The sequence below is a fragment of the Rhodoplanes sp. genome (genome assembly GCF_013377085.1).
Lineage (GTDB): Bacteria > Pseudomonadota > Alphaproteobacteria > Rhizobiales > Xanthobacteraceae > Rhodoplanes.
The window spans coordinates 1-45233 of record NZ_JACAAX010000055.1; the positions used below are offsets into that span (position 1 = coordinate 1).

At 68.8% G+C, this 45233-nt stretch carries 31 protein-coding genes and 1 pseudogene; 16 read left to right on the top strand and 16 right to left on the bottom strand.

What is annotated here, in order from left to right:
- Positions 1–947 precede the first annotated feature (947 nt).
- The 3 genes from HXX10_RS26385 to lpxD all read left to right on the top strand — a co-directional run bounded on the left by HXX10_RS26385 (position 948) and on the right by lpxD (position 5817).
- Entirely contained in the window at positions 948–2858 is a 1911-nt protein-coding gene (locus HXX10_RS26385; protein ID WP_296526304.1) for a peptidoglycan DD-metalloendopeptidase family protein, read from the top strand.
- 213 nt (positions 2859–3071) lie between these two features.
- Positions 3072–4439 (top strand): nucleobase:cation symporter-2 family protein, encoded by a 1368-nt coding sequence (locus HXX10_RS26390; protein WP_296526305.1) that lies wholly within the window; start codon positions 3072–3074, stop codon positions 4437–4439.
- A gap of 361 nt (positions 4440–4800) precedes the next feature.
- Complete coding sequence (gene lpxD, locus HXX10_RS26395; RefSeq protein WP_296526306.1) at positions 4801–5817, top strand: UDP-3-O-(3-hydroxymyristoyl)glucosamine N-acyltransferase; 1017 nt, start codon at positions 4801–4803, stop codon at positions 5815–5817.
- A gap of 480 nt (positions 5818–6297) precedes the next feature.
- Here lpxD and clpB read toward each other — a convergent pair whose 3' ends face one another.
- Positions 6298–8895, bottom strand: a complete 2598-nt coding sequence (clpB, locus tag HXX10_RS26400; protein ID WP_296526307.1) for an ATP-dependent chaperone ClpB — start codon at positions 8893–8895, stop codon at positions 6298–6300.
- Positions 8896–9182: 287 nt separating this feature from the next.
- Here clpB and HXX10_RS26405 point away from each other — a divergent pair, with 287 nt between their 5' ends.
- Positions 9183–10283 (top strand): NAD(P)/FAD-dependent oxidoreductase, encoded by a 1101-nt coding sequence (locus HXX10_RS26405; RefSeq protein ID WP_296526308.1) that lies wholly within the window; start codon positions 9183–9185, stop codon positions 10281–10283.
- 9 nt (positions 10284–10292) lie between these two features.
- On the opposite strand, the gene HXX10_RS26410 is transcribed toward HXX10_RS26405, so the two are convergent.
- The 4 genes from HXX10_RS26410 to HXX10_RS26425 form a co-directional block, all read right to left on the bottom strand.
- Complete coding sequence (locus HXX10_RS26410) at positions 10293–11051, bottom strand: SDR family NAD(P)-dependent oxidoreductase (RefSeq protein WP_296526309.1); 759 nt, start codon at positions 11049–11051, stop codon at positions 10293–10295.
- A 31-nt stretch (positions 11052–11082) separates the two neighbouring features.
- Entirely contained in the window at positions 11083–12000 is a 918-nt protein-coding gene (locus HXX10_RS26415) for a dihydrodipicolinate synthase family protein (RefSeq protein ID WP_296526310.1), read from the bottom strand.
- 13 nt (positions 12001–12013) lie between these two features.
- The gene (locus HXX10_RS26420) at positions 12014–12928 is read right to left on the bottom strand and encodes a dihydrodipicolinate synthase family protein (RefSeq protein WP_296526311.1); all 915 of its coding nucleotides are present in this window, start codon (positions 12926–12928) and stop codon (positions 12014–12016) included.
- Between the two features lie 74 nt (positions 12929–13002).
- A complete protein-coding gene (locus HXX10_RS26425; RefSeq protein WP_296526312.1) occupies positions 13003–14007 on the bottom strand; it encodes a tripartite tricarboxylate transporter substrate binding protein in 1005 nt (334 codons plus the stop codon).
- Positions 14008–14188: 181 nt separating this feature from the next.
- On the opposite strand from HXX10_RS26425, the gene HXX10_RS26430 reads away from it, so the two are divergent.
- Entirely contained in the window at positions 14189–15070 is an 882-nt protein-coding gene (locus HXX10_RS26430; protein ID WP_296526313.1) for a LysR family transcriptional regulator, read from the top strand.
- Positions 15071–15110: 40 nt separating this feature from the next.
- Here HXX10_RS26430 and HXX10_RS26435 read toward each other — a convergent pair whose 3' ends face one another.
- A complete protein-coding gene (locus HXX10_RS26435; RefSeq protein ID WP_296526314.1) occupies positions 15111–16448 on the bottom strand; it encodes an ArsB/NhaD family transporter in 1338 nt (445 codons plus the stop codon).
- Positions 16449–16809: 361 nt separating this feature from the next.
- On the opposite strand from HXX10_RS26435, the gene HXX10_RS26440 reads away from it, so the two are divergent.
- Positions 16810–18273, top strand: coding sequence for a patatin-like phospholipase family protein (locus HXX10_RS26440; protein ID WP_296526315.1), 1464 nt, complete (start codon positions 16810–16812; stop codon positions 18271–18273).
- A 23-nt stretch (positions 18274–18296) separates the two neighbouring features.
- On the opposite strand, the gene HXX10_RS26445 is transcribed toward HXX10_RS26440, so the two are convergent.
- Together HXX10_RS26445 and HXX10_RS26450 are read right to left on the bottom strand one after the other, a co-directional pair.
- Positions 18297–19877 (bottom strand): amidohydrolase, encoded by a 1581-nt coding sequence (locus HXX10_RS26445; RefSeq protein ID WP_296526316.1) that lies wholly within the window; start codon positions 19875–19877, stop codon positions 18297–18299.
- A 164-nt stretch (positions 19878–20041) separates the two neighbouring features.
- On the bottom strand, positions 20042–20863 hold the full coding sequence (locus tag HXX10_RS26450) for an HTH domain-containing protein (RefSeq protein WP_296526317.1): 822 nt from the start codon (positions 20861–20863) through the stop codon (positions 20042–20044).
- 646 nt (positions 20864–21509) lie between these two features.
- On the opposite strand from HXX10_RS26450, the gene HXX10_RS26455 reads away from it, so the two are divergent.
- The 3 genes from HXX10_RS26455 to HXX10_RS26465 all read left to right on the top strand — a co-directional run bounded on the left by HXX10_RS26455 (position 21510) and on the right by HXX10_RS26465 (position 25175).
- Positions 21510–22931, top strand: coding sequence for an MmgE/PrpD family protein (locus tag HXX10_RS26455; protein WP_296526318.1), 1422 nt, complete (start codon positions 21510–21512; stop codon positions 22929–22931).
- Positions 22928–24058, top strand: a complete 1131-nt coding sequence (locus tag HXX10_RS26460; protein WP_296526319.1) for an NAD/NADP-dependent octopine/nopaline dehydrogenase family protein — start codon at positions 22928–22930, stop codon at positions 24056–24058. Before HXX10_RS26455 ends, HXX10_RS26460 begins: the two co-directional genes overlap by 4 nt.
- Positions 24059–24194: 136 nt before the next feature.
- Positions 24195–25175 (top strand): tripartite tricarboxylate transporter substrate binding protein, encoded by a 981-nt coding sequence (locus HXX10_RS26465; RefSeq protein WP_296526320.1) that lies wholly within the window; start codon positions 24195–24197, stop codon positions 25173–25175.
- Between the two features lie 387 nt (positions 25176–25562).
- Here HXX10_RS26465 and polA read toward each other — a convergent pair whose 3' ends face one another.
- Complete coding sequence (gene polA / locus HXX10_RS26470; protein WP_296526321.1) at positions 25563–28607, bottom strand: DNA polymerase I; 3045 nt, start codon at positions 28605–28607, stop codon at positions 25563–25565.
- A gap of 187 nt (positions 28608–28794) precedes the next feature.
- On the bottom strand, positions 28795–29124 hold the full coding sequence (locus HXX10_RS26475; protein WP_296526322.1) for a GlsB/YeaQ/YmgE family stress response membrane protein: 330 nt from the start codon (positions 29122–29124) through the stop codon (positions 28795–28797).
- A 68-nt stretch (positions 29125–29192) separates the two neighbouring features.
- On the opposite strand from HXX10_RS26475, the gene HXX10_RS26480 reads away from it, so the two are divergent.
- Positions 29193–29372 carry a hypothetical protein gene (locus tag HXX10_RS26480; protein ID WP_296526323.1) on the top strand — a complete coding sequence of 60 codons (180 nt, stop codon included), beginning with the start codon at positions 29193–29195 and terminating at the stop codon, positions 29370–29372.
- 18 nt (positions 29373–29390) lie between these two features.
- Here the strand turns inward: HXX10_RS26480 and pufA are convergent, their stop codons facing one another.
- The 4 genes and pseudogenes from pufA to HXX10_RS26500 all read right to left on the bottom strand — a co-directional run bounded on the left by pufA (position 29391) and on the right by HXX10_RS26500 (position 31575).
- Positions 29391–29570 (bottom strand): light-harvesting antenna LH1, alpha subunit, encoded by a 180-nt coding sequence (gene pufA / locus HXX10_RS26485; RefSeq protein ID WP_296526324.1) that lies wholly within the window; start codon positions 29568–29570, stop codon positions 29391–29393.
- 23 nt (positions 29571–29593) lie between these two features.
- A pseudogene (pufB, locus tag HXX10_RS26490) lies at positions 29594–29728 on the bottom strand (light-harvesting antenna LH1, beta subunit); the annotation flags it as partial.
- 371 nt (positions 29729–30099) lie between these two features.
- The gene (locus HXX10_RS26495; protein WP_296526325.1) at positions 30100–30486 is read right to left on the bottom strand and encodes a DUF488 domain-containing protein; all 387 of its coding nucleotides are present in this window, start codon (positions 30484–30486) and stop codon (positions 30100–30102) included.
- A gap of 36 nt (positions 30487–30522) precedes the next feature.
- Positions 30523–31575 (bottom strand): acyltransferase family protein, encoded by a 1053-nt coding sequence (locus tag HXX10_RS26500; protein ID WP_296526326.1) that lies wholly within the window; start codon positions 31573–31575, stop codon positions 30523–30525.
- 299 nt (positions 31576–31874) lie between these two features.
- Between HXX10_RS26500 and hrpB the strand changes: the two genes are divergently transcribed.
- The 5 genes from hrpB to HXX10_RS26525 all read left to right on the top strand — a co-directional run bounded on the left by hrpB (position 31875) and on the right by HXX10_RS26525 (position 40317).
- Positions 31875–34412 (top strand): ATP-dependent helicase HrpB, encoded by a 2538-nt coding sequence (gene hrpB / locus HXX10_RS26505; protein ID WP_296526327.1) that lies wholly within the window; start codon positions 31875–31877, stop codon positions 34410–34412.
- Between the two features lie 378 nt (positions 34413–34790).
- A complete protein-coding gene (locus HXX10_RS26510) occupies positions 34791–35285 on the top strand; it encodes a TIGR02281 family clan AA aspartic protease (protein ID WP_296526328.1) in 495 nt (164 codons plus the stop codon).
- 267 nt (positions 35286–35552) lie between these two features.
- A complete protein-coding gene (pgm, locus tag HXX10_RS26515; RefSeq protein ID WP_296526329.1) occupies positions 35553–37214 on the top strand; it encodes a phosphoglucomutase (alpha-D-glucose-1,6-bisphosphate-dependent) in 1662 nt (553 codons plus the stop codon).
- 255 nt (positions 37215–37469) lie between these two features.
- The gene (locus HXX10_RS26520; RefSeq protein WP_296526330.1) at positions 37470–38969 is read left to right on the top strand and encodes a phosphomannomutase/phosphoglucomutase; all 1500 of its coding nucleotides are present in this window, start codon (positions 37470–37472) and stop codon (positions 38967–38969) included.
- Positions 38970–39441: 472 nt separating this feature from the next.
- Entirely contained in the window at positions 39442–40317 is an 876-nt protein-coding gene (locus tag HXX10_RS26525) for a CoA ester lyase (RefSeq protein WP_296526331.1), read from the top strand.
- 190 nt (positions 40318–40507) lie between these two features.
- Here HXX10_RS26525 and HXX10_RS26530 read toward each other — a convergent pair whose 3' ends face one another.
- Positions 40508–42271, bottom strand: coding sequence for an ATP-binding protein (locus HXX10_RS26530; RefSeq protein ID WP_296526332.1), 1764 nt, complete (start codon positions 42269–42271; stop codon positions 40508–40510).
- A 4-nt stretch (positions 42272–42275) separates the two neighbouring features.
- On the bottom strand, positions 42276–43106 hold the full coding sequence (locus tag HXX10_RS26535; RefSeq protein WP_296526334.1) for a substrate-binding domain-containing protein: 831 nt from the start codon (positions 43104–43106) through the stop codon (positions 42276–42278).
- Positions 43107–43528: 422 nt separating this feature from the next.
- Between HXX10_RS26535 and HXX10_RS26540 the strand changes: the two genes are divergently transcribed.
- Positions 43529–45181 (top strand): MFS transporter, encoded by a 1653-nt coding sequence (locus tag HXX10_RS26540; RefSeq protein ID WP_296526335.1) that lies wholly within the window; start codon positions 43529–43531, stop codon positions 45179–45181.
- Positions 45182–45233 lie beyond the last annotated feature (52 nt).

A 45233-nucleotide genomic window follows, 5' to 3' on the forward strand; every position in this document is an offset into this window, starting at 1 on the left:
GGCGGCGGCCCGTGATGACGCTTATATGCCCCCCGCAAACTCCGATGTCAACTGCGATTTCACGGAATTTTCGTCATCCGATTTTCCGCTGTGCTAACAATCTGTTGGGAGTCGGACAGCAAGGCTGACCGATAGCGGGGCCGCAACCCTTTGGGACGACCTAAATGGACTGGCGGCGCCCTCTGAGGAGGCCCCTGAACGGGCCGGACGATTTGGCGCCGCCACCGCGCCGGGCGCCGGCTGTGCCGGACGGCGGGCCCCGGCCGCGCGCCGGGGCCCGCCCTTCGCAGTTGCGAAGTTCGTCGAGCGGGTGCGGCCACCCCCGACGATGGCGCCGTATTGCTCCCGGCCGTCGTTTCGGCCCGGAACGCCGCGTCCCGCCGCGATCCGTTCGACGCCCTGCCGGCACGAGTCCGGCCGCCGGGCCTAGCCGGATGATCTCGTCGGCTTGGCGCCCCGACAGGTGTCCAGACAAGTCCGGCCTGCGGGACCGCCGATGCCCCTCCGATGCCGATTGCGACATCGCCGGCGGCCCGGGGGGCCATGTCGCCTGACGCGACCTCGCGGGGAGAGCACCGCTCCGGCACCGTCAGTCCGGCGATCGGACCGTCCGAAGCGAGGCGGCAGCCCAAAACTGTGTCGCCGGCGCACCACCGGCGCGGGTCTTTACCGAGGGCACGGGCGAAGCCCCAATGCGGCCACAAACGTCTGGCGATTGTGGCGGTTACGGGTAAAGGGTTCCATTCCGGGATCCGACGGCGTGAGACGACGCGCCGCCAGACGTCCGGGTCCGGGCCGCACGAGGCGGCGACGGCCGGGCGCGCACCGCCGGGGGGCGGTGCCGGATCGGGGATGGAGGACGGCTCGCCAGGGCCGTTCGACGAGGGGGAACCGGGGCAGTGGATCAAGGCAGGCCGCGCGGATCGTATCGGCCGGGACCGGGTTCCGTGGCCATCGATCTCGGCAACGAGCCGCCGCTGTCGGTCGACGGCGAGGTCGGCGAGCTCGACCGCCGCCGCATCTCGGTCCAGTGGTTCAGCGCCACCATTTTGACGGGTCTTTGCGGGGCTGCCCTGATGGGTGGCGCCGTGTTCGCGGCGCTCGACGGCGAGGCCAACTTCGCGGCCAGCCCGGAGCGCTTCGAGGCGGGCCTGCGCGGCACCCTCGGCAGCCAGGGCGAACGCACCGGCATGCGCAAGGGCGACCGTCTGCCGGCCGTCACCGAGTCGGTCGCGGCCCGCCAGGTCATCCGGGTCTCCACCACGGCCCGCATCGGTGACCGCGAGATGGTGCGAGTCCGGCCTTATGTGCGGGTCGGCGCCAACCTGTCGCTGTCGCTGAGCGAAGCCTCCGCCAGCATCCCGCCCTTCAACCCGCAGAAGCTGATCGCCGAGCCCGGCGCCAACGCATCGGCCAGCGAAGACTTGGCGAGCGCCGCCCCCGACGCCGAGGTCACCTATGTGACCCGCGACCTCGGCAGCGTCCTGCCGCGCGCCAAGATCGCCGTCTCGGTGCCGCTCGAGGACATTCTCGGCCGCGTGCGCGAGGCCGCCAACTGGACCGGCGCCGGCCAGACCCGCTACGCCTCGGCCGATCTCACCGGCGCCACCCGGCTCGCCTATGCGGTCGAAGGCGATATCGATCCCTATGCGGGCTTCGAGGCCCGCATCGTTCCCGAGAACATCACGCTGCTGCCGAAGACGGCCGCCCAGGCGACCGGCGGCGCGGCGGCGAACGAGCGCGTGCTGCCCGTCAAGAAGGGTGACACGGTCGGCTCGATCCTGCGCGAGCTCGGCGCCACGCCCGAAGAGATCAAGGCGATCGCCGCCCTGCTCGGGCCGCGCGGCCGCGACAGCGCCCTCAAGGAAGGCCAGAAGCTGCGGGTGCTGCTGTCGCCCGGAGCAGGCGGCCGTGCTCAACCGGCGCGAGTCGTTCTGATCGGCGAAACGGCCACCGAGGCCGTCGTCGCTCTTTCGGACCTTGGAAAATACGTATCCGTCGACGTCCAGAGCGCGATGACCCAGCAGGTCACCGAGGTCGAGGAGGACGACGACGGCACCGGCGTGCGCCTCTATCAGAGCCTCTACGAGACCTCGCTGCGCAACAACATCCCGCGCCCGGTCATCGAGGACCTGGTCCGCATCTACTCCTATGACGTCGATTTCCAGCGCAAGGCGCAGGCCGGCGACTCGTTCGAGGTGGTCTATGCCGGCGAGGACGATCCCGGCGGCAAGACCGAGGTTCTCTATGCCGGCCTGGTGGTCGGCGGCGAGGCGAAGAAGTTCTACCGCTACCAGGCCCCCGACGACGGCGTCGTCGACTATTACGACGAGACCGGCAAGAGCGCGAAGAAGTTCCTGGTTCGCAAGCCGGTCCCCAACGGCATCATGCGCTCGGGCTTCGGCTCGCGGCACCATCCGATCCTCGGCTACACCAAGATGCACACCGGCGTGGACTGGGCGGCCCCGATGGGCACGCCGATCTTCGCCTCCGGCAACGGCACGCTCGAGAAGGTCGGCTGGGAGTCGGGCTACGGCAAGTACATCCGCATCCGCCACGCCAACGGCTACGAGACCGCCTACGGACACATGACCGCCTATGCGCGCGGCATGGACATCGGCACCAAGGTCCGCCAGGGTCAGGTGATCGGCTTCGTCGGCTCGACCGGCCTGTCGACCGGTGCGCATCTCCACTACGAGATCCTGGTCAATGGCCGCCTGGTCGACCCGATGCGGGTGCGGCTGCCGCGCGGCCGCGTGCTCGACGGCCCGGCGCTGGCGAGCTTCGAGCGCGAGCGCGACCGGATCAACGGCATGATGGGCCAGAGCCCCGCCCGCGTCGCGCAGAGCAGCCGGTAAGGCCCTCTCCGTAAATTCTCGGACGCATCTGCTCCCAAAACATGATCATGCTCGCCCGCTCTGCCGCATCCTGCGGCGGACTGCTTAGCGCATGCGAACAGCGGCGCAGATTCTGCGCGACCGCGATCTGGCACATGCCGTGCCTGTCGCTTCGTCCGATGCCTTCAACGTGAGGGGGAGACCTTGCAGCGCGCCATCGATCCCGTCGAAGAAATGTTGCCCATTCCGCGGCTGCTCACGCTCGGGCTGCAGCACGTCCTGGTGATGTATGCGGGCGCCGTGGCGGTGCCGCTGATCATCGGCCGCGCCCTGAAGCTGCCCCCCGAGGATGTCGCGTTCCTGATCAGCGCCGACCTGTTCGCATGCGGCCTCGCCACGCTGGTGCAGTGCGTCGGCTTCCCCGGCGTCGGCATCCGACTGCCCGTCATGATGGGCGTCACCTTCGCCTCGGTCGGCCCCATGCTGGCGATGGCGGCCTCGCCCGACATCGGGCTCTTGGGCATCTACGGCTCGGTGATCGCGGCCGGCCTGTTCGGCATCCTGGTGGCGCCGTTCATCAGCCGGCTGCTGCCGCTGTTCCCGCCGGTCGTCACCGGCACCATCATCATGGTGATCGGCATTTCGCTGATGCGGGTCGGCATCAACTGGGCGGGCGGCGGCCTGCCCACCCTCACCCGCGTGGTCGACGGCGTGCCGGGCGCGTTCCCCAATCCAGGATACGGCCAGCTTCCGGGGCTCGGCATCGCGCTGTTCGTCATGCTGGTGATCCTGGCCCTGATCAAATGGGGCAAGGGCTTCCTGGCCAACATCGCCGTGCTGCTCGGCATCATCGCGGGGGCGGTCCTGGCGACCGCGCTCGGCGTGATGCATTTCGAGAAGGTGGTCTCGGCCGCCTGGGTGGACGTGGTGGTGCCGTTCCGATACGGCATGCCGCAGTTCCACCTCGTCCCCATCGTCACGATGTGCATCGTGATGATCGTCGTGATGATCGAGTCGCTCGGCATGTTCCTGGCGCTCGGCGAGATGACGGGCCGCACGATCGACCAGAAGGCGCTCTCCCGCGGCCTGCGCGCCGACGGCGTCGGCACGCTCCTGGGCGGCATCTTCAACACGTTCCCCTACACCTCGTTCTCGCAGAATGTCGGCCTGGTCGGGGTCACCGGCATTCGGTCGCGCTGGGTGACGGCGGCGGGCGGCGTCATCATGCTGCTGCTCGGCTTGCTGCCCAAGATGTCGGCGCTGGTCGAGGCGGTGCCGCAGGTCGTGCTCGGCGGCGCCGGCCTCGTCATGTTCGGCATGGTGGCGGCGACCGGCGCCCGCATCCTCACCGCGGTCGACTTCAAGGGCAACCGCTTCAACCTGTTCGTCGTCGCCTTGTCGGTCGGCTTCGGCATGATCCCGCTGGTGTCGCCGAACTTCTTCAAAGCGCTGCCGCACAGCCTGCACCCGCTGCTCGAGTCCGGCATCCTGCTCGCCGCCATCGTCTCGGTAGCGCTCAACGCCTTCTTCAACGGGATGGGCACCGCCGAGAAAGCCAAGACCGAGGCCGCCGGCGTGGCGGGAGCGGCCGAGCACGTGTGAAGGCACCGTCGAGGTTCGTCGACATCCACGGCGCCCCGCTTCGGCGGGGCGCCTTTTTTATTCACGCCTGCCGCATCGCGCGCACTTCGTCCAACGCTCCGAAGCTCTCGACGCCGTGGTCGTCGAGGGACCTGAACTGCGGAAACACGCGGCAAAGAACCCATCACGTCTCCGCCACGAAGGCCTGCCATACGAGCGTATCGGCGCCGAAGCGAGCCGATCCCTTCGATCCACATGCGAGTCCTGCGGACCGATACCGTGGCGCACGGCCCCGGTCGAACCGGCCGCGGCGCGAGGCTCGATCTCGCGCTTCCTCGGCTCGTTCGACTGCACCAGCAACATCTCGCGAAAGTGCGACAGCATGATCGATTCCGTCACCGGCGATCCCCGGTTCTTCGCAAGTAACGGACCGCATTCGCTGGCCGAGGTGGTGAAGGCAGCCGGCGGTGTCGCGCCGGAGCGCGACCTCCTGCTCGACGGGGTCGCACCCCTGCAGACGGCAGGTCCGACCGATGTGAGCTTTCTCACCAGCCGCCGCTATTTGTCCGAGCTCGAACTGACCAGTGCCGGCGCCGTGATCGTGCACTCCGACATGCACGAGCTCGTCCCGCGGTCTGCGGTTCCGATCCGGAGCGCCGATCCCTACGCGAGCTGGGCACGGGTCGCGGCCCTCTTCCATCCGTCGTCCCCGGTGTCTCCCGGCATCCATCCGAGCTCTGTCGTCGCCGAGAGCGCTGTCGTCGATCCGTCCGCCGAGATCGGGCCGCTCTGTGTCATCGAGAGCGGAGCGATCATCGGACCTTGCTGTCGGATCGGCCCATGCACGGTCATCGGCAGCGGCGTGGTCGTCGGCCGGGACAGCCGCATCGGGGCCAATGCCACGGTGAGCCACGCGCTGCTGGGCGAGCGCGTGTACGTCTATCCGGGAGCCAGGATCGGGCAGGAAGGCTTTGGATTTGCCATGGCGAAAGACGGCTTCCTGACCGTTCCCCAGCTCGGACGTGTCGTCATTCAGGACGACGTCGAGATCGGCGCCAACACGACGATCGACCGGGGATCCGCGCGAGACACCGTGATCGGAGCGGGATCGCGCCTCGATAACCTCGTGCAGATCGGCCACAACGTCACCCTCGGTCGATGTTGCGTGATCGTCGCTCAGGTGGGCATCTCGGGCTCGACGACCCTGGAGGATTTCGTGCAGGTCGGTGGCCAGGCGGCGTTCGCAGGGCACCTGCATGTCGGAACGAGCGCGCGAATCGGGGCCCAGGCCGGCGTCATCTCGAACGTTCCCGCGAATGCGAGCCTGCTGGGGAGCCCCGCCCAGCCGAAATGGGACTTCTTCCGCCAGATCGCCAACCTGAGGCGGACGACACGCTGACCACGTCGATCGTGAACAGGACCGCCGGACGGCACCGGATCGAGTCGGCGATAACAGATCGTAGATGGTCGCGCATGTCGGAGCATGGTCCTGCAACGCTCGCACCGCCGCGCGCCTCCACGACCTCCGCTCCGGTCGAGGCGTCGGCCCAGGACGCTGACGTGATCGTGCATAGTCGATCCACCCGGCCATGGCCGCGAAGCACAGCCGCGGCGTCCTGCCGATGGCATATTTCTGTCGGAGCTCGGCCTCCGATCTCGGCACGCTGAGCGAGGCGGATCACCGCAACGCGGCCGCGAAGGATGACTTCGAGCGAGCCGCCCGGATCGCCAGCGACCTTGCGGTTTTTCGCCTGCCCGTGAAGTCGCTGTCAGAACGACGGCGGCGTGAATGTCCCCCGACGAGTGCCCTGCCGCGCAATAAAAAGCGGCCGGGACACCGGGGCCCGACCGCTCTCCCATCGCAACAACTGCGACGACGTTACGCCGCCCGGGCCACCGTCTCGCCGTTGAAGGCTAGGCCGTTCTTGCCGGCCGTCACCTTCACGGCCTCCTCGTCCTTGATCTTGCCGGACAGGATCAGCTCGGCGAGCGGGTCCTGCAGGGCCTTCTGGATCGCCCGCTTGAGCGGCCGCGCCCCGTAGGCCGGGTCGTAGCCCTTGTCGGCGAGCCATTCCTTGGCGCGGGCGTCGAGCGTCAGCTTGATCTTGCGGTCGTCCAAAAGCTTCTGCAGCCGAACGAGCTGGATCTCGACGATCCGCCCCATCTGCTCGCGCTTGAGCCGGTGGAACAGGATGATCTCGTCGACGCGGTTGAGGAACTCGGGGCGGAACGACATCCGCACCACCGCCATCACCTGATCCTTGACGGCGTCCGAGTCCTCGCCCTCGGCCTGGTCGACCAGGAACTGCGAGCCGAGATTGGACGTCATGATGATCAGCGTGTTGCGAAAGTCGACGGTGCGGCCCTGCCCGTCGGTCAGGCGGCCGTCGTCCAAAACCTGCAGCAGCACGTTGAAGACGTCCGGATGCGCCTTCTCGATCTCGTCGAACAGGATCACCTGATAGGGCCGCCGCCGCACCGCTTCGGTCAGCGCCCCGCCCTCCTCGTAGCCGACATAGCCGGGCGGCGCGCCGATCAGCCGGGCGACCGAGTGCTTCTCCATGTATTCCGACATGTCGAGGCGCACCATCGCCTGCTCGTCGTCGAACAGGAACTCGGCCAAGGCCTTGGTCAGCTCGGTCTTGCCGACGCCGGTCGGACCCAGGAACATGAACGAGCCGATCGGCCGGTTCGGATCCTGCAGGCCGGCGCGGGCCCGGCGCACCGCGGTCGCCACCGCATGCACCGCCTCGGTCTGGCCGACGACGCGGCGGGCGAGGCTGTCCTCCATCTTGAGGAGCTTCGCCTTTTCGCCCTCCAGCATGCGGTCGACCGGCACGCCGGTCCAGCGCGACACCACCTGGGCGATATGGTCCGCCGTCACGGCCTCCTCGACCATGGCGCCGTTGGCTTCGGCCGCCTCGCTGGCGGCGAGCTTCCGCTCGATCTCCGGGATGCGGCCATAGGCGAGCTCGCCGGCGCGCTGGAACTCGCCGCGCCGTTGGGCGTTGGCCAGCTCGACGCGAAGCTGGTCGAGCTCGGTCTTCAGCTTCTGGGCGTCGGAGAGCTTTTCCTTCTCGGCCTTCCAGCGGCTGGTGAGATCGGCCGACTGCTTCTCCAGTGCGGCGAGCTCGGTCTCCAGCGCACCGAGCCGCGCACGAGATCCGGGATCGTGCTCCTTCTTGAGCGCCTCCTGCTCGATCTTCAGCCGGATGATCTCGCGGTCGATCGTGTCGAGCTCCTCGGGCTTGGAGTCGACTTGCATCTTCAGCCGCGCCGCCGCCTCGTCGACCAGGTCGATCGCCTTGTCGGGCAGGAAGCGGTCGGTGATGTAGCGGTTCGACAGGGTCGAGGCCGCGACGATCGCCGCATCGGTGATGCGCACGCCGTGATGGGCCTCGTACTTCTCCTTGAGCCCGCGAAGAATCGAGATGGTGTCCTCGACGGTCGGCTCGGCGACGAAGACGGGCTGGAACCGGCGGGCCAGCGCGGCGTCCTTCTCGACGTGCTTCTTGAACTCGTCGAGCGTGGTGGCGCCGATGCAGTGCAGCTCGCCGCGGGCGAGCGCGGGCTTCAAGAGGTTGGAGGCGTCCATCGCCCCCTCGGCCTTGCCGGCGCCGACCAGCGTGTGCATCTCGTCGATGAACAGGATGATGCCGCCGTCCGAGGAGGTGACCTCCTGCAGCACGGCCTTCAGGCGCTCCTCGAACTCGCCGCGATATTTTGCGCCCGCGATGAGCGCGCCCATGTCGAGGGCCAGGAGCTTCTTGTCGTGGAGGCTTTCGGGGACGTCGCCGTTGACGATGCGCTGCGCCAAGCCCTCGACGATCGCCGTCTTGCCGACGCCGGGCTCGCCGATCAGCACGGGGTTGTTCTTGGTCCGCCGCGACAGAACTTGAATCGTCCGGCGGATCTCCTCGTCGCGGCCGATGACCGGATCGATCTTGCCGTCGCGGGCCGCCTGGGTGAGGTCGCGCGCGTATTTCTTCAGCGCGTCATAGGCGTTCTCGGCCGAGCTCGAATCGGCGGTGCGGCCCTTGCGCAGCGCCTCGATGGCGGCGTTGAGGTTTTGCGGCGTCACGCCCGCCGCGGCGAGCGCCCGGCCCGCCTCGGTGTCCTTCTCGATCGCCAGAGCGAGCAGCAGCCGCTCGACCGTGACGAACGAGTCCTTGGCCTTCTCGGCCGCCTTCTCGGCGGTGTCGAACACCCGCGCCAGCGCCGGGTCGATATAGAGCTGGCCGGCGCCGCTGCCGGCGACCTTGGGCCGCTTCTTCAGCGCCCCTTCGACAGCCATGAGGACGTCGCGCGAGCGACCGCCGGCGCGGTCGATCAGCCCAGAGGCAAGGCCCTCCGGGTCGTCGAGCAGAACCTTGAGCATGTGCTCGGGGGCGAACTGCTGGTGCCCCTCGCGAAGAGCAAGCGATTGGGCCGATTGAACGAATCCGCGGGCCCGGTCGGTGTATTTGTCGAAATTCATGAACTTCTCCCTCGGCCTGGCCCGCCCGCCCCGAAGGCGCGAGGGGACCATCGTCACAGGGCGCGCAAGCGCGCCAATGTACCAAACGGCACGGCCCCGGAAGGCGCCGCACCTCTCGCAAGGAATGTGGGAACGGTCGGCCGGCGACGGTAGGGGGCTGCGAACAATCTCGCCGGCTCCCGCCGGCCCGAGACGCGTGGACGCCGGCGACGATTGCGGCCGCCCGGCCGGGATGTTAGCGGACGGGCCGGCCGCCACCCGCCGAAGGGTGCGGCGGGGAGGACCGCATGCAGGTTCTGGTGGTCGGCGCCGGGGTGATCGGGCTCGCGGTGGCGCGGGCGGCGGCGCTCGCCGGGCACGATGTGGTCGTCGCGGAAGCGGCCGGAGCCATCGGCACCGGCACGTCGTCGCGCAACAGCGAGGTGATCCACGCCGGCATCTACTACCCGCCCGGCTCGGTGCGGGCGTTCCACTGCGTGCGCGGCCGGCGGCTGCTCTACGCCTATGCGGACGCCCACGGCATCCCCCACCGCAAGTGCGGCAAGCTCCTGGTCGCCACCCGCGAGGCGGAGCTCGGGAAAATCGACATGCTGTGCGCCCAGGCCGCCAAGAACGGCGTCGAGGGTATGACCCTGCTGACCGCTGCCGAGGCCAAGCGGCTGGAGCCGGCGCTCGCCTGCGTCGCCGCCGCGCTGTCGCCGGAAACCGGCATCGTCGACAGCCACCGGCTCATGCTGGCGTTCCAGGGCGACCTCGAGGACGCCGGCGGCGCGGTCGCGTTCCGCACGCCGGTCGAGCGCATGTCGCACGGCGCGGCGGGGTGGGAGGTACGCTTCGGCGGTGCCGAGCCCGGCACCCTGACGGTCGACGCGGTCGTCAACGCCGCCGGCCTCGGCGCCCAGCGGCTGGCGCTGGCGACCGAGGGCTATCCGACCGAGCGCCTACCGCGGCTGGTGCTCTCCAAGGGAAACTACTTCCAATACACGGGCCGACCGGTGTTCTCCCGACTGATCTATCCGACCCCGGTCGAGGGCGGGCTCGGCACCCATGTCACGCTCGACCTCGCCGGCCGCATGCGGTTCGGGCCCGACGTCGAATGGATCGAGACCGAGAGCTACGACGTCGACCCGCGCCGGGCCGACGCTTTCTACGCCAGCATCCGCACCTATTTCCCGGCCCTGCCCGACGGCACGCTCACGCCCGACTATTGCGGCATCCGTCCCAAGCTGACCGGTCCGGGCGAGCCCGCCGCCGACTTCCTGATCGAGGGCCCGGCCGAGCACGGCCTGCCCGGCCTGGTCAACCTGTTCGGGATCGAGTCGCCCGGCCTCACCAGCGCGCTGTCGCTCGCCGACGACGTGGTGGGGCGGCTGGCGGACGCCCGCTGAACCGCGGCCTCAGACGACCGTCAGGCCGCCATCGATCACCAGGGTCTGGCCCGTGATCGACGCGGCGGCCGCACCCGCCAGGAAAACGACCGCGGCGGCGACCTCCTCGGCGGTGGCGAGGCGATGCAGGGGAATGCGCGTCAGCATCGCCGCCATATAGGCCGGATCCGTCCCGGTACCGGCCCGCGACGGCGACGGCGTATCGAGCCGGCCCGGCGCGATCGCATTGACCGTGATGCCGTGGTCGGCCCATTCGACCGCCAGCATCCGGGTCATCTGCAGCAGCCCCGCCTTGCTGATCCCGTAGACGGACCGCTCGCCGGCGCCGACCAGCCCGTGAACCGACGCGATGGTGACGATCCGGCCTCCGCTGGCCTGGGCGATCAGGTGTCGGCCGACCTGCTGGGTCAGGAAGAAGGTTCCCGTCAGATTGGCGCCGATCAGGTCGTCCCAATCCCGGCGGGTGACGTCGACCGCCTTCCGGCGGAGGTTCCGGCCCGCATTGTTGACCAGGAGGTCGATCCGGCCGAACTGCGCCAGGGCCGCCGGCACCACCGTGTCGATGCTGGCCTGCGACGCGAGGTCGAGCCCGACCGCGGCGACGGGTGCCATGTCCGCGAGCGACGCGACGGTCTCCCCAAGGTTCTCGGCACGCGTCGCGGTCAGCACCAGGGCGAAGCCGGCTTCTGCCAAGGCGCGCGCCGTGGCCGCTCCGACGCCGTAGGACGCGCCGGTGACGATCGCGACCGGCTTCTTCTGATCGTTCACCGCGCATCCTCCGTCGGGTCGGGCCGTCGGGTCAGAGCCAGTCTCGCGGCTCCGCGTCCAGGCTCTTGACGGCCGACAGGCTGGTCATCAACGACCGCGTCTGGGCCTCGTCGAGCGCCGGGAGCGGCGGGCGCGGTCGTCCGCAGTCCCGCCCCCTGCCCCGGGCCGCCGCCTTCACCCCGGCCGGCCCGAGGTCGCGAAGCGCCCTGAACAGGATCGCGGCATCTTCCTGCGCCGGCCGCGCCTCACGGAATTTTTCGGCCCGGCAGAGATCGTAGAGAGTGCGAACGAGCCGGGGTGCCACGCCGGAGAGCGAGGACAGCAGCCCGGTCGCGCCGATCGCACCGGCCGAGATCATGTATTCGGTGCCGGACACGAACTGGAAGTCCGGCCTGACCGCCCGCGCCACCGTCACCACCTCGATCATGTATTGCCAGTCGAGGCTCGAATCGATCAGCCCGGCGAAGGTCGGCAGCCGCTGGAGCAGGTCGACGACGGACTTGGGGGAGAACGTCACGTCGGCCATCTCGGTCGGTGCATTGTAGACCAGGAAGGGCAGCCCTGCCGCGGCGCCGATCGCCGCAAAGTGCTCGACCAGCATGGATTGCGGCGGCGTCCAGTAATACGGGACCGAGGCGATCACGGCCGCAGCGCCCGCCTCGCGGGCATGTGCGGCGAGCGACGCCGCGATGGCGGTGCCGGCCTCGCTGACATTGACGATCACGGGCACGCGGCCGCGCACCTGCGCGAGGGCGAACGCCAGCAGCGCCTTGCGCTCCTCGACCGAGAGACTGACCGACTCGCCGACATGCATCGGCAGCGCCAGGCCTTCGGCCCCGTGATGGAGATGGAAATCGATCAGCCGGGCATAACACGCGTAATCGATCGCGCGATCGCCCGTGAACGGAGTGAGTGGGGCATGAACCAGACCGAACCGGATTGCAGTCATGATCTGTCCTCTCTCACCAGCCGTGCGGCTCGGTCTCGACGATGCCGAGCTCGACGAGACGCTTCTCGATGAAGGCGATGCGCTCCGCCGAGGCGGTGGGCAGAGGCGGGCGGGTCGGACCGACCGAGCGTCCCATGATCACCATGCCGCCCTTGAGCGACGACGGATACTGATCGCGGAACAACTGCCAGAGCTGTGACAGCTTGTACTGGAGCTCGCGGGCGTGCGGCCAGTCGCCGGCCGCACAGGCCTCGTAGAGGGCGACGCAGAGATTGGGGCAGATGGCGCCGGCGGACGAATAGGAGCCGGCGCCCCCGAGCGCGACCGACGGCAGCAGATACTCGACCCCGGCGATCATGGCGAAGTCCGGCCGCAACGGCAGCGCCGCCCGCAAAATCTCGAAGAACTTCTCGCTGTCGAAGCTCGCGTCCTTCATGCCGATGAAGTTCGGCAGCCGCTCGATCAGGCGTGCGGTCAGCTCCCCGGTGAACTCGATCCCGTCGAGATAGCTCGGCGAGTTGTAGGCGATGAGCGGCAGGTCGATGGTGGTGCCGAGACGCACGAAATGCTCGTAGATGACCTCCGGCGGATACTTCCAGAAGTAGGGGGTGATCGCGATGATCGCATCGGCACCCGACTGCTGCGCGTGCCGGGCGAGGTCGAACGTGTCCTCGACCGCCAGCGCGCTGACATGGATGGAGACCGGGACCCGTCCGGCGACCGCCTTGATCGCCACCTCGGCCAGCGCCTTGCGCTCGGCGATGGTGAGATTGTGCGATTCGGCCTTGTGATGCGGCCAGGAGATCGCGGTGGCGCCGGTCCGAACGTGGAAGTCGACCAGGCGCTCGAACGTCTCGTAGTCGGGGCTGAAGTCGTCCTTCAGCGGCGTCACCGGGCTCTGCATCACGCCTCTGAGGACGAGCGTCATCTCTTCTCCTGTCTGTCTTGCGATCCGCGGCGATCGTTCGGCTCTCGGTTTCCGAGCCGCCGGCCGAACGGCCGTTACTCGGGCGCTATCCGTGCATCCTCGACCACCTTCCGCCAGCGCACGCCCTCCTCGCGGACGAACCGGGCATAGTCCTCCGGCGAGGGGCTGGGGTCTGGGGTCATGGCGAGGTCGGTGTACTGGGTTTTGACTTTCGGATCCTGCAAGGCGCGAACCACGGCGGCGTGGAGGGTCCGCACCGCCGCCGCCGGCGTTCCGGCCGGTGCCGCCAGTCCGAACCACTGAACCGCGTCGAAGCCCGGCAGCCCCGCTTCCGCCAGCGTGGGGATCTCCGGAGCCGCCGGCGACCGGGTCGCGCTGGTGACCCCGAACGCACGCAGGCGACCGGCCCGGATCTGCTCGAGCGCGATCGTCAGGTCCGGCACCATGAGGGAGGTCTGCCCCGAGATCACGTCGGTCAGGGCCGGCTGCGTGCCGCGATAGGGGACGTGCAGCAGCGACACCCCGGTGTCCTGCTGGAACAGCTCGACGATCAGATGCGACAGGCTGCCGGTGCCGCCCGACCCGAACGCGACCTTGCCGGGGCTCGCCTTGAGATAGGCGAGCAGCTCGCGCAGATCCTTCGCCGGCAGGGACGGATTGCCGACCAGGACCCCGGGCGCCGTCACGGTTCGGGAGATCATCGCGAAGTCGCGGTCGATGTCGTAAGGCACGGCCTTGAGCACGTAGGGATTGATGACGTGCGACGAGATCATGGCCAGCAGCGTGTAGCCGTCCGGCGGGGCCTTCGAAACAGCCTGCGCGCCGATATTGCCGCTCGCTCCCGGACGATTGTCGATCACGATGGCCTGCCCGAGAATCTCGCTCAGCTTGGGCGCCAGGATGCGCGCCTGCGTGTCGGTGCCGCCGCCGGGCGGCGACGGGACGATCAGCGTGACGATGCGGGTCGGATAGTCCGCCGCCTTGGCCGGCCGCCCGGCCAGGGCGGCAATGGTCGCCGCGAGTCCGGTCAGGACGCTCCTGCGCGTGCCCCTGCCTTCGAGCCTGAATGTCGATCGCATCTGCTTCCGCTCCCGGTTAGCGGCCCAGATCACGGATACGGCCGACGGGCGGGCCGTCCGGAGCCGAGTGATTGCGTACGGGACCAGACTAATGGATCCTGGCGACTTCGGATGCTTCACTGAGTTTCAACTGCAGCATTGACAATGAGGTCCTGCCATCGACCGCCTGCACGGCATCCTGGTGTTCCTGAGCGTGGTCGAGACCCGCAGCTTCAGCGAGACCGCTCGCGCCCTCGGCGTGACCACGTCCGCCGTGAGCGCGGCCGTGCTGCGGCTCGAGCAGAAGCTCGCCGTCCGGCTGCTGGAGCGCACCACAAGGCGCGTCGATCCGACCGCGGAAGGCCGTGAATTCTATCAGCGGTGCAAGCGGATCATCGCCGACCTGGAGCAGGCCGAGATCAGCGTCGCCGGAGCGGCACGCCTGCCGAGCGGTCGGCTGCGCATCGGCATGCCGGCGGCGCTCGCTCGTGTGTGCGTGATCCCGCATTTGCCGGACTTCACCCGCGCCTATCCGACCGTGTCGATCGAGATCGTGGTCGGGGACTTCCTTCCTGCCCTCAGTCGCGCCGGACTCGACGCGATCATCCATATCGGCGAGCTGCCGTCATCGAGCATGATCGTGCGAAAGCTCGCCTCGGTTGACTATGTGGTCTGCGCCTCGCCGCAATACCTGGCCGAGCACGGCGCGCCGCAGACTCCGGCCGATCTCGCGCGGCATGCGTGCCTGCGCTATCGCCGGCCGCGCAATGGACAGATTCGGACGTGGCTGTTCCGGAGCGGGGCGCCTCCCGATCTGCCGCTCGCAGCCAAGAGTCTCGTCATGAACAGCGGCGATGCGCTGGTCGCGGCCGCCAAGGCGGGGCTCGGCCTCGCCCAGGTCGCCGAGTACTACGCCAGAGCGGACTTCCGGAACGGCAGCCTGGTCGAGGTCATGGCGGATCAAAGGGCGCACGCCCACCACGTGTCGGTGGTGTTTCAGCAACGCAAGCGCATCGCGCCGCGGCTGCGCGTGTTCATCGACTTTCTGGTCGAGATATTCGAGTCTCCGGCCTGGCGCTGTTGAGCACCGGGCTGATGCGGTCGGGGACCGGCGGGGTCGCAGCTCAGAAATACCGCAGCCAGACGTAGACGTGGGCGATGGCGATCGACACCAGCATCATCGGGAAGGCGTAGAGCGTGTAGGTGACGAAGCGGAACGGCACGCCGTTGCGGTCGGCGATGCCGGCGACCGTCAGGTTGGCGGAGGCGCCGATCAGGGTGCCGTTGCCGCCGAGGCAAGCGCCGAGCGACAGGCACCACCACAGCGGCAGGATCGCATCGGGGCCGCCATAGGCCGGCGCCATGCTCTTGATCAGCGGAATCATGGTGGCGACGAACGGGATGTTGTCGACGATCGCCGAGAGGACCGCCGAGGCCCACAGGATGGCATAGCCGGCCGTCGCCATGTCGCCGCCGGTCGCCGCGACGAGCTTGTTGGCGAGCAGCGCCAGCAGGCCGCCGACCTCGACGCCGTGCACCACGATGAACAGGCCGACGAAAAAGAAGATGGTGATCCACTCGACGTCGCCGAAGGTCTTGTGGACGTTCTCGGACTGCCTCTCGGCGTGGTGCTGCCAGTTGTCGAGCAGCATCAGCACGGCGGCGCCGCCCATCGCGATGGTGGCCGGCTCGAGATGCAGCGGCCGGGCCAGCACGAAGCCGACGATGACGATCCCGAGCACCGCGAGCGACTGCTCGAGCAGGACCGGATCCTCGATCGCCGACCGCTCGTCCATGCCCATCACCAGTGCCTGCCGGGCCGGCGTCGATTTCAGCTCGCGTCCCCACAGCAGATGGATCATGACGAGCTGCGCGGCCATCACGACCACGATGACGGGCGCGAGATGGACCACGAAGGCGTTGAAGTCGAGGCCGGCGAGCGAACCGATCAGGATGTTGGGGGGATCGCCGATCAGGGTCGCGGTGCCGCCGATGTTGGAGGCGAACACCTCGGCGAACAGATACGGATAGGCCGGCACGTCGAGTTCGCGCACGATCGCGATGGTCACCGGCACGACGAGCAGCACCGTGGTGACGTTGTCAAGAAAGGCCGAGAGCACCGCCGTGGTGATCTGCAGCAGGATCAGGATCCCACCCGGATGCGCCTTGGCCTTCTTGGCGGCCCAGATGGCGAGATACTGGAACATGCCGGAGCGGCGGGAGATCGACACCAGGATCATCATCCCGGTCAGCAGCCCGATGGTGTTCCAGTCGACGCCCTTCAGGGCCTCGTGCTGGTCGAGCGCGCCCACCAGGATCATGACGGCGGCGCCGAGCAGGGCGACGATCGCCCGGTTCAGCTTGTCCCAGATGACGACCGCATAGGTCATCACCAGCACGGCGGTCGACACCACCATCGGGTCTAGTCCGAACCAGACGTTCGGAACGAAGCCGTGGTCCATGATTCCCCCAACCCGCTCACGAGTCGGCCTCGGCCATCGGCGCCGGCCCTAAGCCGCTCTGGACGCTCTTGAAAGGACGGATGCAAGTCAAGCGAACAACGTCGGCGCTCCCCGCGGCACAAGCCTTGCGACCATGCAGCCAGCGCACGGCACGGCCCGTGCGCCGACGTCCGTCGGACGGTGGTTGGCCCCTTTGGGGCAACCGTGACGCGCTCCGTCCCCGGTCCGCTCGCGGGGGTACCGCCCGGCCATGCCGACGCCGGTCGGGCTCGGTAAAGCCCTCGTAACCTCGATGGTGCCATATTGCATCGGTTTGTACGGACGTGGGCGCGCCGAGACCGCGGCCGGGAGAGTTGTTCCGATGAGTCCTCGTCGCGTCGCCGCGCTGGCCGTGCTGTGCGCCGCCCTGGTCGGGTGCGCCCACATCCAGAATCTGCCGGCCAACGTCCCGACCGCGACGCCGCTCCTCGGCGACGCCGGCCCGACCGAGTTTCCGTCCGACGACGACGTGATGATCGGCCTCGCATTTTCCGGCGGCGGCACGCGCGCCGCGGCGTTCTCGTTCGGCGTCCTCAAGGAGCTCGCCCGCACCGAGATGCCGTCCTCGGGTCACGCACGAACGCTGCTCGAGCGGGTCGACATCGTCACCGGGGTGTCCGGCGGCTCGGTCACGGCCGCCTATTTCGGCCTGCGGCGCCGCGCCGCGCTCGACGACTTCCGCGAACGGTTCCTGATCCAGGACGCCGAGGCGGCGCTCAACACCGCGGTCAGCTTCGGCAACATCGCCCGCGCCTTCGGCGGCGGCATCAACGGCGACATGCCGTTCCGCCGCTGGCTCGACGCCAACCTGTTCGGCGGCGCCACCTTCGGGGCCATGCTGGCGAACCGCCGCCCGCAGGTGGTGATCAATGCGAGCGACATCTACAACCGCACGCCCTTCGTGTTCAGCCCGACCACCTTCGCGGCGCTGTGCAGCGACATTTCGAGCTACCCGATCTCGGCCGCGGTCGCCGCCTCCGCGGCGGTGCCGCTCGCCTTCGCGCCGGTGGTGCTGGAGACCTTCCCGGACAAGTGCGACGCGCCGCTGCCGGCCTGGATGGCGCGCGCCCGCGACGACCCGACCGCGAGCCCGATGATGAAGGCGGTGGCGAACGGGATGACCCGCTATCGCGACGGCTCGATGCGCTACGTCAAGCTGGTCGACGGCGGCGTGGTCGACAATTTCGGCTTGTCGAGCTTCACGGTGGCCCGCGAGGCGGCGCAGACGCCCTACGGCCCGCTGACCGCAGCGCATGCCATCAAGATGCGCCGCATCCTGTTCATCGTCGTCGATTCCGAGCAGGCGACCGAAGGGACCTGGGCGCAGACGCTCGACGGCCCCACCGGCGTCGAGCTGATCGCGGCCTCCACCAACGCCGCCCTCGCCTCGAGCGTGTGGTCGGGCTACAGCGCCTTCCAGCTCAGCCTGCAGCAGTGGCGCGACAAGCTGATCCGCTGGCGCTGCGGCCTGTCGGCCGGCGAGGTGCAGCGGCTGCGCGGCACGACGGCCGGCTGGAACTGCCGCGACCTCGACGGCTTCATCGGCCGGGTCGCCTTCAACCAGCTCGATCCCGCCCGCGCCGCAGCCCTCAATGCGGTGCCGACCCGCTTCCGCCTGCCGGTCGAGCAGGTCGACGCCCTGATCAGCGCCGGCGGCGACGCGCTGGCCCAGCACCCGACCTACCGGGCCTTCCTCAAAAGCCTCGGCCGCCCCCCGCGCACCGTCGCGGCGACGGAGTCGATCGTCACCGCAGCAGAGCCGATCGTGCCGGCGGAGGCGCGGTAGACCCGGACCGAGCGGCCCCTCCCCTAAGACGGCCGGTAAAGCTGGTCGACGACCTCGCCGGTCCCGTCCCGCAGCAGCAGGTGTGCCGGAATGCCGTCGGGGCGGAGCCGTTCCTTGGGGATCGGCGAGACATAAGTGCGGCCGTCGACGCGATGGTCGAAATCCGCCCGCACGGCCTTGCGCAGGGCCGCATCCGTCATCAGGTCGAAGCCGACGCCGGCCATGACGCGCGCCGAGTCGAGCGACCCCTTGTCGCCGATCGACATGCCGCCGCAGGCCGTGACCGGCCAGGTGTGGAGCCCGACGCCCAGCGGCATCGTCGCCCAGCCGAACAGGCCGGTCGGCGTGTTGTAGCTGACGTCGCCCACGTCGGTGCCACCGCCGGTCGTCTTCTCCGGCAGCAGCGGCAGGATCGACGTCGCCATGCCGGCTTCGGGCAGTCCCATTTCCTTCTGGCAGGCGCGGGCGAAGCTCTGCTCCTGATCCGTCCAGGTCATGCCCACCGCTGTGAGATGGCGATGGATGTGCGAGGCCAGCGGCGCGTTGGGCAGCAGATCGTGGATCCCGAAGGTCAGATCGAACTCGGCCTTTGTCTCGGTCATCAGAGCCGCCCCCTCGGCGATCCGGCGGACCCAGGCGGTCATCGCCACGACCCGCTGGCGGTCGCTGTCGCGGATCGTCATCCACACCTCGGCATGGTCCGGCACCACGTTGGGGGCGACGCCCGCGGCCGTGAAGACGTAATGCAGCCGCGCCGTCGGCTGGATGTGCTCGCGCATGAAATTCACGCCGATGGCGAACAGCTCGGCGCCCTTCAGCGCGCTGCGTCCCTCCCACGGGGCGACGCCCGCATGGGCCGAGCGCCCGGTGAACCGGACGCGGAACATGTCGGCCGCCGCCGTGCGCAGCAGGCCCGTGCCGGTGACGGGCGTCGGATGCCAGGCGAGGCAGGCGTCGAGATCGCCAAACAGGCCGTCCCGCGCCATGTAGACCTTGACGCCCTCGGTCTCCTCGGCCGCGCAGCCGTAAACCCGGATGGTGCCCGGCGTCCCGGCGTCCGTCATCATCGTCTTCAGCGCGAAGGCCGCGCCCGTGCAGCCCGCGCCGAGCAGATTGTGGCCGCAGCCGTGGCCGACCGCGGCGCCGGTCGGCCCGGGGATTTGGCGCGGCTCCGCGGCATTGCCGAGACCGGGGAGCGCGTCGTATTCCGGCAAAAAGCCGATCTTGGCGCCGCCCGTCCCCTGCGCCCATTCGGCCACGAAAGCCGTGGGGGTTCCCGACGTGCCCGTGCTGACAATCCTGAAGCCCGCGGCGCGCAGCTCGCGCAGATGAATCTCCGAGGACTTCTCCTCCTTCAGCGACAACTCCGGCGTCGCCCACACCTCGCGCGAGATGCGCAGGACGGCGTCCTTCACCGACTCCACCGCTTTTCGCGCAGCGGCCGCGGACGGGGGCGGCGGAGCGGGCGGCTCCGCCGCGACGGCGGCCTGCGCCACGGCCGGGCCGGACGCGACCGACACCAGCGCCGGCGCGCTGCTCATCGCCAGGGACGCGGCCAGGAAATCACGACGCGCGAAACCGGAGGCAGTCTCATCGCCAGCCAAGATGCCACTCCTTCAGGACCAATGCCGATCGTTCTCCTGGCGCGGCATTGCGGCACCACCGCGACGATTCGCGCAACGATCCCCATAGCGACGGCCTTGTCGCCCTCGGTGTGCATCGCCGCCGGCCCTTGCTGGCTGGCGGATCGGCCGACGGTACGCCGGGCCTATGTCCCGCGGCGGCGGAGCGTAACCGCCGATGGCCGCGGCCCTGTGCGGGTTTGCTTTCGGTTTGCAACGGCGCGGCCCTTCGACGGGCTGCCGACCGTGTCGGCGGCGGTCAACTTTGCGGAAATGTCGGCCGCAACCCGCTTCACCACGGCCGACAGGCGTTCGATGTCCGCGCGCGCGCCGGGCTCGACGACCAGGCTCAGGCTCGCGAGGATCTGGTCTCCGCGCAGGATCGGAGCCGCAATGCCCACGCGGCTCTTGCCGATCTCCGATTTGGTGACGACAAAGCCGTCCTTGCGGATGTCCTGCAGCACGTCGCGGAACTGCTGCCACGACTCGATGCCCGAGGCGCGGATGGCGTGCTCGTTGCGCAAATAGATGCCACGCAGCACGCGATCCTGAAGGAAGGACAGCATGATCTTGGCCGGGGCGCCGCGAAACGGCGACATTCCGACACCGCGCTCGTAACTCGCCATGGGGCGTGAGGGCTCGCTCTCGAGGCTGTGAACGCACATGACGCAGTCGCGGAAGCGACGACACAGCAGCACTGCCGCTCTCCGACCGTAAGCGGCGAGCAGCTCCGCCATGCCGGGTGACGCGAAGCGAATCAACGGATCGCTCTGGCGGATGATCCGGTCGAACCGGATGAATGCGGGGCCGAGCACGTAGCCTTCCCCTGATCCGGGATCCAGAAAGCCGTTCTGCGTCAGCTCGGCGACCGTCCGATACGCGGTGCGGACCGACACGCCGAGCCTTTGCGCGATCTCTTCGACTGTCCAGACGGCATCGCCGGCCTCGAACAACTGAAGGACGGACAATACCTGACTCGGTCTGCGCATAGGTTTGGCCCATCGAGGGATTGCCGCCGTGATTAAAGAACACGACCGGGCCCGTCAAACGCCGTGATCATCGGGCCGCGCGGCGTGTCTCGTCTCCCGTCATCGATGGCCCGACGAGCCGCCGTGCGCGGAGAGCGTCCCACCCCGACAGCTCCACTCCGGCACACGCGGCGCCGCGGCGTGTTCCTTTGCTCGCCGGCAGGAGCGATTCTGATCCGTCTGCTGTCGCGGTCTGCTGTCGCGACTCGCGCAGGCGTGCCACGGCGCAAACGGCTTCGGCGAGTGTCCTGACAATGCCCGCTCCGTCACGGGCCGGCAGAGTCGACATCGTTGGATTCGAGGAGTCCTCGCGGCTTCGCCCGGAAGTGACCGTCGCCCTGATCGGTCGACACTATCTGTCAATTTCTTGTTTTGCCAGATAGTGTCAATTTTGTTGACGCAGCGCCGCGGTCGTGCGATCGATCGACGCCTCGTGGACGAGAACTTTCGGCCCACTCCCGGCCGCCGGGCCGGCGCGTTCGGCGGGGCGACTTGGAATTTTCGACTAGGCGACCCGTGCGTCACGCATTGGCGGTCGCCTGTCTCGGGCTGCGGCCTGGGGCGCAAACGAACAGGACCGCTGCCGATGACCCGGGCCTCCGCCGACACGACGGTCGCGCAGACGCTGGGGGCTTTCGTGGCCGACACCGGGCACGATGACGTTCCGCCGTCCGCCCGCGCGGCCGCCCGCCGCGCGATCGTCGACGGCATCGGCGTCGGCTTCGCAGGCGCGAATATGCCGTTCGCCCGCATGACGCGCGATCAGGCCCTCGCCGAATGGCGGGCGGGCCGGTCGAGCCTGATCGGCGTGTCCGGCGTCGCGCTCGTCGCGCCCGGCGCAGCCCACGTCAACGCCGTTGCGGCGCACGTTCTGGACTTCGACGCCAATTTCAATGTCGGCATGGTGTTCGCGCCGGCCGTCCTTCTTCCCGCCATCCTGGCGGCCGCCGAGGAGGAGGATGCGCCCGGGGCCGATGTCGTCACGGCTTTCGCGATCGGGACCGAGGTGGTCCGTGTCCTCGCCGAAGCGCTGTCGGAATCGCCTTACCGCAAGGACAAGGACAGCCTCTTCTATCGCGGCTGGTTCAACAGCGCGGTTCTCGGCCCGATCGGCGCGGCCGCCGCTTGTGCGCGCATTCTCCGCCTCGATTCGATCCGCGCCAGCCAGGCGATCGCGATCGCTGCGATACAGGCCGGCGGTCTGCGCATCGCGGTGGGATCCGACATGAAGCCTGGCCTGGTCGGCCGTGCCGCGGAGACCGGTGTCCGGGCAGCCGTTCTGGCGAAGGCCGGGGCGCAGGCTCCAGCGGATGCCGTCGAAGGCTTTCGTGGCCTCGTGCAGGTGGTCAACGGCGGACAATGGAATGCGGCCGCCTTCGCGACGCTCGGACACTTCGCCGACGTCGGCACCTCCTTCAAGGAGTACCCGGCCTGCTCGTCGATTCAGGCGGCGGCGGAAGCGCTCGAACACCTGATCGACCGTCACGCGATCGATCGCGCCGACATCGTCGAGGTGCGCTGCGACGTCACGAGCCACATCGCCAGCAACCTGACCTTTCCTCGTCCGGATTCGGTGACCCAGGCCCAGTTCTCGATGCCGTTCGCCATCGCGTGCATCCTCCTCCACGGCCACTTCACCGCCGACCTGCTGACGGAGGAGACCGTCCGCGATGACGCGATCCGATCCGTGATGGGCCGGGTGACGATGCACAAGGCCGCGCTGTTCGACGACGACGAGGTCAGCAGGCTGGCGACGGAGGCCACGCGGGTGACCTTGACGTTGAGGGACGGCCGCAGCATCTCGCATCTTCAGGCGGCGGCGACCGGAAAACCGACGAATCCGATCTCGGACGAACGGCTGGACCGGAAGTTCCTTCGCAACGTCGGTCCGCTCCTGGGAGACGGCGGCGGCCGTGCTCTGCTCGCACGACTGCGCGGACTCGACAGCGCGATCCGGGTCCGCGAGCTCTTCGCGGAAGCGCCCATGCACGAAAGGCTCGAGCCATGACCGCCGTGCGAGGAGACAAGGTCGCGATCCTCGGAGCCGGCGCGATCGGCCTGGCGACGGCGGCCGTCCTGGCCGATCGGGGACATCGGCCCGCCGTCTGGTCGCCCCGAGGGCGAAGCCTCGTGGGCATGCCGCCGACATCGCCGCTCGCGGCGACAGGGGCCCTCGACGGGTCTTGGGAGATCACATGCGCCGCCGATCTCCCGACCGCGCTGTCGAGCGCCGACACCATCATTCTGGCACTGGACGCCAACGGGCATGCCGACGTGATGGACGCCGTTGCTCCGCTTCTGCAGCCCGGCACCACCGTCATCATCGAGGCGGCGCACTCGCTCGGCGCAGTCTATCTCTCACGTCTTCTCCACGATCGCGGCATCCGCCTTCCGGTCGTCTCCTGGAGCACGGCGATCGCCACGGCGCACCGCACCGGACCGCTCACCGTCGATATCCGCACGATCCGGCCACGCATCGACGCGGCGGTCATGCCGGGCGACATGCGCGACGCCGGGATCGCCACCTGCCGAACGCTGTTCGGTGACCGGTTCGCGACGAGAACCGATGCGCTCGCCATCGCGCTTCTCTCGAACTGCAACCCGATCTTCCACGTCCCGGTCTGTCTCCTGAACGTCTCGCGCGTCGAGCACGGCGAAACATGGGCGCCTTACGGCCACACGACACCGTCGGTCGGCCGGTTGATGGAAGCCCTGGACCGGGAACGGATCGCGATCGGCGCCGCCTTCGGGCACGAGATCCACAGCGTGAACGAGCACTTTCATCGATCCTTCCGCATTCCGCTGGGGTCGATGGCCGAGATGAACGCCACGCTCTTCGCCGCCGGGCGCGGCCCGCGCGGCCCACGCGACATCGCGCATCGCTATTTCGCGCAGGACATCTCGTACGGACTGGTGTTCGCCGCCGCGATGGCGCGCTCGGCGGGCATCGCGGCTCCCCTCCACGAGGCGACGATCGACCTGGCGTCGGCGGCATTGGGCCGGGACTTCACCGCCGACAACACGCTCATCCCGTTGCTCGGACTGCAGGGACTCGATCGTGACGACGTTCTGAAGCGTGCCTCGGAAGGATACTTTCCCACGACCTCCCAGGGCAACGAGCGGCCCTTGCCATGACGTTCCGGCAAACCGTCTGCGCCGTTCTCGCAGGACCACCACGAGGCACGCCGCACAGGCACCTCTCTTCGACTGTCAGGTCGTCCGGGACATGCAGTGCGCCCGCGCTGCGCACCATCGCAAAAGGAGAACGACGATGCGACGACGCAGCTTCCTGATCGGCGGCGGCATGACCCTGGCGAGCGCGCTCGCCAGACCGGCCGTGCATGCGCAATCGGCTTGGCCGCACGGCCAACCGATCCGCATGGTCGTGCCGTTCCCGGCCGGTGCGGGCGTCGACGGCATGGCACGACTCGCCGCCGAGCGCCTGCAGGACAAGCTCGGCGCCACTATAATCGTCGAGAACCGCCCGGGCGGCGCAGGCGTGGTCGGCACGACCGCGGTGATGCAGGCGAAACCCGACGGGTATACGCTGCTCGGCTCTGCCATCAATCACGTCGTGTTGAACTTGGTTCTGCGCGGCGCCACCTTCGATCCGCAGAAGGATTTCGAATGCGTGGCGCGAACCGCCAGCGCCCCGCTGGTGATGGTCATAGCGCCGCAGCGACCCGAGCGGACGCTTACCGAGATCCTCGAGTCAGCCAAGCGCGCTCCCAAGGAGTGGACCTTTGCGGTCCCCTCGCTCACAGCGCCCGCCCATCTGGCGGCCATCGATTTCATGCGCCGGACGGGCGTGAAATTCACCCTTGCGTACTATCGCGGCGCCGCTCCGGCCCTGACCGACGTGCTCGGCGGGCACGTCCAGTTGATGGTCGATTCCGCGTTCACGATGGTGCCGGCGGCGCTCGACGGCAGGCTCCGCGCGATCGGCGTCACCTCACGCCAGCGCTCACCCTTGGCGCCGCAAATCCCGACCATGATCGAGGCCGGTGTGCCCGATTTCGTCGCGGATTCCTGGTACGGCATCTGGGCGCCCAAGGGCACGCCGGTGGACATCCGCCAGCGCATCAACGACGTCATGCGCGAAGCGATGGCCGATCCCGAAATCGTCAAGAAGCTGCAGGGCTGGTTTCTCGAACCGGTGGCGGAATCGATCGACCAGACGGAGACCTTCATCGCCGGTGAGGTGCCGCGTGTGGTCGCGCTGCTCAAAAGCGTCGATTTCCAGCCTCAATAGCGCCGCGACAGCGACGCGGTGACTCTGATCACCGAGCGGACCCATCGGTTGGCGATCAATGCGGACGACTCGGGGCCGCGACTGCCCTCCGGCACCATCCGGACGACGGTCGAGGTCCGTGTCGCGGCGGCTGACGGGGGCGTAGCCGACCTTCGCCTGAAGCCGCGAGCTTCGGCGTCTTATGCGAACGCGGACTGATGCAGCGAAGCCATCCACCGGATGATCGGCAGGCGTTGGTCTCCAGCGCTTCCGTTATTGTGAAATACGGAAGTCGACGATCGATCGAGTGTCGGTAATTCAATCGGCTATCAAGCCAACATCGACCATCGGTTGAAAATCAGCTTCCAGCCGCTGCGCGACCGAAGCTGATCCAGCGCTCCGGGTGCATCAATGCGCCTCGTCCCAATTGTCGGCGGCGCGGGCATCGACATGCAGGGGCACCGAGAGCGCGACGGCCGGCATGGCGGCCTGTTCCATCACGCGCGTCACCACCGGCAGGGTCTTCTCCACCTCGCCGTCCGGCACCTCGAAGACCAGCTCGTCGTGCACCTGCAGGAGCATGCGGGCCGTGAGCTTCGCCGCGGCGAGCGCGCCCTCCATCCGCACCATGGCGCGGCGGATGATGTCGGCCGCCGTGCCCTGCAGGCGCGCATTGATGGCGGCGCGCTCGTTGAAGGCGCGCAGCGACGGGTTCGACGCGCCGATGTCCGGGTAGTGGCACTTCCGGCCGAACAGGGTCGCCACGTAGCCATGCGTGCGGCAAAACAGCTTGGTCGCTTCCATGTAGTCGCGGATGCCGGGAAATCGCTCGAAATAGCGCTTGATGTAGGCGCCCGCCTCCTCGCGCGGAATGCCGAGCTGATTGGCCAGGCCGAAGGCCGAGATGCCGTAGATGATGCCGAAATTGATCGCCTTGGCGCGGCGGCGCACCTCGGCCGGCATGCCCGCGACCGGCACCCCGAACATCTCGGACGCGGTCAGGGCGTGGATATCGATGCCCTCGCTGAACGCGGTCTTGAGCGCCGGGATGTCGGCGATCTCGGCCAAGAGCCTCAGCTCGATCTGCGAATAGTCCGCAGACACGAGCTTGGTGCCGGGCCGCGCGACAAACGCGCGGCGGATCTTTCGGCCCTCCTCGGTGCGGACCGGGATGTTCTGCAGATTGGGATCGGCCGACGACAGCCGCCCCGTGGTGGTGGCGGCGAGCGCGAAGGTGGTGTGCACCCGGCGCGTCTGCGGATTGACGAAGGTCGGCAGCAGATCCGTGTAAGTCGATTTCAGCTTCGTCAGTTGCCGCCATTCCAAAAGCTTGACCGGGAGAACGTGGCCCTGCTCGGCGAGCTCGTCGAGCACGTTGGCCGAGGTCGACCATGCACCCGTCTTGGTCTTCTTGCCGCCGGACAGGCCGAACTTCCCGAACAGGATGTCGCCGAGCTGCTTCGGGCTGCCCAGATTGAACGGCTCGCCGGCGAGCTTTTGAACCTCGTCCTCCAGCGCGGCCGCCTTCTGGGCGAGCTCGCCCGAAAGGCGCGACAGGATCTCGCGGTCGATCGCGATGCCGCGCCGCTCCATGCGCATCAGCACCGGCACCAAAGGCCTTTCCAGCGTCTCGTAGACCGTGGTCATGTGCTCGGCGACGAGGCGGGCGCGGAACAGCCGCCACAGCCGCAACGCCATGTCGGCCTGCTCGGCGCAATAGGGGCAGGCGCGCGAGATCTCCACCTGCTCGAACGGCACCTGGGCCTTGCCCTTGCCGGCGATGTCGGCGAGCGCCAGCGCCTCGTGGCCGAAATGCCGGTGGGCGAGATCGGCGAGCCCGTGCGGGGCGATGCCGGCGTCGAGCACATAGGACATGAGCTGTACGTCGTCGATCGCCACCGCCTCGATGCCGTGACGCATCAGCGCGTGCAGGTCGGCCTTGAGATCGTGGCCGATCTTGAGGACGCCCGGGCTCTCCAGCATGGGCTCGAGCCGCGCCAGCGCCTCGCCGAGATCGACCTGGCCCGGAAACAGACCGCCGCCTTCAAGAAGATCGTCGCCGCGGCGATGGCCGAGCGGCACATAGGCGGCGCGCCCCGGCGCCAGCGCCAGCGCGAGACCGACCAGATCGGCGCGCATCGGATCCGACGAGGTGGTGACGATGTCGAGCGCGACGAAGCCCTGGTCGGTCGCCGCGGCGATCCATTTTTCCAGCGTCGCGACATCCCCGATCGGCGCGTAGCCGGTGCGGTCGAGCTTTTGCTTCGAAAGCTCGTCCTTGCGGCTCGCCGCCAGCGCCTCCGGCGTGACGACGATCGCGCCGCCGCCGTTCGGTCGCGCCGCCGGCGGCGGACGGGTGTCGCCGAGGTCGAAGCCGAGCTGGCCCGAGGCGCCGGCGCGGCGCGGCGCCGGAGCTGATTCGCCGACCGGCTCGCCGGCGGCAGCGGGCGCCCCTGCGGATGCGTCAACCGATGCATTGGCGCGCAAAACCGGATCGGCCTCGATGTCGTTCGGATCGATCGCCAGGGCCTCGGCGACACGCCGGGTCAGCGTGGAAAACTCCATCGCCTTGAGGAAGGCGATCAGCTTCGTCGCGTCACGGCCGTCGAGCAGCAGATCGTCGAGCGGACAGGCGACGTCGACATGGTCGTCGAGCAGCACGAGCCGCCGCGACATCAGCGCCGTGTCGGCATTGTCGAGCAGCGTCTGGCGGCGCTTCTCCTGCTTGATCTCGCCGGCGCGCGCCAAAAGCGCGTCGAGGTCGCCGTACTCGCCGATGAGCTGCGCCGCGGTCTTCACGCCGATGCCGGGCACGCCCGGCACGTTGTCGGTCGGATCGCCGATCAGCGCCTGCACGTCCGGCACCTTTTCGGGCGGCACGCCGAACTTCTCGATCACCTGGTCGCGGCCGATGCGGCGCTCGTTGCCGGGCATCGGGTCGTACATCAGGACGCCGTCGCGCACGAGCTGCATCAAATCCTTGTCGCCGGCCACGATGGTGACGTCGGCCCCCGCCTCGCGGGCGACACGCGCATAGGTGGCGATCAGGTCGTCGGCCTCGAAGCCCTCCTGCTCGATCGGGATGAGGCCGAAGGCCCGCACCGCGTCGCGCATCAGCGGGAACTGCGGGATCAGCTCGTCGGGCGGCTCGGGGCGGTGGCCCTTGTAGTCGGAAAAGATGTCGTTGCGGAAGGTCTTGCCCGAGTAGTCGAACACCACCGCCATGTGGGTCGGGTTGACGCCGTCGAGCCCCTCGCGCAACAGCTTCCACATCATGTTGCAGAACGCCATCACGCCGCCGACCGGCAGCCCGTCGGAGCGGGTGAACGCGCGGCCCCGGCTCTGCGCCGCCTTGAACATGGCGAAATAGGCGCGGAACACGAAGGACGACCCGTCGATCAGGAAGACGTGGTCGCCCTTGCGGAGCGGGCGGGCGAGCGGTTCGGCGGACATGCAGGACTCGGGGCTACGGAATCGGGCCCCGAACTATACACTCTCGGCCGGCTGCGCCAGTCCACTGCACCAAGGGGCCGGCGTCTTTGGGACGACAATGCCGAAGCCGGCGTCGTCTCGCCCGTATCTCGTCCGTCTTCGCGAGCCGGCGCTCGCCTCGATCGGGAAGGCGCCGAGACGAGGGGCGCTATCGGCCGGGCTGTGCCTTCCAGAAGCCTTCCGCGTATCGCAGGGCGACCAGCAGGATGCCCGAACCGGCCGCGGCCGTGATGGCCGGCCCGATCAGCTTCACCGGAATCTGCACGCCGTAGCGACGGGCAAGCCAGGTGCCGGCCAGAGCGCCGACGATGCCGACAAAGACATCGCCGATCAGATCGAAGCCGAGGCCGCGTCCGATGCTGTTGGCCCACCAGCCGACCAAAACGCCGACGAGCAGAATGACGACGGTACTCTCACCAGAAATAACCACGTAAGCCTCCGTTGCCTTTTCGAGTCGCGAGAAACGTCCAGCAGACATGAGGACGTCCGGCGGCGGCCTGGGTCCTGGTTCTATACTCTGCGGTGCAGGGCAATCCACGATACCCGATGGAGAACCGCGTGACGCCTTACCCGCAAGGCCAATGGACCGGCCACGCCATGCAGGGGGCGAAATTCCCCCTGCGCCTGCGCGAACGGTCCATCAGCAACCGTATTGCATCGTCGTCGAAGTCAGCGTCCCGGCTGCAATGGCCGGCCGAGGTTTCGACGACGACGCCGGGCCAGTGACCGACCCCGGCGTCGATGCTACTTCTTCACGACCTTCTCGGCGGCCGTCTTATCGTTGATGAAATTGTAGCGCGGATTGTTGAGGACGAAGGAATGCACGGCGATCGCGACGAGCAACGCCACGATCCAGATGACCGGAAGCCACGTCGACGGGTTGATGACCTGCCAAATCTTGTAGTCGTCTGCCGGGTTAGCCATAATCTATTTCCTCTCGCTCAGAACCAAGGCTTCCAGGCCCACACCAGCACGTGTGCGAGCACGGCGATGACGACGAATGCACTGAACGTCGTCTTGAATTGATTGTGGAACTCGATCGCTTCCGCTTCCGTCAGGCCGGACAGGCTTCTCTCTGACATCGGGATACCCTCTATGGTTTGCCGTAAACAATCCTTCGCAATGTCTTCGCTGCGGTCATGTCGTGACGACTCCGTCGCGACATCTTTTTCGACCGGAAAGGCCGCGATGCAATTCGACGCTCATACCGCTACCTCGACGGCGAACCAGCCAGGGAGATACGTCGATGATCGTCCGTCGAAAATACCGAATTAGTCGCTTCGACAATGCTTGGACCGGCAAGAGTTGCATCGCACCGCCGCGAATATCCGATGTATAGCGATCCTGACAGGCCCGACTGTCAACAACGATGAAAACGTAACTCCGCGGGCCTATTTGCCGTCGTTCCGGGGCATTACAGGACCGTCCGGGCGACGATGGCGCCGCCGGGCGCTCACTCGATCCAGGCGCCGCACGCGACGAGCAGCTCGCGCAGCACGCCGCGATGGCAGTGCGCCTCGTCCCCGCAATAGCAGCCGATCGAGACATTCGCGCCGTGCGACAGGGTGGCGAGCAGATCGAGGAGGTGTTTCGGCGTCGGCGCCGCCATCTCGGCCCGGAAGGCGCGCGTGAAGGCCTTCCATTCGGCGGTCGTCGCCGCCGCATGCGCCTTCGCCATCAACGGCAGGCTCGGCGCGAGCTCGGGAAGCCAGACGTCGAACCAGTTCTCCGCCGCGTAATCCTCTTTCCGCACGCCGCGCGGCGGCCGGCGCACCGTCCCGATCCGGGTCCCTTCCTGCGCGAGGCGCGGCGTCCCGAGGCGGACGACTCGAAGGGCCATCGGAGGTTCCTCTGCCCGGGGTCGACGCGTCGGCGCCTACTCGGCCGGCTGCAGGCGGCCGCCGGCGGGCGCGCGGCGGAGCACGAGATGCGCCCAGTCGGGCCGCGTGAACAGGAAGGCGAAGCGGGTGTTGCGGACCACCCACCACATCGCCATCGCCCCGGCGATGGCGGCCGCCGTGACGATCAGCGACACCGCCCCGACGCTGTCGATCACGCCGGTGTGGAGCAGCACGGCGCGGGTCGCCGCCATCGGCAGGAAGAAGGCGAGATAGACCACGATCGAGTGCTCGCCGCAGAACCGGATCGGCGCGAACACCCAGGCCTTGGCGAGGAGCACCGACAGCACGATCACGGCACAGGCGCCGGCAAAGCCGAGCGCGAGCGAGACCAGCGGCAGGTCGGAGTAGCCGCCGAACACCAGCGCACCGTTGACCAGCGCCCACACAGTGAGGCCCGCGAACGCCGCCAGCGGGCGCGCCGACGCCGCCTCGGCCATGGCGAACACGCGGGGCGCGAGCAGGAAGCCGGTGTAGAAGTAGACGAAACGGGCAGCGAACTCATCCGGCACGGTCCAGCCGGTGTGGATCGGCGCGATCTCCAGCGCAGCCGCCACCAGCCACAGGGCGAGCGGCGGGATGCGGAGCTGGCGGGCCGCCTTGGTCACCACGAAGAAGATCGGCAGCATATAGATGAACCACAGCGTCCCGAACGGCTCGATGAAGGCGAGCGCATACTGGCCCGGCACGCCGGCCCAGCCGTGCTCGGAGGCGAGCCCCGGCGCCTTCACGACGAGCTGGATGGTCATCCACAGCAGATAGAAATAGGCGAAGTGGATCACCTTGCGATCCGTGTAGGTGCGCCAGTCGCGGTCGATCACGCGCGCCAGGAACAGGCCGGAGATCAGGAAGAAGTCCGGCATGCGGAACGGTTTCGCGAACGCCACGAAAGCGTGCATGAAGCCTTCGCCGCCGACCGCCAGCTCGACCCCGAAGGTCGAGTGCAGCATGACGACCATGATGATGCAGACGCCCTTGGCGGTGTCGACCCAGTCGATCCGGGCGGCGTCGGTGGGCACGGGGGTTGCCATCGTCCGTCCTAGCCTGCTTGTGGCGTCTGCCCTGTCCCGAACCGAGTCCCGATTCCGGACAGAATTAGGTTACGCCCCCGTTAAGAGGGCAAGAATCGGGCCTGCCCGCAAGGGGGGTCTGGAATTGCGGTTAATCCAGGGGGTGTAGGTCCACCCGTCCATCGCCTGGTCCGCACCGGCACGGGGCGCCGGCGGGCAGAAAAGCCGTGCGGAGCCGGCGCTGTCCAGACACAAGGACGTGGGCAGCCGGCGCCCCGCGCGGATCATGGCGGCGGGGTCGAGGTGTTATTGGAACGCGCATGACTGATTTTCACCGTTTCGACGTGCCGTTGCCGATCGACGAGGCCCTGCCGGCGCTGGTCGCCGCCCTCGCGGCGCGCGACGCCGCCGTGCTGGTGGCGCCGCCCGGCGCCGGCAAGACCACCCGGGTGCCGCTGGTGCTGGCCGAAGAGCCCTGGGCGAAGGGGAAAAAGATCCTGGTGCTGGAGCCGCGCCGGCTCGCGGCCCGCGCCGCCGCCGCCCGCATGGCCGCCACCTTGGGCGAGGCCGTCGGCGAGACGGTCGGCTACCGGGTGCGGTTCGGCTCGAAGATTTCCGGCCGGACCCGCATCGAGGTGGTCACCGAGGGCGTCTTCACCCGCATGATCCTGGACGACCCGATCCTGGAAGGCGTCGCGGCCGTGCTGTTCGACGAGTTCCACGAGCGCTCGCTCGACGCCGATCTCGGCCTCGCGCTCGCCCGCGACGCCCAGCAGGGTCTTCGCGAGGATTTGAAGCTCCTGGTCATGTCCGCCACCATCGATGGGGCGCGCATCGCCAAGAGCCTCGGCGACGCGGTGCGGGGCGACGCCCCCGTGATCGCCAGCGAAGGCCGCGCCTTCCCGGTCGAGACCCGGCATCTTCCGCGCGATCCCGGCAAGCACCTGGAGCCACAGGTCGCCGAGGCGGTGCTGCGGGCTCTGCGCGCCGAGACCGGCTCGATCCTGGTGTTCTTGCCCGGCGCCGCCGAGATCCGCCGCACCGAGACCCTGCTGGGCGAAAAGATCGCCGACCCGGCCGTCGACGTGGTGCCGCTCTACGGCGCGCTCGACGCCGACGTGCAGGACCGCGCCGTGTCGCCGGCCCCGCCGGGCCGTAGAAAAGTGGTGCTGGCGACCTCGATCGCCGAGACCTCGCTGACCATCGAGGGCGTCCGGGTGGTGGTCGATTCCGGCCTCGCGCGGGTGCCGCGCTACGAGCCGGATCTGGCGCTGACCCGGCTGGAAACCGTCCGGGTGTCTCGTGCCGCGGCGGATCAACGACGCGGCCGCGCCGGCCGCACCGAGCCCGGGGTCTGCTGGCGCCTGTGGGACGAGCGCGAGACGGCCTCGCTCGAACCCTTCGTCCAGCCCGAGATTCTCGCCGCCGACCTGACCGGCTTCGTTCTCGACCTCGCCCATTGGGGCGTCACGGATCCGGCCAAGCTCTTGTTTCTCGACCCGCCCCCCGCCCCCGCACTGGCGGAGGCCGGCGCGCTCTTACGGGCGCTCGGCGCCCTCGATGCCGACGGGCGGATCACCGATCTGGGCCAGCGCCTGCGCGCCTTGCCGCTGCCGCCGCGGCTGTCCCGCATGGTGCTGGCGGCGGCCGGGCTCGGCGCCGCCCCGCTCGCCGCCGACATCGCCGTGGTGGTGACCGAGCGCGGGCTCGGCGGTACCGACCCGGACATCCGCCACCGCGTCGACGGGCTGCGGCGCGACCGCTCCCGCCGGGCCGAGGACGCACGCCGGATGGCGGCGCGCTGGGCCGAGATCGCCACGGCCGGGCGCCGCATCGCCGGCAGCGTCGGCCTCCCGGACGGCGTTCGCCTGTCCGGCAGCGCCGAGAAAACGGCCGGCGCCCTGCTGGCGCTCGCCTATCCAGATCGGGTCGCCAGGAATCGGGGCGGCGGAACCGGTGCCGTGCTGCTGGCGAGCGGCCGCGGCGCCACCGTCGACCCCGCCTCCGCGCTCGCCCGGGAGTCGTTCCTCACCGTGGCCGAGCTCGCCGGCAGCGCCGGCAACAGCCGGGTGCTGCTCGCCGCGCCCGTCGCCATCGAGGACATCGAGGCGCTGTTCGCCGACCGCATCGTCGAGACCGACGAGGTGACGTTCGATCCCGCCTCTGCCAGTCTTCGCGCCCGCTGGGCCCGGCGCCTCGGCGCCGTCGCGCTCGCCGAGCGCCCCGTCAAGGTCGTGCCCAACGACGAGACCGCCCGCCGCCTCGCGGAAAACATCGGCAGCCTCGGCCTCGCCCGCCTGCCGTGGTCGACAGGTCTGACGCAATGGCGCGACCGGGTGAACTTCTTGCACCGGCACGAGGGCGAGGAGTGGCCCGACCTGTCGGACGACACCCTGCTCGCCACCATCGTGGACTGGCTGGCGCCTGCCCTCTCCGACAAGACCACACTCGCCGAGTTGGGTGCCGACGATCTCTCCAACGCGCTGCACGCTCTGCTGCCGTGGAACCTGCGCAAAAAGCTCGACCACGAGGCGCCGACCCATTTCGAGGCGCCGTCCGGCTCGCGCGTGCCGATCGACTACGAGAGCGCGGAGGGACCCAAGCTCGCCATAAGAGTGCAGGAGCTGTTCGGCCTCGACCGCCACCCCACCGTCGCGGGCGGCCGCGTGCCGCTGGTGGTCGAGCTTCTGTCGCCGGCGCACCGGCCCGTGCAGATCACCCGCGACCTGCCGACATTTTGGCGCGGCTCCTACGCCGACGTGCGCACCGATCTACGCGGGCGCTACCCCAAGCACCCGTGGCCCGAGGACCCGCTGACGGCCCCGGCGACCCACCGCGCCAAGCCGCGGGGGACGTGAGGCCCTCTCCCCGCGTGCGTTTCAGGATGCACACATCTCGTATTGTCGAGGCAGTTCGCGGTTTGGCAGGGAGCGACCTCACCCATCGGCGTCATCGCCGGGCTTGACCCGGCGATCCATCGTTCTGCTAAACAAGTCTTCTTGCGAAGCAGGATGGATGCGCGGGTCGAGCCCGCGCATGACGATCTCATGCATGGCAAGCGATGTGTGCATCCCGTAGAGCGCACGCGGGGAGAGGTAAGAACGCCGAACCTCGAGCACTTATAGTGATCCGGCCGACACTCTCTTCACCATCGTCCCAAAGTCCGGCGCCGCCGTTAGCCTCCCGCTCAGCGCCGGCGTGCTGCAATGCCGCCTCGTCTGTTCGAGGGATTCGCGATGCGCAGCATCCTCGTCTTCGCGCTCCTGGCGCTCGCCATCGGCGCGTTTGCGCCGAAACTCTATCTTGACGCCACCGCCCGCACGGCGCCGGTCGCCGCGCCGGTCACGCCCGCCTCCTCCGGCTATCGCAGCCTGACGCTGCGGCCCGACGACCGCGGCCATTTCCAGACCGACGGCACCCTCGACGGCCGCCGCATGTCGTTCCTGGTCGACACCGGCGCCTCGGTGATCGCACTCAAGGCGAGCGACGCCGCGCGCCTCGGCGTCCGCCCGGCGGCACGCGACTTCACGGCGCGGGTCTCGACCGCCAACGGCACCGTGATGGCGGCGCCGACCGAGATCACCCGGGTCGATGTCGGCGGCCTCGTCGTCTACAACGTCGCCGCCCTGGTGCTGCCCGACGAGGTTTTGACCCAGAACCTGCTCGGCATGTCGTTCCTGTCGCGCGTGCGCTTCGAGCACCGCAACGGCCGGCTCGTGCTGGAGCAGTGACGCCGGCGCCCACCCTCCTCCACAGTCATGGCCGGGCTCCGTCCCGGCCATCCACGTCCTTGTCGCGACGCCGTTTTTAGACCTGGACGCGGGCGACGAGCGCGGGCATGACGGGTCGGGAGTCCTGGCTCTCCGTGCCCCGGCACGACGTATCGCAGCGCCAAAACCCCGCGTGCCAAACCGGGACGGGGACGGTAGATTGGCCGGCGTTTTCCGCCGGACCCGGTCAGACCCGGCCAGGTCCCGACCCGACCCAGGGACAGAGCGATGACGATTTCTCCCCTCGCCGGCAAGCATCCGCCCGCTGAGCTGCTGGTCGATCTCGGCCGCCTCGATCGCGCCTATTACGAGCGCACCCCCGACATGGACGACGCCACCCAGCGGGTCGCCTTCGGCACCTCGGGCCACCGCGGCACCTCGCTCGCCGGCTCGTTCAACGAGGCGCATATCCTGGCGATCTCGCAGGCGATCTGCGAGTACCGGGCCGGCCAGGGCATCGACGGACCGCTCTATCTCGGCAAGGACACCCATGCGCTGTCGCGCCCGGCCGAGCGCAGCGCCCTGGAGGTGCTCGCCGCCAACGGCGTCACGGCCGTGGTCCAGCGCGACGACGGCTACACCCCGACCCCGGTGATCTCGCGCGCCATCCTGGTCCACAACCGCGGCCGCAAGCAGCATCTCGCCGACGGCATCGTCATCACGCCGTCGCACAATCCGCCCGAGGACGGCGGCTTCAAGTACAATCCGCCGCATGGCGGACCGGCCGACACCGACGCCACCAAATGGATCGAGAACCGCGCCAACGCGCTGCTGCGCGACGGCAACCGCGGCGTCAAGCGCATCCCGCTCGAGCGCGCGCTCGCCGCCGAGACGACGCATCGCGAGGACTTCGTCCAGCCCTATGTGGACGACCTGGACAACGTCGTCGACATGGCGGCCATCAAGGCGGCGGGGCTGAAGCTCGCGGTCGACCCGCTCGGCGGCGCCGGCCTGCCCTACTGGGCGCCGATCAATGCGCGCTGGGGGCTCGACATCGACATCGTCAACAAGGACATCGACTTCCAGTTCGCCTTCATGACGGTCGACCACGACGGCAAGATCCGCATGGACTGCTCGAGCCCGTATGCGATGGCGAGCCTGGTGACGCTGAAAGACCGTTATCAGGTCGCCTTCGGCAACGACACCGATGCGGACCGGCACGGCATCGTCACGCCCTCGGCCGGGCTCTTGAACCCGAACCATTATCTCGCGGTCGCGATCCGCTACCTGCTCACCCACCGCAAGGACTGGCCGACCGACTCGGCCGTCGGCAAGACGCTGGTGTCGTCGAGCATGATCGACCGCGTGGTGAAGAAGCTCGGGCGGCGCCTCTCCGAGGTGCCGGTCGGCTTCAAATGGTTCGTCCCGGGCCTGGTCGACGGCTCCATCTGCTTCGGCGGCGAGGAGAGCGCCGGCGCGAGTTTTCTCCGTCGCAACGGGACGACGTGGACGACCGACAAGGACGGCCTGATCATGGATCTCCTGGCCGCCGAGATCACGGCCGTCACCGGAAAAGACCCGGGCGAGCATTACCAGGAGCTGACGCGGGAGTTCGGCGCGCCGTTCTACACCCGCATCGACGCGGCCGCGACGCCGGACGAGAAGGCGCGGCTCGGCAAGCTGTCGCCCGCCGCCGTGACGGCCAAGGAGCTGGCCGGCGACGCCATCACGGCGAAGCTCACCAACGCGCCGGGCAACGGCGCGGCGATCGGCGGCCTGAAGGTGACGACCGAGGCCGGCTGGTTCGCGGCGCGCCCGTCCGGCACCGAGAACATCTACAAGATCTACGCCGAGAGCTTCCGCAACGCCGTCCATCTGCAGGCGATCGTCTCTGAGGCGAAGGCGATCGTCGGCGCGGCACTGGCCGGCGAAGGCACGGCGGCGGCGTGACACGCGATCACACCGACTCTGATGGCTGGAGCAGAGCGCTGCCCCGGCCTGCTCCCTCCCCCCTTGTGGGGGAGGGCTGGGGAGGGGGGTAACCCCACTCTCCGGCGCAAGCGTCCACCCCCCTCCCTGTCCCTCCCCCACAAGGGGGGAGGGAACGCAAGAGGACGGTCACGTCATCACGAGAAGCCCGGGGTCGTGTGGATCATCGATCTGCCGAAATTCGAGATCGGGTGCTCGTCTGAGAAGAAGGTCCCCATGTACCCCCTGCCCCGTGCCGCCCTCTCGCCCAACACCTACGCGTTCGAGTCGCAGCCGCTGGTGAAGCCGACCGGCTTTCGCGAGTACGACGCGCGCTGGCTGTTCGAGAAAGAGATCAACCTGATGGGCGTGCAGGCGCTCGGCATGGGGCTCGGCACGCTGATCCGCCGTGCCGGGGTAAAACCCGAGATCGTCACCGGACACGACTTCCGCAGCTACTCGGCATCGATCAAATACGCGCTGGTCTCCGGCCTGCTCGCCGCCGGCTGCACCGTGCACGACATCGGGCTGGCGATCACGCCGATGGCCTATTTCGGGCAGTTCGCGCTGGACGTGCCCTGCGTCGCCATGGTGACGGCGTCGCACAACGACAACGGCTGGACCGGCGTGAAGATGGGCATGGCGCGGCCGCTCACCTTCGGGCCCGACGAGATGACGCGCCTGAAGGAGATCGTGCTGGCCGCCGACTTCGATCTTTTGGGGGGCGGCGCCTACCGGTTCGTCGAGAATTTCCCGGAACGCTACATCGCCGACCTGACGAACCGGGCGCCGTTGAAGCGCAAGCTGAAGGTGGTCTGCGCCTGCGGCAACGGCACGGCGGGCGCCTTCGCGCCGGCGATTCTTGAAAAGATCGGCTGCGAGGTGGTGCCGCTCGACGTCGAGCTCGACTTCACCTTCCCGCGCTATAATCCGAACCCAGAAGATCTGGAAATGCTCCACGCCATCCGGGATGCGGTGCTGGAGAACGGCGCCGACGCGGGCCTCGGCTTCGACGGCGACGGCGACCGCTGTGGCGTCGTCGACGACAAGGGCGACGAGATTTTTGCCGACAAGATCGGCGTGATGCTCGCACGCGACATTTCGGCGCTCTATCCGAACGCGCAGTTCGTCGTCGACGTTAAGTCGACCGGCCTGTTCTCGACCGACCCGGTGCTGATCGCGAACGGCGCCAGGACCGAGTACTGGAAAACCGGCCACTCCTACATGAAGCGTCGCACCCACGAGCTGGGCGCGCTGGTCGGCTTCGAGAAGTCGGGGCACTTCTTTTTCAATACGCCGTTCGGCCGTGGCTACGACGACGGCTTCGTCTCGGCGCTGGCGGTCTGCGACATGCTGGACCGCAACCCCGGCAAGACGCTGTCTGAGCTGAAAGACGCACTGCCGAAGACGTGGTCGTCCCCGACCATGTCGCCGCATTGCGACGACGAGACCAAGTACGGCGTGGTCGACGCCGTGGTGAAGCATTTTACCGAAGCGCAGGCGAAGGGCGCGCTCGTCGCCGGGCAAAAGATCCGCGACCTCGTGACGGTCAACGGCATCCGCGTCACCGTCGAGGACGGCACCTGGGGGCTTGTGCGTGCCTCCTCCAACAAGCCGGAGCTGGTCGTCGTGGTCGAGAGCCCGGTGTCGGAGGCCCGCATGCGCGACATCTTCGCCGCCGTCGACGGCGTCCTGCGCACGCATCCGGAGGTCGGCGCCTACAACCAGACGATCTGAGACTGTCAAGACCTCCGACTCGTCATGCCCGGCCTTGTGCCGGGCATCCACGTCTTTTCTGAATTTCAACGAACAAGAACGTGGATGGCCGGGACAAGCCCGGCCATGACACGTGATGAGGGCGTTGCGGACGTCGCCGGAGCCACTCCCGCCCAGATCGCCACGAAAAGCCCATGGCGGTCGCGCGGCAGCGGATCGGAGAATGGCCGAGCGAGCCCGTCGCGCCGGCGAACGGGAGCCCTCCGGCGGCACGAAGGCGGCGAACCAACCGCCGGGGCACCCGTTCACCCCCGCCATCGATTCATGATCCATAAATGTTCCTGAGGGTGGGCACCCCGCCCCGGACCCCACCTTGCCGGCGCGGCTTTTCCCGGAAAAGCCGGTTCCCTCCCCGGCGGTAAATGCTCTAGGGTCGCTTCGCCGCTCAGCCCGCGAGAAGCCGGGCGGGCCAACGCCTTTCCGGAGATAGACGATGAGCATCCGTCCGCGCCGCAGCGTGCTGTACATGCCGGGCTCGAACACCCGCGCCATGGAGAAGGCCAAGACCCTGCCGATCGACGCCGTCATCCTCGACCTCGAGGATTCGGTCGCGCCGGACGCCAAGGCCGAGGCGCGCAAGCTGGTCGCGGCCACCGTCAAGGGCGGTGGGTTCGGCCGCCGCGAGGTGTTCGTACGGGTGAACGCCGTCGAGACGCCGTGGTTCAGCGACGACATCGACGCCGCGGTGCCGGCCCGGCCGGACGTCATCCTGGTCCCCAAGGTGTCGTCTCCCAAGACGCTGGAGATGATCGGCCAGCGCCTGCTCGACATGCATGCCGATCCGCGCGTCCGCATCTGGGCCATGATCGAGACGCCGCTCGCCATCTTCGACATCCGCGAGCTCGCCGCCGCCTCCTCCGACAGCGAGACGCGGCTCGGCGGCTTCGTGATGGGCACCAACGACCTCGCCAAGGAGACCCGCGTCCGCCTTGTGCCGGGCCGCGCGCCGATGACCGGCTGGCTCGCCAATTGCGTGCTCGCCGCCCACGCCTATGGGCTCGACATCATCGACGGCGTCTACAACAACCTGTCCGACCTCGACGGCTTCAAGCACGAATGCGCCGAGGGCCGCGACCTCGGCTTCGACGGCAAGACGCTGATCCATCCCAACCAAGTGGAGCCGTGCAACGAGGTGTTCTCGCCGAGCGTCGACGAGGTCGCGCTGGCCAAGAAGATGATCGCCGTGTTCGACCAGCCGGAGAACCGCGGCAAGGGCGTGGTGCAGATCGACGGCCGCATGGTCGAGCGGCTGCATGCCGAGATGGCGCGCCGCACCGTCGCCATCGCCGAGGCGATCGGCATGGCGTGATCCCAGTCTTCACAAACTCCGACTCGTCATTCGCGGGCTCGACCCGCGAATCCATCGCTTGAAAAGAGATTCTTTCGAAGATCGATGGATTGCCGGGTCAAGCCCGGCAATGACGATGAAGGTCGATGACAACGAAGACTGGCGTGAGGCATCGCGGCGGCAGCCCTGCTGTGCGGTACCCCGCCCCCCGTCAGGCCGCCGCGTCGGTCGGGTGTGGGGATGTCACCGATTCGCCGGCCAGCACCCGGCGGATGCGGTCGTGCAATACGGCCTTGCGCAGCGGCTTGGCGATGAAGTCGTTCATGCCGGCGTCGAAGCAGGCCCGCACGTCCTCGGCGAAGGCATTGGCGGTCAGCGCCACGATCGGGATGCTGGTCCAGGCACCGCCGAGCGCCCGGATGGCGCGGGTCGCCTCGAGCCCGTCCATCTCCGGCATCCGCATGTCCATGAACACGACGTCGAAGGTGCGCCCGCGCGCCTGCTCCAGCGCCTCGCGGCCGTTCGCCGCGATCGTGAGCGTCGATGGCACGCTCTCCAGAAGCTTGGAGAAGACGAGCTGGTTGGTGGGGTCGTCCTCGGCGAGCAGCACCGCGAGGGAACGGCCGGGGCCCTTCGGCGGCAGCGGCTCGGACGGTTTCTCCACCGGCGCGGCCGCGGCCTGCATGCGCGCCTCGCCGATCGGCAGGGTCACCGTGACCGTGAAGGTCGTGCCGACACCCGGCGTCGAGTCGACCCGGATGGTGCCGTGCATCTGCTCGACGATCCGCTTCGAGATGGCGAGGCCGAGACCCGTGCCGCCGAACTTCCGGTTGATCGAGGTGTCGGCCTGGGCGAACTCACCGAACAGCCGGCCGATCTGCTCGGGCGCGATGCCGATGCCGGTGTCGCGCACGGCGCATTCGAGGGTTGCGGTCGTCGCCGTCCGGCCAGTGCAGCGCAGCGCGACCTCGACGCTGCCGGCCGCCGTGAACTTGACGGCATTGTCGACCAGATTGAGCAGCACCTGCTGCAGGCGGGCGCGATCGCCGATCAGCAGCGCGGGCACGTCACGATCGAGGGCGACCCGCAGGGGCAGGCCTTTCTCGGTGGCGCGCGCCTCGATGATCCTGACGGTCTGCTCGACCACGGCAACCACCGAGAAAGGCAGCGCCTCGAGCTGGACCTTCCCGGCGTCGAGCTTGGAATAATCGAGAATGTCGTTGAGCAGCCGCAGCAGGTCGCCGCCCGAGCGGACGATGGTGTCGGCGAGATGGCGCTGCTCGGGATCGAGCCTGGTGTCGAGCAGCGCCGACGACAGGCCGATCACGGCGTTCATAGGCGTGCGGATCTCGTGGCTCATCATGGCCAGGAAGCTCGCCTTGGCGGCGGTCGCCTCCCTGGCGAGCTGCAGCGCGGCCCGAGTCTGCTCGATCTGGCCGCGCAGATTGCCTTGGACCTCCTCGTGCTCGGCGACCGCGCGACGCAGCGAGCGCAGCGGCACCAGATAGGCCGACACGAAGATGGCGACGCCGATGCAGAGGCCGAACAGTCCGACCACGCCGATCCGCACCAGCAGCGGCATCAGGCTGATCTCCGCGTGGACGATACCGACCGTCGTGCCGTGGGCGACGATCGGCTTGTCAACCCGCAGCGCCGGGCCTTCGATCGGAGCGCCGACCTCCGCCACCAGCCCTCCCCCGGGCTCGGTGACGCTCTGGTGCTCGTCGATCCGGTAAAAGCCGATGAAGTCGGCGACGCGGTGCGACGCGAACCGCCAGATGTCGCCCTGGACATAGGCGTATTCGGCCACCCGGCGGGCCGCCAGCTCGGTCCGGTAGGCGAGCCGCGATTCCGCGGTCGTGTAGACGGTGACGCCGAACATCACCGGGCCGCCGATGCCGGCCAGCGCACCGACCAGGCCGGCGATGATCAGCACGGCACGGTTCAGATGGGCGAAGGAACGGGTGACGGTCATGGCGCTACTCGAACGGCGTCGCGCCGAGCGAGGCGATCAGCGCGCGTCCCGCCTCGGACCGGAGATGGGCCACGAACGCTGTCGCGGCCGGCTTCGGCGCCGCCGGCAGCACCAGGCAGATGCTCGCCGACATCGGATAGGTCTTGTCCGCCACGGCCGCGACCGCGGGCGTTATACCGTCCACCGTGACGAGCCGCAGGTCGAGCCGCTCGGCGCGGACCTGCAGCAACGACATCATGGCGAACGAGCCGGCCGTGCGCACGGCGATCTCGGCGTTCTCCTGGTCGGTGGTGGCGATCGGCACGCCGGACCGCTTGTAGGCATGCTCCAGCGCCGGAGCCATCGCCGGCCCCAGGGCGACCAGGTAGCCGTTTTCGGATCCGGCGCGCGACCGCAGAATGATCTTCAGGGGAGTGCTGTCCGGCCAAGCCGGGCCCGGATTCGCATACAGGGTCGGCAGATCCGCGAGGCGAATCCCGGCCGGCGCCGGATGCGACGAGGCGAACAGGAGCGGTGTGGTCGCGCAGCCAGCCTCGACCAGACCGGTCGCCTGCTCCTCGGCCGTGAGGTTGCGTCCGGCGACGGCGATGTCGATGGCCCGGGCCGCGAGGGCGCGCAGCCCGCCGGGCGTGCCGAGGCTCGGCATCACCTCGACCCGGATGTCCGGTGCCGCAGTCCGCAGGCTGTCGCCGATCTGCCGCATGGCGGCGAGCGCCATTCCGGTGCCGCCGATCCGCAGCGGCGCGTCACCGGCCGCGACCCCCACGGGCGCGACACAGACGGCCAGCCCCAGAGCCATGAGGCGCCACACCCGGACGACCAACCGAACCGCCATCCTGTCCTCTGCAGCTACGAAGCGAGGAGCCTCGAGGGACCGCCGAGAATCCAGTGAAACACATGGCAGTAAATCGATGCTTATGCGCGAGCCGCATCTGGCCACTTGGTAGATGTGGAGACGGTCGGCATCGTAAAACTTTACGGATTTCGTTTCGATGTGGGACACGGAAACGCCGGCACCCCCTTCGCAGAGGTTCATGCGTTCTGCTGGCAAGCGCCCTGGCCGACGCCCGCCGGGGCCGCAAGCCCGACGCTCTCCAGACCGGGAAAACCTCGTATCTCGAAGCACTTCGTCGGGACGCAGGGCAGCCCTCGGACGGACGTTCACGGCGCCGTCACGACGGATTGCATCGGCGCGCGCATGACGGCACGGCCGGCGCGCATGTTGATGACCGCGGGCCCCGCCGCTAGCGTCGGCCCATGACATCCCCCGCCCCCGCCGCGCCGGTGCCCGGTTCCGCCACACCCGGCGCGTTCGCGCCGTTCCGCCACAAGACCTTCACGGTGCTGTGGAGCGCCACCGTGATCAGCAATGTCGGCGCCTGGATGTACAACGCCGCCGCCGGCTGGCTGATCGCCGTGCTCGACCCGAACCCGCTCACCGTGTCGCTGGTGCAGGTGGCGACTATGCTGCCGATGGCGCTCTTCGCGCTGCCGGCCGGCGCGCTCGCCGACATCGTCGACCGCCGCCGCCTGCTGATCGCCGTGCAGGCCGCGACGCTCATGGCCTCGGCGCTGCTCGGGCTGATCGTGCTCGTCGGCGGCGCGACGCCGACGCTGGTGCTCGGCTTCACGTTCGCGGCCGGCGTCGGCGCCGCCATGGTGGCGCCGGCCTGGCAGGCCGTGGTGCCGCAGCTCGTGCCAAAAGCCGAGCTGCCGAGCGCCGTCGCGCTCAACAGCGTCGGCATCAATATCAGCCGGGCGATCGGCCCGGCGCTCGCCGGCCTCGCCATTGCCGGATTCGGGCTCGCCGCGCCGTTCCTGCTCAATGCGCTCGGCTTCGTGCTGGTGATCGCGGCGCTCGCCTGGTGGCAGACCAAGGGCGCGCGCCTGAGCCAGCTCCCGGCCGAGCGCTTCGGCAACGCCGTGCGGATCGGCCTGCGGCATGCGCGGAGGAATCCGCATCTGCGCGCGACGCTCGCCCGCAGCGTCGGCTTCTTCTTGTTCGCCAGCGCCTACTGGGCGCTGCTGCCGCTGATCGCCCGCGACCGGGTCGAGGGCGGCCCGCAGCTCTACGGCGTGATGCTGGGCGCCATCGGCGTCGGCGCACTGCTCGGCGCGATCGCGCTGCCGCGCCTGAAGGCGAGGCTCGGCGCCGACCGGCTGGTCGCCGCCGGCACGATCGGCACGGCCGTGGCGCTGGTGCTGTTCGCGCTCGCCCGCCATCCCGCGCCGGCACTGGCCGCCAGCCTGATCGCCGGCGCGGCGTGGATCCAGGTGCTGTCGAGCCTCAACGTCTCGGCCCAGGTGGCGCTGCCCGACTGGGTGCGCGGACGCGGGCTCGCCGTCTTCGTCACCGTGATGTCGGCCGCGATGACGCTCGGCAGCCTCGTGTGGGGCAAGCTCGCCGGACAGATCGGGCTGCCATGGACGCTGCTGATCGCCGCCGCCGGCCTTTTGGCCGCCATTCCGCTGACCAAGGGGGCAAAACTGCAGACCGGGCTCGGCGTGGATCTGTCGCCGTCGATGCACTGGCCGCAGCCGGTGCTGTCGCAGGACGTGGCGCCCGACCGCGGCCCCGTGATGGTGAGCATCGAGTACCGCATCGATCCGAAGGACCGCGACACGTTCCTGGACAAGCTCGCCGTGATGGAGCACGAGCGCCGCCGCGACGGCGCCTATGCGTGGGCCGTCTTCGACGACGCGGCGGCCGAGGGCCGCTTCGTCGAGACCTTCATGGTCGAGTCGTGGCTCGAGCATTTGCGCCAACACGAGCGCATCACCCGCGCGGCCCGCGTGCTGCAGGACGAGATCCGCGCCCTCAACGCGCCGGGCTTTCCGGCCGTGACGCATCTGATCGCAACGGACATGCCCCGCGGGGTGGCGCCAGCGGAGGAGGAGGAGGAGGCTTAGGGTCCGTACTCAATTTGCTTGCAGGGCGGATCGTCGGCTGATTCAAGGGCTC

What these genes read in the sequence shown, in the direction of transcription:
- HXX10_RS26425 (WP_296526312.1), bottom strand. Translation starts at nt 14,007, where the DNA reads ATGCGATCGACATTCAGGCTCGAAGGCAGGGGCACGCGCAGGAGCGTC.
- HXX10_RS26520 (WP_296526330.1), top strand. Translation starts at nt 37,470, where the DNA reads ATGTACCCCCTGCCCCGTGCCGCCCTCTCGCCCAACACCTACGCGTTC.
- HXX10_RS26495 (WP_296526325.1), bottom strand. Translation starts at nt 30,486, where the DNA reads ATGGCCCTTCGAGTCGTCCGCCTCGGGACGCCGCGCCTCGCGCAGGAA.
- HXX10_RS26500 (WP_296526326.1), bottom strand. Translation starts at nt 31,575, where the DNA reads ATGGCAACCCCCGTGCCCACCGACGCCGCCCGGATCGACTGGGTCGAC.
- HXX10_RS26390 (WP_296526305.1), top strand. Translation starts at nt 3,072, where the DNA reads ATGTTGCCCATTCCGCGGCTGCTCACGCTCGGGCTGCAGCACGTCCTG.
- HXX10_RS26525 (WP_296526331.1), top strand. Translation starts at nt 39,442, where the DNA reads ATGAGCATCCGTCCGCGCCGCAGCGTGCTGTACATGCCGGGCTCGAAC.
- HXX10_RS26510 (WP_296526328.1), top strand. Translation starts at nt 34,791, where the DNA reads ATGCGCAGCATCCTCGTCTTCGCGCTCCTGGCGCTCGCCATCGGCGCG.
- HXX10_RS26465 (WP_296526320.1), top strand. Translation starts at nt 24,195, where the DNA reads ATGCGACGACGCAGCTTCCTGATCGGCGGCGGCATGACCCTGGCGAGC.
- HXX10_RS26455 (WP_296526318.1), top strand. Translation starts at nt 21,510, where the DNA reads ATGACCCGGGCCTCCGCCGACACGACGGTCGCGCAGACGCTGGGGGCT.
- HXX10_RS26480 (WP_296526323.1), top strand. Translation starts at nt 29,193, where the DNA reads ATGGAGAACCGCGTGACGCCTTACCCGCAAGGCCAATGGACCGGCCAC.
- HXX10_RS26405 (WP_296526308.1), top strand. Translation starts at nt 9,183, where the DNA reads ATGCAGGTTCTGGTGGTCGGCGCCGGGGTGATCGGGCTCGCGGTGGCG.
- HXX10_RS26415 (WP_296526310.1), bottom strand. Translation starts at nt 12,000, where the DNA reads ATGACTGCAATCCGGTTCGGTCTGGTTCATGCCCCACTCACTCCGTTC.
- HXX10_RS26440 (WP_296526315.1), top strand. Translation starts at nt 16,810, where the DNA reads ATGAGTCCTCGTCGCGTCGCCGCGCTGGCCGTGCTGTGCGCCGCCCTG.
- HXX10_RS26420 (WP_296526311.1), bottom strand. Translation starts at nt 12,928, where the DNA reads ATGACGCTCGTCCTCAGAGGCGTGATGCAGAGCCCGGTGACGCCGCTG.
- HXX10_RS26460 (WP_296526319.1), top strand. Translation starts at nt 22,928, where the DNA reads ATGACCGCCGTGCGAGGAGACAAGGTCGCGATCCTCGGAGCCGGCGCG.
- pgm (WP_296526329.1), top strand. Translation starts at nt 35,553, where the DNA reads ATGACGATTTCTCCCCTCGCCGGCAAGCATCCGCCCGCTGAGCTGCTG.
- lpxD (WP_296526306.1), top strand. Translation starts at nt 4,801, where the DNA reads ATGATCGATTCCGTCACCGGCGATCCCCGGTTCTTCGCAAGTAACGGA.
- HXX10_RS26540 (WP_296526335.1), top strand. Translation starts at nt 43,529, where the DNA reads ATGACATCCCCCGCCCCCGCCGCGCCGGTGCCCGGTTCCGCCACACCC.
- clpB (WP_296526307.1), bottom strand. Translation starts at nt 8,895, where the DNA reads ATGAATTTCGACAAATACACCGACCGGGCCCGCGGATTCGTTCAATCG.
- HXX10_RS26435 (WP_296526314.1), bottom strand. Translation starts at nt 16,448, where the DNA reads ATGGACCACGGCTTCGTTCCGAACGTCTGGTTCGGACTAGACCCGATG.
- HXX10_RS26475 (WP_296526322.1), bottom strand. Translation starts at nt 29,124, where the DNA reads ATGTCTGCTGGACGTTTCTCGCGACTCGAAAAGGCAACGGAGGCTTAC.
- HXX10_RS26530 (WP_296526332.1), bottom strand. Translation starts at nt 42,271, where the DNA reads ATGACCGTCACCCGTTCCTTCGCCCATCTGAACCGTGCCGTGCTGATC.
- hrpB (WP_296526327.1), top strand. Translation starts at nt 31,875, where the DNA reads ATGACTGATTTTCACCGTTTCGACGTGCCGTTGCCGATCGACGAGGCC.
- pufA (WP_296526324.1), bottom strand. Translation starts at nt 29,570, where the DNA reads ATGGCTAACCCGGCAGACGACTACAAGATTTGGCAGGTCATCAACCCG.
- polA (WP_296526321.1), bottom strand. Translation starts at nt 28,607, where the DNA reads ATGTCCGCCGAACCGCTCGCCCGCCCGCTCCGCAAGGGCGACCACGTC.
- HXX10_RS26535 (WP_296526334.1), bottom strand. Translation starts at nt 43,106, where the DNA reads ATGGCGGTTCGGTTGGTCGTCCGGGTGTGGCGCCTCATGGCTCTGGGG.